General features: G+C 41.7%; 40 protein-coding genes. 38 read left to right on the forward strand and 2 right to left on the reverse strand.

From position 1 onward, the window contains the following. Positions 1 to 586: 586 nt before the first annotated feature. From ACVPON_RS06645 to cutD, 9 genes are all read left to right on the forward strand, one after another. Positions 587 to 1,453, forward strand: coding sequence for a MerR family transcriptional regulator (locus ACVPON_RS06645; protein WP_462877399.1), 867 nt, complete (start codon positions 587 to 589; stop codon positions 1,451 to 1,453). A gap of 701 nt (positions 1,454 to 2,154) precedes the next feature. Then, positions 2,155 to 2,436 (forward strand): ethanolamine utilization microcompartment protein EutM, encoded by a 282-nt coding sequence (gene eutM / locus ACVPON_RS06650; RefSeq protein WP_462877401.1) that lies wholly within the window; start codon positions 2,155 to 2,157, stop codon positions 2,434 to 2,436. Between the two features lie 35 nt (positions 2,437 to 2,471). Beyond that, positions 2,472 to 3,479, forward strand: coding sequence for a DMT family transporter (locus ACVPON_RS06655; RefSeq protein WP_462877403.1), 1,008 nt, complete (start codon positions 2,472 to 2,474; stop codon positions 3,477 to 3,479). A gap of 3 nt (positions 3,480 to 3,482) precedes the next feature. Continuing rightward, positions 3,483 to 3,767, forward strand: a complete 285-nt coding sequence (locus tag ACVPON_RS06660) for a hypothetical protein (protein ID WP_462877405.1) — start codon at positions 3,483 to 3,485, stop codon at positions 3,765 to 3,767. A gap of 15 nt (positions 3,768 to 3,782) precedes the next feature. Beyond that, positions 3,783 to 4,082 (forward strand): BMC domain-containing protein, encoded by a 300-nt coding sequence (locus ACVPON_RS06665; protein WP_462877407.1) that lies wholly within the window; start codon positions 3,783 to 3,785, stop codon positions 4,080 to 4,082. Between the two features lie 11 nt (positions 4,083 to 4,093). Beyond that, positions 4,094 to 4,405, forward strand: coding sequence for a BMC domain-containing protein (locus ACVPON_RS06670; RefSeq protein WP_462877409.1), 312 nt, complete (start codon positions 4,094 to 4,096; stop codon positions 4,403 to 4,405). A 21-nt stretch (positions 4,406 to 4,426) separates the two neighbouring features. After that, on the forward strand, positions 4,427 to 5,788 hold the full coding sequence (locus ACVPON_RS06675; RefSeq protein ID WP_462877411.1) for an aldehyde dehydrogenase family protein: 1,362 nt from the start codon (positions 4,427 to 4,429) through the stop codon (positions 5,786 to 5,788). 183 nt (positions 5,789 to 5,971) lie between these two features. Then, positions 5,972 to 8,506, forward strand: coding sequence for a choline trimethylamine-lyase (gene cutC, locus ACVPON_RS06680; RefSeq protein WP_462877414.1), 2,535 nt, complete (start codon positions 5,972 to 5,974; stop codon positions 8,504 to 8,506). A 98-nt stretch (positions 8,507 to 8,604) separates the two neighbouring features. Then, on the forward strand, positions 8,605 to 9,594 hold the full coding sequence (cutD, locus tag ACVPON_RS06685; RefSeq protein WP_462877416.1) for a choline TMA-lyase-activating enzyme: 990 nt from the start codon (positions 8,605 to 8,607) through the stop codon (positions 9,592 to 9,594). Positions 9,595 to 10,111: 517 nt separating this feature from the next. On the opposite strand, the gene ACVPON_RS06690 is transcribed toward cutD, so the two are convergent. Beyond that, complete coding sequence (locus ACVPON_RS06690; protein WP_462877417.1) at positions 10,112 to 10,315, reverse strand: hypothetical protein; 204 nt, start codon at positions 10,313 to 10,315, stop codon at positions 10,112 to 10,114. A 548-nt stretch (positions 10,316 to 10,863) separates the two neighbouring features. Here ACVPON_RS06690 and ACVPON_RS06695 point away from each other — a divergent pair. From ACVPON_RS06695 to nifJ, 13 genes are all read left to right on the forward strand, one after another. After that, the gene (locus ACVPON_RS06695) at positions 10,864 to 11,202 is read left to right on the forward strand and encodes a BMC domain-containing protein (RefSeq protein ID WP_462877420.1); all 339 of its coding nucleotides are present in this window, start codon (positions 10,864 to 10,866) and stop codon (positions 11,200 to 11,202) included. Beyond that, positions 11,199 to 11,645, forward strand: coding sequence for a EutP/PduV family microcompartment system protein (locus tag ACVPON_RS06700; protein WP_462877422.1), 447 nt, complete (start codon positions 11,199 to 11,201; stop codon positions 11,643 to 11,645). Before ACVPON_RS06695 ends, ACVPON_RS06700 begins: the two co-directional genes overlap by 4 nt. Continuing rightward, a complete protein-coding gene (locus ACVPON_RS06705) occupies positions 11,642 to 12,778 on the forward strand; it encodes a 1-propanol dehydrogenase PduQ (protein WP_462877423.1) in 1,137 nt (378 codons plus the stop codon). Before ACVPON_RS06700 ends, ACVPON_RS06705 begins: the two co-directional genes overlap by 4 nt. 446 nt (positions 12,779 to 13,224) lie before the next feature. Continuing rightward, the gene (locus tag ACVPON_RS06710; protein WP_462877425.1) at positions 13,225 to 13,842 is read left to right on the forward strand and encodes a hypothetical protein; all 618 of its coding nucleotides are present in this window, start codon (positions 13,225 to 13,227) and stop codon (positions 13,840 to 13,842) included. Position 13,843: 1 nt separating this feature from the next. Next, on the forward strand, positions 13,844 to 14,683 hold the full coding sequence (eutJ, locus tag ACVPON_RS06715; protein WP_462877427.1) for an ethanolamine utilization protein EutJ: 840 nt from the start codon (positions 13,844 to 13,846) through the stop codon (positions 14,681 to 14,683). Between the two features lie 9 nt (positions 14,684 to 14,692). Then, on the forward strand, positions 14,693 to 14,989 hold the full coding sequence (locus ACVPON_RS06720) for a EutN/CcmL family microcompartment protein (protein ID WP_462877429.1): 297 nt from the start codon (positions 14,693 to 14,695) through the stop codon (positions 14,987 to 14,989). A 15-nt stretch (positions 14,990 to 15,004) separates the two neighbouring features. Further along, complete coding sequence (locus ACVPON_RS06725) at positions 15,005 to 15,637, forward strand: cupin domain-containing protein (RefSeq protein ID WP_462877430.1); 633 nt, start codon at positions 15,005 to 15,007, stop codon at positions 15,635 to 15,637. 16 nt (positions 15,638 to 15,653) lie between these two features. Next, on the forward strand, positions 15,654 to 16,271 hold the full coding sequence (locus ACVPON_RS06730; protein ID WP_462877432.1) for a BMC domain-containing protein: 618 nt from the start codon (positions 15,654 to 15,656) through the stop codon (positions 16,269 to 16,271). A 27-nt stretch (positions 16,272 to 16,298) separates the two neighbouring features. Next, positions 16,299 to 17,975 carry an acetaldehyde dehydrogenase (acetylating) gene (locus tag ACVPON_RS06735; protein ID WP_462877469.1) on the forward strand — a complete coding sequence of 559 codons (1,677 nt, stop codon included), beginning with the start codon at positions 16,299 to 16,301 and terminating at the stop codon, positions 17,973 to 17,975. A 12-nt stretch (positions 17,976 to 17,987) separates the two neighbouring features. Then, a complete protein-coding gene (locus ACVPON_RS06740) occupies positions 17,988 to 18,659 on the forward strand; it encodes a phosphate propanoyltransferase (protein ID WP_462877433.1) in 672 nt (223 codons plus the stop codon). A gap of 12 nt (positions 18,660 to 18,671) precedes the next feature. Beyond that, a complete protein-coding gene (gene eutM / locus ACVPON_RS06745; protein WP_462877435.1) occupies positions 18,672 to 18,950 on the forward strand; it encodes an ethanolamine utilization microcompartment protein EutM in 279 nt (92 codons plus the stop codon). Positions 18,951 to 18,988: 38 nt separating this feature from the next. After that, positions 18,989 to 19,279 (forward strand): BMC domain-containing protein, encoded by a 291-nt coding sequence (locus ACVPON_RS06750; RefSeq protein WP_462877437.1) that lies wholly within the window; start codon positions 18,989 to 18,991, stop codon positions 19,277 to 19,279. Between the two features lie 158 nt (positions 19,280 to 19,437). Then, entirely contained in the window at positions 19,438 to 23,028 is a 3,591-nt protein-coding gene (nifJ, locus tag ACVPON_RS06755) for a pyruvate:ferredoxin (flavodoxin) oxidoreductase (protein ID WP_462877438.1), read from the forward strand. A 490-nt stretch (positions 23,029 to 23,518) separates the two neighbouring features. Here nifJ and ACVPON_RS06760 read toward each other — a convergent pair whose 3' ends face one another. Next, positions 23,519 to 24,283: a DeoR/GlpR family DNA-binding transcription regulator gene (locus tag ACVPON_RS06760; RefSeq protein WP_462877440.1), complete on the reverse strand. Its 765-nt coding sequence runs from the start codon at positions 24,281 to 24,283 to the stop codon at positions 23,519 to 23,521. 171 nt (positions 24,284 to 24,454) lie between these two features. Between ACVPON_RS06760 and ACVPON_RS06765 the strand changes: the two genes are divergently transcribed. The 16 genes from ACVPON_RS06765 to ACVPON_RS06840 form a co-directional block, all read left to right on the forward strand. After that, complete coding sequence (locus tag ACVPON_RS06765; protein WP_462877441.1) at positions 24,455 to 25,885, forward strand: rhamnulokinase; 1,431 nt, start codon at positions 24,455 to 24,457, stop codon at positions 25,883 to 25,885. After that, entirely contained in the window at positions 25,869 to 27,656 is a 1,788-nt protein-coding gene (locus ACVPON_RS06770; protein ID WP_462877443.1) for an L-fucose isomerase, read from the forward strand. The genes ACVPON_RS06765 and ACVPON_RS06770 overlap by 17 nt, the downstream gene beginning before the upstream one ends. 13 nt (positions 27,657 to 27,669) lie before the next feature. Further along, positions 27,670 to 28,314 carry an L-fuculose-phosphate aldolase gene (locus ACVPON_RS06775; RefSeq protein ID WP_462877445.1) on the forward strand — a complete coding sequence of 215 codons (645 nt, stop codon included), beginning with the start codon at positions 27,670 to 27,672 and terminating at the stop codon, positions 28,312 to 28,314. Between the two features lie 33 nt (positions 28,315 to 28,347). Next, entirely contained in the window at positions 28,348 to 29,640 is a 1,293-nt protein-coding gene (locus ACVPON_RS06780; RefSeq protein WP_462877446.1) for an ABC transporter substrate-binding protein, read from the forward strand. Positions 29,641 to 29,803: 163 nt separating this feature from the next. Beyond that, complete coding sequence (locus tag ACVPON_RS06785; RefSeq protein WP_462877448.1) at positions 29,804 to 30,736, forward strand: carbohydrate ABC transporter permease; 933 nt, start codon at positions 29,804 to 29,806, stop codon at positions 30,734 to 30,736. Between the two features lies 1 nt (position 30,737). After that, positions 30,738 to 31,577, forward strand: coding sequence for a carbohydrate ABC transporter permease (locus ACVPON_RS06790; protein ID WP_462877450.1), 840 nt, complete (start codon positions 30,738 to 30,740; stop codon positions 31,575 to 31,577). Then, entirely contained in the window at positions 31,574 to 32,887 is a 1,314-nt protein-coding gene (locus ACVPON_RS06795; RefSeq protein WP_462877452.1) for an alpha-L-fucosidase, read from the forward strand. Before ACVPON_RS06790 ends, ACVPON_RS06795 begins: the two co-directional genes overlap by 4 nt. A 16-nt stretch (positions 32,888 to 32,903) precedes the next feature. Continuing rightward, on the forward strand, positions 32,904 to 33,044 hold the full coding sequence (locus ACVPON_RS06800) for a hypothetical protein (protein ID WP_462877454.1): 141 nt from the start codon (positions 32,904 to 32,906) through the stop codon (positions 33,042 to 33,044). Between the two features lie 11 nt (positions 33,045 to 33,055). Next, a complete protein-coding gene (locus ACVPON_RS06805; RefSeq protein WP_462877455.1) occupies positions 33,056 to 35,275 on the forward strand; it encodes an alpha-galactosidase in 2,220 nt (739 codons plus the stop codon). A 435-nt stretch (positions 35,276 to 35,710) separates the two neighbouring features. Next, a complete protein-coding gene (locus tag ACVPON_RS06810; RefSeq protein ID WP_462877458.1) occupies positions 35,711 to 36,862 on the forward strand; it encodes an iron-containing alcohol dehydrogenase in 1,152 nt (383 codons plus the stop codon). A gap of 293 nt (positions 36,863 to 37,155) precedes the next feature. Then, positions 37,156 to 37,758, forward strand: coding sequence for a DUF6088 family protein (locus ACVPON_RS06815; RefSeq protein WP_462877471.1), 603 nt, complete (start codon positions 37,156 to 37,158; stop codon positions 37,756 to 37,758). 2 nt (positions 37,759 to 37,760) lie between these two features. Next, the gene (locus ACVPON_RS06820) at positions 37,761 to 38,300 is read left to right on the forward strand and encodes a nucleotidyl transferase AbiEii/AbiGii toxin family protein (RefSeq protein WP_462877460.1); all 540 of its coding nucleotides are present in this window, start codon (positions 37,761 to 37,763) and stop codon (positions 38,298 to 38,300) included. 229 nt (positions 38,301 to 38,529) lie between these two features. Further along, positions 38,530 to 38,745, forward strand: a complete 216-nt coding sequence (locus tag ACVPON_RS06825) for a hypothetical protein (RefSeq protein WP_462877462.1) — start codon at positions 38,530 to 38,532, stop codon at positions 38,743 to 38,745. Positions 38,746 to 39,434: 689 nt separating this feature from the next. Continuing rightward, a complete protein-coding gene (locus ACVPON_RS06830; protein WP_462877464.1) occupies positions 39,435 to 40,133 on the forward strand; it encodes a class B sortase in 699 nt (232 codons plus the stop codon). 8 nt (positions 40,134 to 40,141) lie between these two features. Beyond that, positions 40,142 to 40,747: a hypothetical protein gene (locus ACVPON_RS06835; protein WP_462877465.1), complete on the forward strand. Its 606-nt coding sequence runs from the start codon at positions 40,142 to 40,144 to the stop codon at positions 40,745 to 40,747. Continuing rightward, the coding region (locus tag ACVPON_RS06840) for a DUF6531 domain-containing protein (protein ID WP_462877467.1) at positions 40,744 to 48,764 on the forward strand (8,021 nt) is incomplete at its 3' end. The genes ACVPON_RS06835 and ACVPON_RS06840, both read left to right, overlap by 4 nt.

Here is a 48,764-nt window from a genome sequence, read left to right on the forward strand (position 1 = left end):
AATCGCTTTTCATTATAGGTCATATGGGACTTTTTTTCTATACTCAAAAAGGTTCCATAATCTCTACAGTGGATTTACCCACTACAGAAATTATAGAGCCCTTTTTTTGTCTTTTTAAGTGAAAAAAGTGGCTTCAAGTCTTAGAAGCTTTATTCCCAGTTTAGCACTTCCATCTAAGACTCGTTTTTATTGAGGATAAGCTGGTCATCGTTTGTTTTCTTCAACATACAGTCAGTGTTTCCTCCAAAAAGACTTGATGAGCGAAAAAACATCTCTTATATGAAAGTACTTTACTTGTGAATAGAGGCTCTTATAATTTTGTGGATAATATTAGAATTTTCATAATTTTCTTATAAAAAATATTTTAACATGTAGTTGCCTAGGTCAAATTCCTTAATGGAATTGAATTTTTGAATCTTTAGAACGCCTTATTTTCTCTATTTTCCTTGTTTATAATTGGATAATTTGTCTTGACTTATTTTGTGAACTATATTACAATGTAGTCAAATTTTGCTTGACAGCGCTATCAAAATAAGGTAATTCTCTAATTGTTTAGAGGATTTTTTAAACAGGGAGGAGGGCGACTATGACAGAAGAGCAATTATTTTCGATCGGGAATGCGGCGAAGTTATGCGGTGTTTCCTCAAAGGCCTTACGTTACTATGAAAGTTTGGGGCTAATCCAACCCAAGCTAGTATCAAAGGAAAATGGTTATCGTTATTATGATAAGGAAACCCTATTGCTCATTCCAGTCATTAAGTATTATCAGCAAGTTGGGCTAGAATTAAAGCAGATTAAGAAACTAATTTCCTTGGATGGTTGCAACGATCACTATCATTTGTTAAAGGAAAGGAGAGAGGAGATTAAGGCAAAGAGGGAGGAGCTATTGATTTCTCTTACTTCTGTAGACGATTGGCTTCAGCTCATCATAGAAGGTGAAATGTGCCTACAAAATCAGAATCAAATCAAGGCTGGTTTAGCCAGCCAAGTAGTTAGTCTCAAATATTATAGCGAAGAAAGGAGCTACTGCAGAATAGAACAGCCCTATCACTATCATTATAAGGAATCGATTATCAACCTCGAATGGACAAAATTCTTAAAAGAGAAGCATCTTGAGGTATCTGGTCCAGTCATTTTAAAGTATGATTCTTATCAGGAAAAAATGACTGGGCAGGCAAAAACTGTAACGATTCTCCAGCACTGTTTCCCAGAATCTTCAGAATTTTCTAGCTTCGGTGGTTTTATGGCGCTTAGTTGCTATCATATTGGAGCGCTCGAGAAAATCGAGGAGACCTATCAAAAAATAGTGGATTATGCCGAAGTCTGCGACTATACCTTGCAATCAGAGTGCTATGAAAGGTATGTGATTGATTATTGGGTCACTCAAAATAGTGAAGAATTTGTTACGGAAATTATTATTCCAGTCGTGACACCCGATGAAGTGATTCGATAGTCTTTTGGGGTAGAAAATAAAAAATAAGGAGCGAGGCAAGGTAGCACCCCTTACCTCACTCTTTTTTTAGTCTTTTGAGCCTAAACTCAGGCAAGATGTGAGGACAGAAAGAGCAAAGCATATCACCGGCATTCGTATCCATGTGTTCCCTTTAGGGGCAGATAGCCCTAGTTAGGAAGCAACTCCACTATCTGAAAGTTCCTTGTATGCTCATCTGACAGGGGGAAAACATTCCTCCAAGGGAAAGGTTTTGGGGAAAAGAGGACTTTTCATTTGAACTATTTTTTATCAAGTCTTTCTTTTTGAGAGCTTTATTAAAAAAATCAGAATAGATTAGAAAGAATGGGTCTTGTAGTGATAGATAAGGGTTTGAAAGACGAGATTTCCTATTTTATCAGATTCTTGGGGAGAAAACATAGAAATTTTACAAAAAATAATTGACTTTCCCCTTATGGAAGAGCTTACAATAAAACATAAATAGGTGATATAAGCTTAGATCCTTATTGTCTATACTCTTTAAAAATCAAAAGGATACGTCGTCAACTTGCCTGGGTGAACGCTCGTTCTACCTTCGGCTTCGATTATAAGAAAATGAGCGGTGCTACTCTCATTTCCAACCTCTCACAATTCTTAATTGTGAAAGCCAGTCTACTTTTGATTTTTATTGAGTATTAAATAAATGTTATAACGGAGGTGTACCCATGAGTTCTGAAGCATTGGGGATGATTGAAACAAAAGGCTTGATTGGCTCCATTGAGGCAGCCGATGCCATGGTAAAAGCAGCGAATGTTGCTTTAATTGGCAAAGAACATGTAGGAGGTGGTTTAGTGACTGTCTTGGTACGTGGCGATGTGGGAGCAGTAAAGGCAGCTACTGATGCTGGTGCTGCGGCAGCTCAACGAGTTGGTGAGCTCGTTTCTGTTCATGTGATTCCACGCCCACATGGCGAAGTAGAAACCATTTTACCAAATAAAAATGACTAGTTGAGCTTGTAGTAATGATGAGAGGTACTGATTTTATGACACAAAATACCAAAAACATTGGTCACTTGGAAGCGCATCAGAAGATGCTTACAACAACCAAGAAATTTCATGCTTCCGGTATCAGAAGCGGTGCAATTTCTGGTTTATTTTATGGGCTCTATTCATTTTTAATCATCATTGTCCAAGGATTTGATCCTTTGACGTCTGCAGTTGGTATTTTAGCAGCACCCTTTGTCATTGGGGCAATTAATGATTTTCTAGGTGGCTGTGTTTTGTTACTCAATCTTATCAGGACAGGAAAGTTCCATGAGCTAGCGCGGAGCCTCGCAACAAAACCTGGAAAAATCATGCTTTTGGGTTATCTTCTAGGAGGACCAGTTGCCAATGGAGCTTATCTCGTTGGTCTCTATCTTGCGGGCGCTTTTGCGATTCCGATTTCAGCTACAACCGCAGCCTTTGGTGCAATCTTCGCAGCTATCTTCTTAAAACAGAAACTCAACGCTCGCGTGATTGGAGGCATGGGCTTTTGTATTCTTGGAGCGATTATCATTAACATGGTGAAGCCAGAAGGTGCTCCAAACTTTACATTAGGGATTATTCTAGCTCTTATTGCAGCTATTTGCTGGGGATTGGAGGGCTGTATTTCTAGCTTTGGGGGAGCTCTTCTTGATTCAGAAGTCAATGTTACTCTTCGCCAACTCGTTTCAGGTATCATCCAAATGGTGGTTATTATTCCCTTGATTGGTGCTACTGGATTGTTTACTAGTATGTTCCATTCACCCTTGGTAATTGGATTATTGCTCATTTCTGGTACCCTTGTAGGCATTTCCTATGCGGAATGGTACAGATCAAATGCTATGGTTGGTACTGCAATAGGAATGTCCCTCAATATTACCTATGCTTTCTGGGGAGTTTTGTTGAGCATCTTGTTCTTACATCAAGCAATAACTCCGGCAATTGTAATTGGTTCGACCACTATCATTATAGGAGCTATTTTAGTAACGACCAATCCCCTAGATTTCTTTAGAAAAGGTGAGGACTAGAAGATGCGATTATTACCAGCAAGAACAGCAGTACTGAATTATATGGCGAGCATTCGTGAGGCTGATGTCAGACAAGTCATGTCAGCTTTGAAACCAAAGTATGGCAGTGAAAAACAATTTACAGAAGTTTTATTTTTAGAGCACCTGATGTCTTTAGAGTGTAATGGCTACTTAGAGCAGTCAAGTTATGATTTAGATGAAAATGGACACTTGAGGATTTACTATACAATCACCGAAGATGGCCAGTCAGCAGTAAAAAAATATATTGCGGAAGAATTTAGAAAATAAAAGGAGTACGTCAACATGAGATATCGTGGTGGACAAGCCCTGGGACTAGTCGAAACGATTGGCTTGGTTCCAGCATTGGAAGCTTGTGATAAGATGTTAAAGGCAAGTGATGTCAAACTCGTTTCTTATGAGAATATTGGTTCGACCTTAGTGACGATGATGGTGGTTGGAGATGTTGCAGCAGTGGAGGCGGCGGTTGAAGCTGGTGCACGAGCAGCAGCAGCTATTGGAAAATTGACATCCCATAACGTGATGCCAAGGCCTATCCCTGCTGTTGGGGACATCGTTTCAGTACATGATATTGACAACTGCTAAAGGAGAAGGCAATGGAAAGATATCAAGCAATAGGAGCTATTGAGACATTTGGATTGGTTTTTGCCTTAGAAGCCGCAGATGCTATGGTAAAAGCCTCTGAAGTGGAGGTAGTAGGTTATGAAAATACAGCCTCTGGTTATATTTCAGTCATTGTACAAGGAGAAACAGAAGCCTGTAAAACAGCAGTGGATGCCGGTGTTTGTGCAGTTGAAAAAATGGGAACAGAAGTATATAGCCATGTGGTGATTCCCGGCCCACATGAAGAGTTACAAAAAATCATCGATCGGTATTCTTTATCTGTCCTACTACCAGAAGAAGCCTAAGAATAAGAGGAGATGTTGCACATGAGATATATTGACAAAGATTTGGATTCAATCCAAGAAACAAGAAACCTACTTCTGAATGCTCAAATGTCTTTTGTTCAACTGCAAAAGTTCAACCAAGGTGAATTGGATGAATGTAGCGCCTCTTTTATAGTAGCATTACAAAAAGAAGCAGACCATTCTATTGCGCGTTTTACGAGGGGAAATGACTATGGAAATGAGGAGGACGAACAGTTTTTATGCCAGCAATTTCTTCGGCGTTTTCAAGAAAGCCTGCAAGTAGAGCCCTGTGTTGGCATACTTACAGGTGATGTGGAGAATAAAACGATTGAAATCGGTGTCCCTCTGGGAGTTGTCGTCGTCCTCCTCCCGTCCCATCCGACCTTTTCCTTACTGGTCAATCTATTACTGCTTGCAATGAAATCGGGAAATACCTTGGTAATGATTGCCAATAAATATTCGAAACCTGCGACGATTGACGGTTTGAAATGGCTTATTGCCTTGTCAGAAAGGTGTGGCTTTCCTGAAGGAAGTATCTCCCTTATTGAAATGGTTACAAATTCAGGAATATTGGAGATGCTAAGGAGTGACAAGGTTTCACTGATTGTCAATATTGGTTGTCCTGAATATATTAGCGATCAATTTCGGACAAATATTCCCTTAATCTATGGTGGCGAAGCCTCTGGACCTGTCTTTATTGAGCATACAGCAGATATTGAGCAGGCAGTAAAAGATGTGATTTACTCACGGAGTTTCCATAATGGAATTTTACCAGGTTCAGAACAATTTCTGGTCACTGAAAATGGAATAGCAGAGCAAATAAAGCAGTATATGCTTGAAAATAAAGCCTACCTATTAGATGAATCTGAGACACAAAAGTTAAAAGAATGGTTGGAACGTTCAAAAAAGAATATTAGCAATTCTTACATTGGGAAATCTGCTGTTTGGCTGGCTAAAATGGCAGGATTTACAGTTCCCGATGAGACAAGGGTCTTGGTCTCGTTTCAAGATTATCTGAATGAAGAAGATTTTTTCAATCAAAAATTGCTCTGTCCACTCATCATGGTTTATTTAGAACCCGATTGGACCTTGGCTTGTGTCAAATGTATGAGACTGTTAGCAGAATTGAAAATGGGGCATACTCTCACCATTCATTCAACAGACTGGAAAGTCATTCAAGAATTTGCGACGGTGAAATCAGTTGGAAGAATGATTGTCAATGCACCGACGGTTTGTGCCGCAACAGGAATTACTTCTCATTTTTCCCCGTCCTTCATTTTGGGAGGAATTACAACTGGGCGAGGCTATAGTGCAGAAAATGTGACACCTAAGACTTGGACCTATACCCGTCAGGTTGGTTTTCAAATGGATACTCATGCTTGATTGCTGTCAGTAAGCAAGGGATTCGTAAATAGTGAACAGAAAGGATGAGCGGGAGATAAGAAAATGGATTTTTCCTAAATGTTTCCCATTCAGTTGATCAAGTAGTATCTTGGTTTTTGAGAAATAGGAAAATACAATCAGAATAGATTTCCTATATTTGAGGAAGGAGAGGAAGTATCTAAAATGGATATGCAAGAATTTAAAGCTAAATTACAAGAAGCAACAAAACAATTGAGTGATGCAGAGCGTGCATCGCTTGCGAATCTTTTTCAAAGCGTGTCAGAAGAGAGTGCAAAGCTAGATCCAGCGCCTGTTCTTGCCAGTGAAGGAACGGAGAAGCCAGATGGGATTACCCCACGTTTGCAGGCTTTGAAAAATCAATACTTAAACGCTCGCCCAACCATTTCTTTGATTCGTGCCATTAACTTGACCCGTGTCGCAAAAGCAAATGAGGGAATGCCCAAAGTCGTTTTACGTGCTACTGCCTTCAAGGAATTTTGTAAACTAGCACCGCTTGTCATTCAAGACCATGAGTTGCTAGTAGGTGCACCAAACGGTGGTCCTCGTTGGGGGGCTTTCTCACCGGATATTTCTTGGCGTTGGCTCCGTGATGAATTAGACACAGTATCTACTCGACCGCAAGATCCATATGATTTGTCAGAAGAAGACAAGAAGATATTAGTGGAAGAAATCTTCCCCTATTGGACTGGTAAGTCTGTCGATGAAGCCTGTGAATCACAATATCGAGAAGCAGGTGCCTGGGAGTTATCAGGAGAATCATATGTGTCAGACTGTTCTTATCATGCGCAATCTGGAGGGGGAGACTCCAATCCAGGCTATGACGTCATCGGTATGAAAAAGGGAATGCTAGACGTTATCGAAGAAGCAAAAGCCCATTTAGATGAATTGGATTATGCTAATCCAGATGCTCTCGAAAAAATCTATTTTTACAAAGGGCAAATCTTAACTGCTGAAGGCGTCATTATCTATGCCAAACGGATGTCTGAATATGCTAGCCAATTAGCAAGCAAGGAAACAGATCCGAAGCGGAAGGCTGAATTAGAAATGATTGCTCACGTCAATGCCAATGTACCAGCTAATAAACCCGAAACCTTTTGGGAAGCTATGCAATATTTGGTAACGATCCAGCTCTTGCTTCTTTGTGAAGAAAATCAAACTGGTCTTTCAATCGGCCGCGTCGACCAATACATGTATCCATTTTATAAAAAAGACATAGAAGAAGGTCGGATAAACGACTTCCAAGCATTTGAAATTGCAGGATCCATGTTCATAAAAATGTCCGAAATGATGTGGTTAACCTCAGAAGGGTCCTCCAAATTTTTTGCAGGCTACCAGCCATTTGTCAACATGTGTGTGGGTGGGGTAACCCGTGAAGGCCGCGATGCGACCAATGAGCTGACCTATCTCTTAATGGATGCTGTTCGTCATGTCAAGGTTTATCAACCAACCCTAGCTGCTCGTATCAATAATAAATCACCTCGTAAATATCTGAAAAAGATTGTCGAGGTGGTGCGTGCAGGTCTTGGCTTCCCAGCCTGTCATTTTGATGATAGCCACATCAAGATGATGTTGGCAAAAGGTGTGTCAATGGAAGATGCGCGTGACTACTGTCTCATGGGGTGTGTAGAGCCACAAAAATCTGGACGGCTTTACCAATGGACTTCAACGTCTTATACCCAATGGCCCTTGTTGATTGAAACGACCTTGAACCGTGGTGTGCCACTCTGGTATGGTAAACCCGTGACACCAGATATGGGACCACTTAGCCAATACAAGACATTTGAGGAATTTGAAGCAGCAGTCAAAGAAACAATCCGGTACGTTACAAAATGGACCTCTGTTATGACGGTTATTTCACAACGGGTACAACGTGACCTCGCTCCAGTTCCATTGATGTCAATGATGTATGAGGGAACAATGGAGCATGGTCGTGATGTTAAAGCTGGTGGTGCTACCTACAACTTTGGTCCTGGTGTAGTGTGGTCAGGTCTTGCCAACTATGCGGACTCTATGGCTGCTATTAAAAAATTGGTCTTTGAAGATAAGAAGTATACCTTGGAAGAATTAAACAAGGCATTGGTAGCAGATTTTGAGGGCTATGACCAAATTAGAAAAGACTGTTTGGAAGCTCCAAAATATGGCAATGACAATGATTATGTTGACTACTTTACCTCAGATATTGTCGAATTTACCGAAGAAGAACACCGAAAATATCGGACCCTCTATTCAGTATTGAGCCATGGAACCTTATCCATTTCAAACAATACTCCTTTGGGACAAATTACAGGTGCCTCTGCTTCTGGTCGCCGGGCTTGGAAACCTTTATCAGACGGTATTTCACCCGACCATGGTATGGATACAAAGGGACCTACAGCTATTATCAAGTCAGTATCTAAAATGGCGAATGAAAACATGAATATTGGTATGGTGCATAACTTCAAGATTATGGCTGGCTTACTTGAAACGCCTCAAGGAGAAGAAAGTTTGATCACGCTCTTGCGTACTGCAAGTATTCTGGGAAATGGAGAAATGCAATTCAACTACCTTGACAATAAAATCTTGCTTGATGCCCAAGAACATCCAGAGAAGTATCGGGACTTGATCGTTCGTGTGGCAGGCTACAGTGCCTTCTTTGTTGAATTATGTAAAGATGTGCAAGATGAAATTATTTCACGCACGGTCTTACGCAACCTTTAATCAAAAGGCCCTTGTAGCATGGGGGACAAAACGACTGAAAGGTTACAGTTGTTTTGACCTTGATGAATAGAACGAGTGCCTTAATAGGAGAAACAATAGTGGTAGGAGCGACAAAAAAGCATGAGACTAGAATAAATGTATTTAATGTTCAAAAGTACAATCTCTATGATGGTCCAGGAATAAGGACAATTGTTTTCTTTAAAGGTTGTCCAATGCGTTGCAAGTGGTGTGCCAATCCAGAGGGCTTAGAATTTGGTTCTAACATCATGTATAAAGAAACCTTGTGTAAACCCTACAATGCTTGTGCAAGGACTTGTCCCCTAGGAAAGGTTTGCTTTGCTTATAAGAATCAAGAAAATCCTATTCCATATGATTATTTGGATAAAGAACATCCAATCGATATTCGAAAATACAAGAAAAGATTTCCTAACAAATCTGACATTGAAGGTTGCCCAGAAGGAGCAATCTCTATCATCGGAGAATCCAAGACGATTTCTGAACTCATGGAGATTATTCATGAAGATGATGCCTTTTATGAAATGTCAGGGGGAGGAGTTACCTTGTCGGGTGGTGAGTGTCTGGCACAGGCTGAAGGAGCAGTAGCCCTGTTACAAGCCTGTAAGCAAGATGGATTGAACACTGCTGTAGAAACGGCGGGACATGTACCCAATAAAGTTGTCATGAAAGTTGCTGAATATACTGATTTGTTTCTATTTGACTTGAAACATATGGATTCAAAGAAACACAATGAATGGACGGGTGTAGGAAATGAACGGATTTTAAAGAACCTAGTCTCACTTCTGGAATCCGGTCGGAATGTAAAAATTCGAATGCCGATGTTAAAAGGAATCAATGATAGTGAAGAGGAGATGAGGGCTATCGTAGAATTTTTACTGCCTTATAAAGAGTATCCTAATTTTAAAGGAATCGATCTATTACCATACCATAAGTTAGGGGTCAATAAATATTATCAACTCGGCATGGAGTATAAGATAGAGGGCGATCCTTCTTTGAGCCAATATGATTTGGACAGAATCGAACGCTATATATTGGCTTACGATGTTCCCGTGACAGTTGTAAAACACTGATATCCTACACATTGAGATAGAACATACTTGTAAGTCCAGCTTTTGGGAAGTCTAAAACTGCACAGTGTTTGCGAGCAAAGGGGGGCACGGGCTAAAAGCTCGGAAAAAAGACCCAAACAGAAATAGATTGAAATACAGTGTATTAGCGGTAGCTAGCTGGCTATTTCCTGCATTTCATTTGTGACTAGCCTAGCTAGCCTCGCAGGAGTCTCGCAACGAAGTTGCAAGCAACTTCTGCTCGGCCGCCTATTTTCACTTTGAGTTTTTCACAGGCTTTGTATCTTGGTTTAATTGAGTTCGGACTAAAAATGGCAGAAAAAAGATGAATCGGCTTGATGACAAAGGTCATCTTCTCCAATTCCCTATTTTTCTTTCCATTTTCTTGACGTCCTAACATCTTAATTGAACTCGGGCTACAACTCACTGCCAAAAAGACCCTAACAGAAATAGATTGAAATATAGTGTATTAGCGGTAGCTAGCTGGCTATTCCCTGTATTTCATTTGTGACTAGCCTAGCTATCCTCGCAGGGGTCTCGCAACGAAGTTGCAAGCAACTTCTGCTCGGCCGCCTATTTTCACTTTGAGTTTTTCACGGGCTTTGTATCTTGGTTTAATTGAGTTCGGACTAAAAATGGCAGAAAAAAGATGAATCGGCTTGATGACAAAGGTCATCTTCTCCAATTCCCTATTTTTCTTTCCATTTTCTTGACGTCCTAACATCTTAATTGAACTCGGGCTACAACTCACTGCCAAAAAGACCAATCTCATTGGTTGCAAGACAACCTGCTTCGATTGTCTATTTTGTCTAGGAGTTGCTTTACCAGTCTATGCCAGACTGGTAAAGGTTGGAAATAAAACGAGTGAAACTCGTGTCAAACGCCCTCGTATCTTGTTGGAATTGAACTCGCCCTAAACTCTGTGCGAAAAAGACAAATTCTCCTAGAAACTAAAGTTTCTTCGTCAAATTTTCTATTTTCGCTTTGAGTTTTTCACGGGCTTTGTATCTTGTTGGAATTGAACTCGCCCTAAACTCTGTGCGAAAAAGATAAATTTTCCTAGAAACTCCCGTTTCTTCGTCAAATTTTCTATTTTCGCTTTGAGTTTTTCACGGGCTTTGTATCTTGTTGGAATTGAACACGCCCTAAACTCTGTGCGAAAAAGACAAATTCTCCTAGAAACTAAAGTTTCTTCGTCAAATTTTCTATTTTCGCTTTGAGTTTTTCACGGGCTTTGTATCTTGTTTAAGAAAGGGAAGATTGTCGGATAAGATGGAAAAAATGAGTCGTATTATTCAAGAGTCTGTTCCTGGGAAGCAGATTACTTTAGCGCATGTGATTGCTGCGCCAATTCGTGCAGTTTACGATAGTCTTGGTATATCTCACAAAGGGGCGATTGGTATCTTGGCTCTAACCCCCTACGAAACAGCTATCATTGCAACGGATATTGCTGGAAAGGCTGCTGATGTTGATATTTGTTTTGTAGACCGTTTTACGGGGTCGGTCATGTTCAGTGGCGATGTTCAAAGTGTGGAGGTGGCTTTGCAAAGTATTGTAGATTATTTCAAAGAGCAACTGGACTTTACAGTTGTTTCTCTCACACGCTCATGAATAAACGATTATTAGTCATTGGTTCAGACCATGGTAAGGCAAAAGAACTTGTAAAAATGCTGGAAGATAATCAGGAGCTTTCCTTTATCCGTTCTATTGTTTATTATTCTCGTTGTATTTTTGTTCCAGAAGCCTATCTGAGAAACCCTAGTATGAAAAAACATATTATATCGCTTCAACAGAATGCCTATGGAGTGCTAATGCTCCTGCATGCGGAGCGACAGTCAAGGATCTATTCACCAAATTTTGCAAAGAGTTTTCGAATTCCAACCATTGGTGTCATTATGGGGCAAGAAAATGAGAGGGAAGAGCAGCGTCTAGATTGTCAGAAAGAATTGAGGGAAGCCAAAGTGGATATGGTTGTCGAGTTAGCTTGCCTTGATGCAAGGAATGTTCAGTATTTATTACAGCAATTAGGAAAAATAAAAGAAGGTAATCAATGAATATACAAGAATTTAAGGTAGGGCCGAGATTTATTTTTGGTCAGGGCTCTACAAAAGAAATTTCCAAGTTATCCATCATCCGAGCTTATATTATTTGCGATCCTTTTGTGGAGAAAAGCAATATGCTTCAAGAAGCCTTGGATTGCTTGCAGGAAATGGGAGCTGCTAGTAAAGTCTTTTCACGAATTGTACCCAATCCTACTATTGAAGTTGTATCTGAAAGCCTTGCTGAAATGAGAGGGTTCAAACCAGATGCTGTTATTGCAGTAGGAGGTGGTTCTGCCATAGATGCAGCTAAGGCCGTTATCAGGGTATATACTGAAACAGAAAGTGTAGAAAAGCCGATTTTGATTGTAATCCCAACGACAAGTGGAAGTGGGAGTGAAAACACGACCTTTGCAGTTATCTCAGATCCAAGCAGAAATGAAAAGTATGCCTTGGTTGATGACTCTCTTGTTCCAGATGTTGCTATTCTAGATACCGTTTTTACAATGAGTGTGCCACCAGCGATTACTGCGGATACAGGGATGGATGTCCTTACACACTGTTTAGAAGCCTATGTATCAAATCAGGCCAGTGATTTTTCAGATGCCTGTGCAGAAAAGGGATTGACGCTAGCCTTTAACCATGTTGTTGAAGCCTATAAAGATGGAAGCAACCTATTGGCGCGTGAAAAAATGCACAATGCTTCTTCCATTGCAGGAATCGCCTTTAATAATGCAGGTTTAGGGATCTGCCATAGCTTATCCCATGCGATTGGGGCTTTCTTTCATGTTCCGCATGGTCGCATAAATGCGGTATTGCTTCCCTATATCATTTCGTTCAATGCCTCACTCAATACAGATCGGGATACAGCAGTTGCAAGGCGCTATGCACAAGTAGCAAATCTGTTGCATCTCTATGGTACAACAACAAAACAGAGCGTACGTGCCTTGAATTATGCAATTACAGGCTTGATGAAGCAAATGAATATGCCAATGACCATTAAAGAATTAGGGATTGATCCTCTCGAGTTTGAAAAGATGATTCCTGAAATGGCAAGACGAGCCATTACAGATGCTTGCACCCCAACAAACCCCCGCTCCGTAACAGTAGCCGAACTTGAAGAAATCTATAGAGGATTGTTGAACTAAGATACGAGGGCGTATAAAAAGCGAATGAAAAATAGGAGACTGACGACGTGTTCGATGAACACGAGGAGGTCTATCTTTTTTCCGAGTTTTTAGCCCGAGTTCAATTAAGATGTGAGAGCGTTAAAAGCACTAAGTGAAAATAGGAAATTTGACGAAGAAACGGTAGTTTCTAGGAAAATTTATCTTTTTCACACAGTGCTTAGCTCGAACTCAGTTAAACCAAGATACAAAGGGCGTAAAGTGAATAGAGTTCATAATAGCTACAGCAAAATAGGAAATTTGACGAGTGAAAAGCTCCAGTGGAGGTTTTCAGCCTATCCCTAAAAAGCTTCTCATCTGTAATTAGATAAAGCCGAAACAGCTACCTACCTTTTTACCCAGCTCGTAGCTCGATTTCAATTATCAATATAGACAAAAGAAGGCTATATAAGCGAAAGAAGGAGTTTATGAAATTTTTAACCGAAGATGATATACGTGTTGAGTATCATAAGGTTCCTTTTGATACCTTTACGATTCCCCAAAATGTAAGATTAACTCCTGGTGCCAGAACCTTTCTTGCAGATAGAAAGATTAAGATCATAGAAGGAAATGGACGGATACAGAAAAAAGTAAGCAAAACTGCCTTTCCTGTTAAAAAAGAAGAGCCGATCCAATCAATTACTCTTCCTCAGGCTGAATGGTTTGCTATTCGGTGTGAACTGTTAAAAACAGCTTATGATTTAGCTAGTACAGATCTGCCTTTAGTAGAAGAACTCAAAATAATAGAACGTTGTCTAGCCTTAGCAATGGTAAATGAAAAAGGCAATCTTCCACCGATTACAATGGTGAATACGGAAGCGGTACAGATGGACAAGACTGCGATTGTTGAACATTTGTCAACGGTTGGTATGTTTTTACAGACTAATAAGGGACGGGTACTGATAAGGCTTTATCCACTTTATTTCCGCTTGGAAGCATGGATAGAGCAGGTGGATCTTCGTGCACAACCTTATCTGTCAGACATTGTTCATCGCTTGGAACAACTGATTGCCTATTATCTAAATAAGGGTGAGGAGGGGAAATAAAATGCCTGATGGATTGCCAAAAACATGTGATCAATATGTAGCAGACTTTGAAAAGGTAACGATAGAGCCAATCACATCCAATAGCAGTATCTATTTTACAGGTGTTGATTTAGGGACCGCTTCCATTGTTTTGGTTGTATTGGACGATCAAAAAAAGATTGTCGCCGGTGCCCATCAGCCAGCTAGCGTGATTCGTGATGGAATGGTAGTAGACTATGTCGGGGCAATCGGGATTGTACGTGCATTAAAAGAGAGATTGGAAGCACAACTCAATACCGAATTACTCTATGCGGCAGCAGCCCTCCCTCCTGGGACGGATATCTTAGATGGTGGAGCAATCAAGAATGTGGTTCAGAGTGCTGGCTTTGAGTTGACTGCCTTGTTAGATGAGCCTAGTGCAGCAAATACAATTGTCGGTCTCAAAAATGGGGCTATTGTCGATATTGGTGGTGGGACAACGGGGATCTCTATTTTAGAAGATGGTAAAGTGGTGAAGGCCGTAGATGAAGCAACTGGAGGAACTCACTTTTCACTAGTCATTTCAGGAGCTTACCAAATCAGTATGGAGGAAGCCAATACCTATAAACAAAATCCCCAACATCATAAAGAACTACTGCCCATTCTCAAACCTGTTGTAGAAAAAATTGCTTCCATTATAAAAAGGCAAATTGCTGGTTTTGAGGTAGAGGTCATCTACTTGGTAGGGGGGACAAGTTGCTTGACAGGTATTGAAGCCATTATTGAAAAAGAGACGGGAATTCAGACTGTTAAACCCCGAAATCCGCTGTTTGTGACCCCAATCGGTATTGCAATGAATTGTGGTCAAGAAATAATCTATTGAGGAGGAGATATGCTAGTTGCAGAGTTGGTAGATACAATTTGGGCTACGAGAAAGTCTGATGCCTTGAGCGGTGCTAAATTTTTATTGGCCGAGGTAAAAGGTGGTAGCAAGGCGGGCGAACTGTTAGTAGTCGTCGATATGATTGGTGCAGGCATTGGTGATCGTGTCATTGTCACCACTGGGACAGCAGCCCGCCGTATGATGGGAGATGATCAGATGCCTGTTGATGCAGCTGTTATCGGGATCATTGATGAAAATTATGATGAAATAAAAAAGCAAAATGGGAAAAAGGAACACTTTTCCTAATGTAAAGGAGAGCAAATGGCAAAATTAGTTGTTGTAAAAGATGTTTCTGACTGCCATGAAGCGGGCAAAACAATTTATTATGTTGAGGCAGATACGATCATTACGCCAGCAGCCCGAGATGAGGCTATAAAATGTGGTATTTCCTTTGAAATTGGTCAGAAACAATCTGAAAGAAAGACTGAAAAAGGAGAATGTGGTATTTCAGCAGAAGAATTACTCTCCCTTTTAAGGCGAATGTTGACAACTTGTGATAAAAAAATAGAGAAAGCAAACTTACCTTATCGCAGTGTAAGTCACGCCAATGGTTTGAAAGTTGTGAAAGGTGGAACCGTCAGAATGGATCAGTTTGACACGGGGAAGCCAGAAACAAGTGTTCGTTTTCAAGAAGTGGTGGGGAAAGATGAAGCGAAGATGAGTGCAGGATTTCTAGAAATTGATCGCTCAAGCTTCGCTTGGAAATTACCATACCAAGAAATTGATTATATTATTTCTGGTACTGTCTGTGTCGAAATTGATGGTCAAAAATATGTTGGTCGTAAGGGAGATGTCCTCTTTATCCCATCAGGCTCTGATGTTATTTGGAGCTCCCCTGACCATGCGAAATTATTCTATACCACTTATCCTTCCAACTGGTCTGATTTGATGTAATGCTGGAGGAAATCATATGAAGGCATTAGGAATGATTGAAACATATGGTTTGGTGGGAGCGATTGAAGCAGCTGATGTCATGCTAAAGGTAGCAGACGTCTCCCTGATGAAAGCTGAAAAAGTTCAGGGAGGCTTGGTGAATGTGTTTATTACTGGAGATGTAGCTGCGGTTAAAACAGCAGTAGATGCAGGAGTTGGTGCGGTCAAAGATTTAGGAGAAGCCTGCTTTTATAACTCGCATGTTATTCCTCGCCCTGATCATCAAGTGGTATCTTTGTATGAAGAAGATCAAGAAGAGGAGGAAACAAGCATCACAAATCCTCCGGTCTTTATGGAACCGATCAAAACTCTAGAGGAAAGTGGGCAGGAAGCTTTACAGACAGTTCTTGAATCCCCTGTGGAAATGACAGAAATGTCTAAGGCATCCCAAGCTCCAACGGTCGAATCAGAAGAAGTATTCCTTACGCCCAAAGACTACAAAAAGCGTTTGGAAAAAATGAAAGCAGCAGATTTAAGAAAGCTTCTTCTACATCATCCAAAACTGACACTTACCGAGGAGACAGTCCAAGGAATGGTCAGAAGAAAGATGATTGCTATTTTAATGGAAGAGCTGGAAAAACGAGGAGAAAATTAAAAACAGTACATAGGAAGGATGAATCAAATGAAGACAGTTGACATAGATCTTTGCTCTATTCAAGAAGCAAGAGACCTTGTAAAGGAGGGGAAAAAAGCATCTGATAGATTAGCAACTTTTTCAGATGAACAAATTGATGCAATTTTACGGAACATTGTAAAGACTGTAGAGGCTAATGCTTATTATTTGGCGGACATGGCTGTTGAGGAGACTGGTTTTGGGAAACTGGCTGATAAGGCTTATAAGAATTACGCCGCTTCTACATTATTGTATGAGGAAATTAAAGACAGTAAGACATCAGGAATCATTGACTTTGATGAAAGTAAAAAAATATTCCGTGTTGCAGAACCGATGGGATTATTACTAGGAATCACTCCTTCAACGAATCCAACTTCTACGATTATTTTTAAGGCAATGATTGCGATTAAATCGCGCAATGCAATCGTCTTTGCTCCACATCCGTCAGCCAAGCGCTGTAGTATCGCTACAGCTGAGCTAGTGCGAAAGGCTGCTGTTGAAGCTGGTGCCCCAGAGCATATCATTGGCTGTGTGACCAATCCTACTCTCCAAGCGACGAATGAATTGATGCATGCCAAAGAGGTCTCTCTGATCATCGCAACTGGTGGTCCAGGTATGGTTAGAGCTGCTTATAGCAGTGGTAAACCTGCTATCGGAGTTGGTGCTGGAAATTCACCAGCCTACATTGAAAAAACGGCCAATGTCAAAAGGGCGGTTGCTAGTATTGTTGCTTCTAAGACCTTTGATAATGGAACGATTTGTGCTTCAGAGCAAGCCATTATTTGCGAAGAATCCAATAAAGAGGAGGTAATGGATGAGTTGAAAGCTCAAGGTTGCTACCTCATGACCCAGGAAGAGACGGACAAGGTTTGTGAAGTTCTATTTAGAGGAGATTCAAAAGGCTGCAATCCGTCTATGAATCCAACATTTGTCGGTCAATCAGCTAAGGCGATTGCAGGAGCTGTCGGCATAGCTGTTCCAGAAGATACGAAGATTTTGGTTGGACCACAGGCTGGTGTTGGTCAGGGCAATCCCTTATCGTTTGAAAAATTGACAACTGTTTTAGGATTCTATGTAGTAGAGAACTGGGAAGAAGCGTGTGCCTTGAGTATTCGCCTCTTGCAAAATGGTATCGGTCATACCATGAGTATCCATACCGAAGATCCAGAGATAATCTTCCAATTTTCTCGTAAACCAGCATCACGGATTTTGATCAATACAGGTGGTAGCCAAGGTGGTACAGGTATGTCTACTGGTCTACCAATTGCCTTTACACTGGGCTGTGGCACAGATGGAGGTAGTTCAGTTTCTGATAACTTAACACCAGAGCATTTGGTTAATATCAAGACAGTTGCCTATGGCTTGAAAGATGTGACACGAATCGTAGCAGAAGATGTTGGGTTCCAAGCCCTACCAAAATCAGCGCACTTACATCAGCCAACTGATACAGTCAAGCCGATCACATCACCAATCGAACATCATTCTAAGGCTGCTAAAACAGTAACAGAGAGGAAAGTTTTTCTAGGTCAAACTCCTCAAGAAATTCAGGTAGCATTTGAACAAAAACAAAAACAAGGACAGAAGCCAGAGCTTTCAGCTACCTCTGGCGTGCAAACCACTAGTCATAGTCCAGCAGATAATGAAGCTCTTGTGCGTGAAATTCTGTCTGCTTTGAGAAAGAAATAAGAGGGGTAGACGATGGATGAAGATTTAGAAAAGTTATTATATAAGGTGGTCGAATACTTAAATGGTACCGAAGCAGGAGCCTCTTTAGGGGAAGGCATTTCAGAAGACAATTATGACATTACAGTTCCCCTAGGGGTTTCCAATCACCACGTGCATTTATCACAAGCAGATGCGGATATTCTCTTTGGCCCTCGCTATAGCTTTACAAAACTAAAAGATCTTTCTCAACGAGGTCAATATGCCTTAGAGGAATGTGTAATGGTTGCAGGACCCAAAGGAATGATTGAAAAAGTTCGTATTCTTGGTCCAGTTCGTAAGGAAACGCAGGTTGAATTGACTGCGACGGATTGCTTCAAGATAGGGGTGAAAGCGCCACTTCGCCTTTCGGGGCAGCTAGAAGATACACCTGGGTGTACGCTTATTGGTCCAGCAGGCTCTGTTCAGCTAGAAAAAGGTTGTATCGTTGCGAAACGTCATATTCACATGTCTCCAACAGATGCCAAACGATTCGGTGTTGAGGATCATCAAACTGTATCCTTAGAATTGCCGGGTGAACGTGGAGGTATGATTCATAATGTGATGATTCGTGTAAATGATACCTTTGCCTTGGAATGTCACTTGGATACAGAAGAGGCAAATGCTCTCGGAGTAACTGGCAAGAGTAAATTGCGACTGGTAAAATAAAGGAGGAAACAGATGAACTCAGAAGCATTAGGAATGATTGAAACAAAAGGTTTGATCGGCTCAATTGAAGCTGCCGATGCTATGGTCAAGGCAGCCAATGTCACCTTGATAGGCAAGGAGCATATCGGAGGAGGTCTGGTTACTGTGATGGTTCGGGGAGATGTTGGGGCAGTCAAGGCGGCGACAGACGCAGGCGCAGCTGCTGCCCAACGTGTAGGAGACCTGGTCTCTGTTCACGTCATTCCGCGTCCCCATATGGAAGTCGAATCTGTCTTACCTCAAAAAGGCTAACGCCACTCTTTAGCAAAAAATAGAAAGTAGGTCGAAATATGCAATCAGAAGCATTAGGAATGGTTGAAACAAAAGGCTTGATCGGCTCGATTGAAGCAGCCGATGCCATGGTCAAGGCGGCCAATGTCACCTTGATAGGCAAGGAGCATGTCGGAGGAGGTCTGGTTACTGTGATGGTTCGAGGAGATGTTGGGGCGGTTAAGGCAGCGACAGACGCAGGCGCAGCTGCTGCCCAACGTGTAGGAGACCTGGTCTCTGTTCACGTCATTCCACGTCCTCATATGGAAGTGGAAACCATCTTACCAAAGCATCAAGCTATAAGAGCGTAAAAAAGTGACTGACAAATAGGAAATAGCTCGAAGCTGCCTTTGTTTCTAGAGGTATGTGTTCCTATCCTTGTGTTTGTTGAACAGGGCGTCAATCTCCTCATTTCACTAGGTGCTTTAAAGGCTTGTATCTTATCACTGTAGAAAGGAGAGAATGTTACATGTCACATCAAGAAATCATGGACGGGAATACAGCTGCGGCACATGTAGCGTATGCCTTTAGCGAAGTTGCAAGTATTTACCCTATAACTCCTAGTTCTACAATGGGAGAGAGTATTGATTGTTGGCAGACAGAGGGGCGTCAAAATCTCTTTGGTCAACCTTTAAAGATTGTCGAAATGCAATCAGAAGCTGGCGTAGCTGGTTTTGTCCATGGTTCCTTAAAAACAGGTGCCTTGACGACAACCTTTACCTCCTCGCAGGGCTTATTGCTGATGTTGCCCAACATGTATAAAATTGCTGGCGAATTGTTACCAACTGTTTTTCATGTGGCGACTCGCTCGGTTTCTACTAATGCTTTAAGTATTTTTGGTGATCATAGCGACGTCATGGCTGTCCGTCAGTCTGGCTTTGCTATGTTAGCAGAGAGTACGGTGCAAGAAGTGATGGATTTGGCAACCGTTGCACATTTATCTAGTTTAGAAACCAGTATCCCCTTCATCAGTTTTTTTGACGGTTTTTCGACTAGCCATGAAATGCAGAAAATCCATGTTTTGGAAGAGGAAGATATGAAGAGGCTCATCAATCAGGAAGCGTTAGAGATCTTTCGCTCCCGTGCCATGAATCCTAATCATCCAACAGTATCAGGTACGAATCAAGGACCAGATCTCCATTTTCAACAGCGGGAGACGGTCAATCGTCACTATGATGTGATTCCATACGTTGTTCAAAAATACATGAAAAAAATCAATTCTTTGCAGGGAACAGACTATGATCTCGTAACCTATCATGGGCATGAGGAGGCAACTGAATTAGTTGTCGCAATGGGATCGGTCGTCTCAACGATTAAGCAAACGGTTCATTATCTCAATCAAAAGGGGAGAAAAGTTGGGCTTATCCAAATTCATCTTTATCGACCATTCCCGATGGATACTTTTTTAGCAAGAATCCCCAAAACTGTAGAGGCGATAGCTGTATTAGACCGAACAAAAGAACCTGGTGCAATCGGAGAACCTTTGTTTATGGATGTTCAAGCTGCTTTTTATGCAAGCAAGCACCGTCCAACTATTATCGGAGGACGGTATGGGATTGGCTCAAAAGATACAAGCCCCGACCAGATTATAGCAGTCTATGATGAATTAACAGGACCTCAAGCGAAAAAACGTTTTACAATTGGAATTGAAGATGATGTGACGAATCTTTCCTTACCAAGTCTTCCAGCGCTTGATCTGACCCCAACCAATACCTTTCAAGCCAAATTCTGGGGATTGGGTGGTGATGGGGCGGTCAGTGTCAATAAGTCAGTGATGAGGCTGATTGGTGAGCATACCCAAAAACAGATTCAGGCTTATTTTTACTATGATTCCAGAAAACAAAATGGGGTTACTATCTCCCATTTGCGGGTAGGAGACGAGGTGATTCAGTCTCCCTACTTTATACAACAGATGGATTTTGTGGGAGTAACTAGTCAGGTTTATCTACGGCAATTGGATGTGTTGAAAGGCTTAAAGAAAGGAGGAACTTTTCTTCTGAATACCACTTGGACTAAGGAGCAGTTATCCAAACGTTTACCCGTTCATATTAAACAATTTTTGGCAGCTAATGATATTCAGTTTTATATCATGAATGCCTATAAAATTGCCCATGAAGCAGGATTGCTCCAGAAATTGAGCATATGTATGCAGGCTCCATTTTTTCAGCTAAGTTGCCTACTTCCATTGGAGGAAGCACTAAAGTGGATGCAGGAAGAAGTCATCAAGTCTTATGGTAAAAAATCAGAGGAAGTCATTGAACAGAACCTCCGTGCGATTGCCTTATCTGTAAATGCTTTTGAAAAAGTAGACATTCCACCAGAATGGCAGACCTGTACAGTTCTTGAAAAGAAAAGCCCCCTTTCTTCCTCTCCTTATTTTAAGGATATCCAGCTTCCTACAAACAGACTAGAAGGTCGGACAGTCTCAGTTGGACAACTTGTAAAGCATAAAATGGTCGCTGGAGATATTCCACTAAACACTGCTCGACAGGAAAAGCGAAGTTTGGCTCTAGAAGTGCCACAATGGGATTTTAGTCACTGTGTCCAATGCAGTCGCTGTTCATTCGTATGCCCTCATGCCGCTATCCGTCCTTTCTTACTTGAAGAAGATGAGCTAGATAAGGCACCAGAAGGGTACAAGGTCATGGATTTCAAAGGAAAAGACGGGCTTATGTATCGGATTCAGGTCTCAGTTGAAAATTGTACCGGTTGTGAGCTTTGTGTGAATGCCTGCCCTGCAAAGGGGAAGGCGCTGAAGATGGTATCGGCAGGGACAGACAATGAAGAGACCTTAAAACAAGAAGCGATTAACTGGGCATTTTCCATGACTTTGCGGGCAAAAGAGAATCCAGCTAAGCCAGGAACAGTCCCCCATACACAATTTGAGCAACCCTTATTAGAATTTTCAGGTGCCTGTTCAGGGTGTGGGGAAACCCCTTATGTCAAGCTCTTAACCCAATTATTTGGGGATCGGCTGATGATTGCCAATGCGACTGGGTGTTCCTCCATTTGGGGAGGTATGGCTCCAATGACCCCTTATAGTACGAATAGGTGCGGTCAAGGACCAGCCTGGAGTCATTCCCTGCTAGAAGACAATGCAGAGTTTGGCTATGGGATGATGGTTGCCAATACAGCTCGTAGAAAGGCATTGATTCCCTTAGTAGAAAAAGCAATGGCTGTCGCAAGTGTAGACTTATCTGCCCTACTTCAAGACTGGCTTGTACATATGGATAAAGGGCGGGGAACGAGAGCCCGTAGTGCTAAATTGGTCAGTCTCTTGGAAGTAGAAGCCTCAGATCGGTATCCAATTCTGCAAGAACTTTATGAGCAACGGGATCTATTTATCAAACCCTCCCAATGGATAATAGGAGGTGATGGCTGGGCTTACGATATCGGCTATGGAGGTTTGGACCATGTTTTGGCCAGCGGAGCAGATGTGAACATCCTTGTCTTAGACAATGAAGTATACTCTAATACAGGTGGACACCTCTCAAAAGCCACTCCGACCTCTGCTATTGCCCGATTTTCATCATCTGGTAATCATGGTAGTAAAAAAGACTTGGGTATGATCGCCATGACTTATGGCAATATCTATGTAGCACAAGTCGCAAGTGGGGCAAATCCGATTCAAGTGATCAAAGCCTTTGAGGAAGCTGAAAAATATCCAGGTCCCTCCCTTATTATCGCCTATGTTCCTTGTATTGCACACGGTTTAGAATTTGGTATGAAAAAAACCTTAGAAGAAGCAAGAGAAGCAGTCGAAACAGGGTATTGGTCTCTCTATCGCTACAATCCTCAGCTAGAGAAAGAAGAAAAAAATCCAATGCAGCTTGATTTCAAACGTCCAAACTTTGATAAAATGCTGGGCTTTATGCTGAAGCAAGAACGATTTTCTTCCTTGAAGCGTGTCAATCCACTTGAGGCGGACAAACTCTTTCAAAAAAACATTAGCCAAGCTAGACGTCGGTTTAAAAACTACGCCATTTTATCTGGAGATTATGAAACCTTTGTTAAAAATCAACAAAAAAGCTCCGTAGAGCTTTTCAGTAGGTTCCTTTAAACCAGCAAGAAAATAAGGTTTTAGCTTTTCCTCGTCTAGTATAGTTGTTTCGTTTACTTTTAGTACTAGGCAAGGAGCTGCAGGCTGCTTCAACAGTCTAATGACTGTTGAAGGTTGGAAATCATACTGACGATAGTCAGTAACAATCGTAGAGTACGGCAAAGCGAGTTCCAATCATCTAGAAGATGATTGGAAGTTGGAAATAGAGAAACGGAGTTTCCACAATTCATCTAGCAGATGATTGGAAGTTGGAAATAAGGAAACGGAGTTTCCACAATTCATCTAGCAGATGATTGGAAGTTGGAAATAAGGAAACGGAGTTTCCACAATTCATCTAGCAGATGATTGGAAGTTGGAAATAAGGAAACGGAGTTTCCACAATTCATCTAGAAGATGATTGGAAGTTGGAAATAGAGAAACGGAGTTTCCACAATCGTCGAAGTAATAAAAGTTAAACGAAATGAGGATATAAGCGATTGTCGGACTCCCTTTAAGCTAACCATTCTACATCGAATGTGTTACAAGAATGGAGCATCTTTTTATCAGGGAATTCATCTGAAACAATGGCTTTGTATTTGTCTAATGTATTAATCTTAAAGAAGCCAGTCTGATAAAATTTTGAATGGTCAATGAGTAAAATAGTTTCCTCGGCCTTGTCAATAACCCTTTTTTTAGAGAGTGCTTGGCCGAGTGAGACCTCATAAACAAATTGATCATCAATTCCACGAGCAGAGCAAAAAGCAAGATTGATTTTAAAATGATTTAGGAGAGTGTTTTCGACATCATGGTTGATAACAGAAGAAGAATGGTGTTTAATTTCTCCACCTGTGATGAATATTTTCATTGTTGGGTTGGCATATTCAGCTAATTTCTGAGCTGTATTGAGTCCATTGGTCAGTATAATCAGATTGTCAACGTTGCAAATATATGGACAGAGCTCATAAACTGTTGTACTGGAATCTAAGTAGATACACATACCAGGTCCAATAAAATCTTTGGCAAGATTGGCAATGACTCTTTTTTTATTGCGATGTTCACTTTCACGGAGGCTGTGTGAAAGCTCAATCGTGTTAAAGGAATTGAGGACAACTTCGCCATGTCGGCGTTTGAGGATTCCGTGTTCTTCTAAGTAAATTAAATCGCGGCGTAGGGTTGAAGTACTAGAAAAAGTTACTCTTTCTAGCTCTTTGATATTCATTCTTTTTTTGGTTTTAAGAATGTCGGTAATTTCTTGTCGTCTACTATCTCTACTCATTATTAGTCCTCCCTTTCTTTTTTATTATATCATAAATAACCATAAAAAGAATTTTTCTTCCGAAAAGTTCTTTTTATGTTGAACTTTTTCCATGATTTATTCCAAGTATTGAAAAAACGATTCTAAAGCATTATACTAACATCATGAAAACGATAACAAAGGAGGTGGCGCATGAAATCTGTTCTAGCGATTGATATTGGTGCAACATCTGGACGGGCTGTCTTGGCTAGAATTGAAGGCGGTCAGCTTATAATGGAAGAAATTAACAGATTTGCGAACACTCCAATTAAAGAACGTAGTCATTTATGTTGGAACGTTGATTTTCTTTTTTCAAAGATATTAGAAAGTATCCAGAAAGCTGTTGATCAATCAGAATTGTTATCAATTGGCATCGATACATGGGGTGTCGACTTTGTACTGATGAATAGTGAAGGAGAAAGGGTCTCTCTGCCAGTACATTATAGAGATGGTAGGACAAATGACATTTTGGAATCGGTTTCTCAAATGGCTTCATTATCTGATTTGTATTACAAGACAGGTAATCAATTGATGGAAATCAATACCTTATTCCAGCTGTTGGCTGCTAGGAAAGAAGAACCTGATGATTACTATAAGGCAGACAAGTTGTTGATGATGCCAGATTACTTTCATTTTTTATTGACAGGAAAAAAGGCCATTGAGCGCAGTATTGCCTCAACTACTCAGATGATTAATCCCATAACGAGTGATTGGAATCATGAAATTCTTGCACTTTTTGACATCTCTACCTCCCTCTTGCCATCTATTGTAGAAGAAGGCACTATTCTTGGTGAGGTTAAACCCGAATTTGGGTTTGGAGATGTCAAAGTGGTTACTGTTTGTGAACATGATACAGCAAGTGCAGTCGTAGCAATCCCTTGTCAGGGGCAAGATTGTCTTTTTATTTCATCAGGAACTTGGTCTTTAATTGGGACTGAAATTTCCGCTCCAATCATCAGTCAGAAATCCTTGGAATACAATTTTACAAATGAAACTGGACATGATGGAACAACGACCTTTCTTAAAAATTGCACCGGCTTATGGATTGTAGAGGAATTACGAAGAGAATACAAGCTACGCCGACAATGTTATAGTTTTGAGGATATTATGGCTATGGTTATAGCTTGCGATTCTGAGGTGGCTATAGTGGATACAGAGAGCCCAGAATTTGCTGAACCTGATCGGATGATTGAAAAAATAAGGCGGTATGCTGAACGAACCAACCAAGCTATTCCAATAACTGCCGGAGAAGTGTTCAAATCTGCCTACCTAAGTTTGGCACACAAATACAAGGAAGTAATCAAACAATTAGAAGAATTGACAGCTAGTACCTATCAAACCTTAAACCTTATAGGAGGTGGCTCCAAGTCAGAGTATTTTTCACAGCTAGTGGCGGATGTTACTGGTAAAACGGTTATGACAGGATTAACAGAGGCAACAGCAATCGGCAATAGTATCATCCAAATGATTGCTATGGGAGAGATAGAAACGCTGACCTCAGCAAAAGAGATGATTAGGCAGTCGATCACAACAACTTATTATTACCCTACTCAAAAGGAGGTTATTCATGACTCACTATCCTAAAATTGGAATTCGTCCAACGATTGATGGACGCCAAGGAGGCGTGCGCGAATCGCTAGAAGAAAAAACAATGCAGATGGCTTTGGCTGCAAAGGAATTGATTGAGAGCAATCTCTATTATGCAGATGGCACTCCAGTTCAATGTATTGTTGCCAGTCGGACGATTGGTGGCCAGGGAGATGCAGGCATCGTCTATGATGAATTTTCAAAAGAAAATATTGTAGCGACCTTATCTGTTACTCCAAGTTGGTGCTATGGTACAGAGACGATGGATATGGATCCACATACCTTAAAAGCAATCTGGGGATTTAATGGAACAGAACGACCAGGAGCCGTTTATTTGGCAGCAGCCATGAGTGGTTATGCCCAGAAAGGGTATCCAGCTTTTAAAATTTATGGACGCGATGTACAAGATTTAGATGATAACAGTATTCCCGAAGATGTTGCCCACAAAATCTTGCTTTTTGCTAAAGGAGCAGTTGCTGTGGGGCAGATGCGGGGTAAATCTTATGTGAATATTGGTGCTTCATCCATGGGAATCGCTGGCTCACAGGTAACATCAAGTTTCTTTGAAGATTATCTAGGAATGTTGGTCGAATTTGTTGATATGACAGAGATTTTGCGCCGTATTCAACTTGAAATCTATGATCAAGCAGAATATGAAAAAGCATTGGCCTGGATTAAGACAAACTGTCATGAAGGGGTCGATATCAATACAGGGAAAGATTTTCCAGATATTATCACTAAATCGAAGGTGATACCTGCAGATAAGGATTGGGAATTTATTGCAAAACAAACGTTAATTATCCGAGATATTCTTTTTGGAAATCCTGCTCTTGCTGCAATTGGTTGGGAAGAAGAGTCTAGGGGACGCAATGCTATCTCAGGTGGTTTTCAGGGTCAACGTCAATGGACGGACTGGTTACCAAATGGTGATTTTGCAGAAGCTATTCTAGCTTCAACCTTTGACTGGAATGGACCACGTCCTGTAACAGCCTTTGCGACAGAAAATGACACCTTAAATGCAACAGCCATGCTTTTTGGAACCTTACTAAGTAATAAAGCACCTATTTTCTCTGATGTTAGAACTTATTGGAGCCCAGAAGCTGTTGAGCGTGTGACTGGAAAACAATTAGAAGGTCGTGCCCAACATGGTATTCTTCATTTGATTAATTCTGGAGCATCTGCCCTAGATGGAACTGCGGCAGCGAGAGATGACAAAGGCAATCCAACCATGAAAGAATTTTGGAATATGTCAGAAGCGGATGTTACAGCTTGTTTGAAGAATACAGATTGGTGTCGTGCCAATTACGAGTATTTCCGTGGTGGTGGTTTTTCCTCTCATTTCAAGACTGCAGCAGAATTGCCAATTACCCTTATTCGTGTGAATTTAGTAAAAGGGATTGGACCAAGCTTGCAAGTAGCAGAAGGCTATACCTGTCTTTTGGAAGATGAGATTCACAAGGTACTGGATGAACGAACAGATAAGACTTGGCCGACTACTTGGTTTGCTCCAAATCTTGGAGAACCTGGTTTTGAGACAGTTTATGATGTCATGAATCACTGGGGATCCAATCATGGTGCTTTTGTTCAAGGTCATATCGGGGCAGAAGTATTGACGCTTGCAAGCATGCTTAGAATTCCAGTTGCCCTACACAATATTCCTAAAGAACGCATCTTCCGTCCGAGCATCTTCGATGGTGTTGGAACGAAAGATTTAGAAGCAGCTGATTTTAAAATGTGTGAAGTGCTAGGACCACTATATCAAAAATAAGGAGACAATACGGATGTTAATGGAAAGTGAACGGAAGGAACTAATAAAATACGGGAAAAAATTAGTTACAGAGGGTTTAACTAAAGGAACTGGTGGAAATCTTAGTGTTTTTGATCGTAGTCGAGGATTGGTTGCCATAACACCTTCAGGCATTGATTTTTTTGAAATAAAAGAAGAAGATATTGTAATTCTTGACCTTGAAGGAAATATTGTTGAAGGGAAGAGACTTCCCTCAAGTGAGTGGTACATGCACTTGATTCAATATCAAACGCGTGAAGATATCAATGCAGTTATCCATGCTCATACGACATACGGAACAGTCCTAGCTTGCCTAAGAGAACCCCTTCCAGCTACTCATTACATGATTGCAGTGGCTGGTAAAGATGTTCGGGTAGCAGAATATGCGACTTATGGCACGACAGAGCTAGCGATAAACTCTGCTAAAGCAATGGAAAATCGGAGAGCTGTTTTCCTTGCTAATCATGGTATTCTAGCAGGTGCTCAAGACTTGCTAAATGCCTTCAATATTGTTGAAGAAATAGAGTATTGCTCAAAAATTTACTGCATAGCAAAAGCAATTGGAAGTCCCGTTGTTTTGCCTGATGAGGAGATGGAACTAATGGCTGAAAAATTTAAAACGTATGGCCAAAGAAAATAAACACATTACATTAAAGTTTGGAGGATCAATCTCATGAAAAAACGGTTATTTAACTGTGCACTTGTCTGTCTCATCGCTTCAGCAAGTCTTGCAGCTTGCTCTAGTGGTGGTTCAAAATCGACAACTGCTTCAAAAAATGATGAAACAGTTTTAGAATTCTATCACGGTTATCACCACAGCAAGGACGAGTGGCCAGTAGCTCAAGTGATGCGTGACTTGTATGACGAATTTGCTAAAGAACATGCTGATGGAAAAGTGACATTCAAACCAATTCCTGTATCTGGTAGCTTGGTAGATACCATGAATAATAAGGTAGCCAGTGGTGAATTTCCAGATGTCATTGACTTGGCTGGACAACAGATTTCATTGGCAGCTATTGAGCAAGGATTGGTGCTGGACCAAAAACCTTTTATTGATAAAAATAATCTAAAGGCAAATGTTGGTCTTAATTATACCCAAAACCAAGTAGATGGTAAGATTTATACTGTCCATGAACAACTCTTTACAATGGGATTGTGGTACAATACAGCGATTTTTGAAAAAGCTGGCGCTAAATCTCCAGATAAGTGGGAAACTTGGAATGATTTCACAACAGCCATGGAGGCTGTTCGGAAAGTGGATAATGTTTATGCCTTTGGTGCTGGAGAGCCGGCAGTCCGTCTATTGAATACCTATCTTGGCGCGACAGAAGAAGGGCGTAAACTTCTTGAAGCACCATTTTCTAGAGAAACGATTGAATCGAAGGTCTTTACTGAAGCCTTGACTGCAGTTATGAAAGCGGTTCAAGCCAATGGTTCAGAAAATGCAGGCGGTAGTGCTGACACCTACTCAGCAGACTTTGTCCAAAATAAATCATCCGTCTTTTTCAATGGTGTGTGGGCTTCAGGTAGCATGGTAGATAATACAGCCATCGCTCCAGGAATCTATCCTGGTAGTGTAGCCATCAGCTCCTCTGGTGGAGGGATTACGATTTCAGATACTATGAGTGAGGCTGAAAAAGAATTGGCACTAGAATTTATGGAATATATGACGAGCGATGAGGTTCAAAAAGTTATTTTTGAAAAAGTAGGAGCCAATCCATCAAATGAAAATGTTGATATTGCAGGTTTGGCTGAATCTAGCTCTGATCCTACTGTAAAACTATTGGGTCAAGCAATTTCTCAAGTAAAAGATGCTAAATATACTGTGAAGACTATTAGCGATGCTTGGAGTGGAGATGTTCAGACTGCTCTTATCACTGCTCTTAGTGAAAGTGCTTCCAATAGTGTTCATATTGATCAAAAAGTTCAAGAAACAAAAGACATTTTATTAGCCTTGATTAGTTAATACTCTATAAACATCAACATCTGACTAGACGAGGAAACTGCAGATAGCATTGAAGTGCAGTAAGGCAAGTCAACAAGGTCAGGATTTGATTTTTGATGAGTAGAAACTGTTTCGAGTGTCGTGTTTCCTACATGGCACTCTTCTTTTATGATAGGAGTTTTTAATGGAAAGACAACAAGTAAGCATGAAGAAAAGGAGTAACCAAAAACGGCTATTTATTTTCTCATTCCTTCTTCCTACTATAATTTGTTTTTCGGTATTTTATCTATACTCAGTTGTAACCGTTGTCGTCTCTTCTTTTATGAAATGGGACTATACAAATTTGGATAATCCTACATTTTATGGTATCTCAAAATTGTTTACCAACTATGAGTATATTTTTAAACAATATCCTTTTTTCTGGGAAGCCCTAAAGAATTCATTGATGTGGGCGATGATTGGTGTATTGGTTCAAGTTCCTTTGGCTGTCAGTGTAGCGATCGCTTTTTCCAAGATGCTAAAGGGATGGAAGATTGCTCGAAATCTCTATATTGTTCCCAGTATTATTTCCAGTGCCGCAATGGGATTGATCTTTCTACAGATTTATGATCCCAACTATGGTGTTGCAAATGAGCTGATTCGAATTGTGAATCCTAACTTTACCGGTGCAATATTGTTAACGCCTAAACTAAATCTGATTGCGATGACTGCAGCCTATATTTTCTTTGCAGGAACCTCTACAATTATGGTATTAGGTCAAATTTTTGCTATCCCAACTGAGATTTACGAGGCTGCTACTTTAGATGGCATTTCTGGCTGGCGTAGGGAACTATATATTACGATTCCCATGATTAAAAATACGATTAAAACCGTTTCTATATTGGCAGCAACAGCTGGTTTTCTACTTTACAATGAGGTTTACTTCTTGACGAACGGTGCCGCAGGTTCTCGTAGTATCAGCTTTATCATCCGAGAATTAGCAGTAGCTAGTTCAAGAACCCAGTACGCACGTGCTAATACCGTTGGAGTTTTTCAGATTTTAGGCGGTATGCTCATTATTTTCTGTATCAACCTTATCTTTGGGTTGGGAAAGCCAAAAATAAAGGGAGGAAAATGAGATGAATCAAAGTTCAAATGGATTAACGAGATGGGGAAAAGCCTTGGTTTATAGCTATATGCTATTGACCTGCTTGATTTCAATATTTCCTCTGTTATGGGTATTTTTATCATCATTAAAAATTGATCCAACCATGGAGCCAGGATTAACTCTTCCCCAACAGATCACCTTTGAGGGCTATATTAAAGTTTTTACAGAAATGAATGTCTTACATTATTTTTGGAATAGCTTTAAGGTGGTAACAGTATCTGTCATATTGAGTATCACCATGATTTCTATGTCTGCCTATGTGATTGCACGCATGGATTTCCGCGGGAAAGGGCTTGTGACTGCTATGATATATTCGACCATGTTTATTCCAGCGACAGCAATGACCTTTCCAGTCTACAACTTGGTAAATAAGTTGGGAATTTACAACACACCAGTAGCTTTGATGTTTGTGTATACCTGTAGCGGTATTGCCATGAGTTTCTTTATCATAAGAAATTACTTTTCTATTATTCCAAAGGAGTTGGAAGAGGCAGCAGAGATGGATGGTGCAAGCTATGCGCAAACGTTTTGGAAGGTTATGTTGCCGATTGCTAGACCGGGTATTCTAACAGCAGCGATTCTAGCTTTTATGAATAACTGGAATGAGTATTACTGGGCATCAATGCTGGTCATTGATAACAATGAGCTGACGGTACCAGCCTTACTAGGACAATTTACAACAAGCTTTAACACCAATTATAATGGTTTATTCTCAGCTATTGTTGTCATTGTCTTGCCACCTATTATTTTATTCGCATGTACAAGTAAGTACTTTATTGAAGCCTTAGGAGGAGGGGCAGTAAAAGGATGAGTAACAATTTAGAAGCAATTAACAGACGTACAGAATGGTTTCGAGATGCCCGATTCGGGATGTTTATCCACTGGGGATTGTATTCTATTCCTGGAAAGGGAGAATGGATTCGTAGTCATCAAGAAATGAGCATAGAAGATTATGAACCCTACTTTGAAGCCTTTAACCCAATAGATTACAATCCTCGTGAGTGGGCAAGAGCTGCCAAAGCAGCAGGTATGAAATACATGGTCTTAACAGCTAAGCACCATGACGGTTTTTGCTTGTTTGATTCAGCCTATACTGATTATAAAGCAACCAATACCTTGGCTGGTCGTGATTTAGTAGCTGAATTTGTCGAAGCAGTTAGAGCAGAAGGTCTAAAAGTGGGGCTCTATTTTAGCCTAATTGATTGGCGCCACAAGGACTATCCAAAGTATGGAGATCTCATTCATCCCATGCGCAATAATGAAGCTTTTAAAGACGAAATCATTGATTTTGAACATTACCTAACGTATCTCCACAATCAAGTGGAAGAAATTGTGACAAAGTATGGAAAGTTAGATATCCTATGGTTTGATTACTCTTATGAGGAGATGTTTGGTGAAAAATGGAGGGCGACTGACCTGATTAACATGGTCAGAAAGCACCAGCCAGATGTGATTGTTGATAATCGTCTAGAAACCTCAGGAGAAGGCTTTGGCAGTATCGTGACAGACCAAATCAATATCTATTCAGGGGACTTTGTTAGTCCAGAGCAAATTGTCCCACACGAGGGAATTCGCAACTATAAAGGCGAGTTTATCCCATGGGAACTTTGTTTGACCATGAATAATAACTGGTCCTATAATCCGACTGACTATCTCTATAAACCTTCAAAAGTGTTGATCCGTAAATTGGTCGAATGTGTTAGCAAAAACGGGAACATGATTTTAAATGTTGGTCCAGATGCCTTAGGAAACATTCCAAAAGAAAGTCTTTCCATTCTCAGTGATTTTTCAAAATGGATGCAAAAAAATGGTGCTGCTATCTATGGCAATGGCTTTGCTGATTTGCCTAAACCTGATTGGGGATATTACACAAAATCAGGCAACACTATCTATGCTCATATTTTTGAACAACCGATTGGACCGATTGCCTTGCTGGGTATTGACGAAGAAAAGATTCATCGGATGTCTTTTCTTCACGATGGTAGCGAGGTGCAAATTTCTAAGAGTTGGACAACCAATGCGTATGAAGGGATTTGTTTCGCTCAATTTGGCGATATTCCACATTTTACTTATCCTATCCCAGATGATGTAGACTCTGTCATCAAGATTGAGTTGAAGTAAGACAAGAGGATGAAAAATGCTACAACTTGAATGGAATCATGTTTATACAAAATACCAGAATACCATGCACCATTCTATTACGGATGGTGATGTAAGGATTCTTCATCTTTGTAAAGCTCATTTCTTTCATGATAAGATAGAAGAAGCAATGGATTAAGGAGGTACTTGATGGGAATTTCTATTTCAAAGTCTAATTGTTTTCATTTACAAACGGAACATTCATCTTATATTTTTCAAGTCCTGGATAATGGTGATTTGGGTCATGTTTATTATGGTAGTAAAATTCATCTGAAAGACAGGTATCCAGATTTGATGCTTGTAGAAGAAAGAGGATTTGAACCCTATTCAATCGCTGATAATCCCGCTTTTCAACCTAGTCTAATGCGCTTTGAGTATGGTGGTTATGGAAAAGGTGATTTTAGACATCCAGCTTATCAGATTCAAGATGTAACTGCTAGCCGAATTAGCCAATTGGTTTATCATTCACATGAAATAGTAGCAGGCAAGCCTAATCTAAAAGGACTGCCTGCCAGCTATGCTGGAGAAAGTGATGCAGTTGAAACTTTAATTGTTACAATGGTTGATGATATGATAGGATTGGTCGTACATCTCTCTTATACAATTTTTCCTGAAGTAGATGTCATTGCACGAAGCGTCCGTTTTGAAAATAAGGGGAGCAAGCCCTTAAAACTATTGAATGCCATGAGTTTACAGTTGGATTTACCAGATAGCGATTATGATTTTATCCACTTTACAGGTGCCTGGTTGCGGGAAAGACAGTTTGAACGTCATCCATTGAGAGCGGGATTGCAGGCAGTCGATAGTCTAAGACATAGTTCCAGTCCCCAGCACAATCCCTTTGTCATGTTAGCCTCACCAAACACTACAGAGGATACAGGAGTTGCTTATGGCTTTAACTTTATCTATTCGGGAAATCACTTGGAACAGATTGAGGTAGATCACTTTGGAAAAAGTCGGGTACTTGTGGGTCTAAATCCTTTTGATTTTTCATGGGAGTTGCAAAGCGGGGCCAGTTTCCAGACACCTGAAGCGATTCAAAGTTTTACAGTAAAGGGGTTGAACCATCTGAGTCAATCCTTACATCGTTTTTATCAGGAACATTTAGTAAATCCTAACTTTGCCAACCAAGAGCGTCCCATTTTGATAAACAGTTGGGAAGCTACCTATTTTGATCTGACAGAAGAAAAGCTCTATCAATTTGCAGATCGAGCCAAAGAACTTGGCATTGAGTTACTGGTCGTTGATGATGGATGGTACGGTCATCGCAATGATGATTCATCTTCGCTGGGAGATTGGTTTGTAAATCGGGATAAACTACCGAATGGCTTGAAACCTTTATCAGATTATGTGCATCGGATTGGTTTGAAATTTGGACTATGGTTTGAACCTGAGATGATTTCAGAAGATAGCAATCTCTTTTATCAACATCCAGAGTGGCGAATCGAAAGTCCGGGTAGACAACCTAGTCTTGGACGCCAACAGTTTGTCCTAGATTTCTCTCGACAAGAAGTAGTAGATGCAATCTTTGAACAAATGTCTCGCGTGATCGATGAAACAAATCTAGATTATATCAAATGGGATATGAATCGGCATATCACGGATAGTTATAGTTTGGCTCTGCCACCGTCGCAGCAACAGGAGTTCGGTCATCGCTATATTTTAGGTGTCTATCGCCTCTATGAACGCCTAACAAAACGCTACCCAGAAGTACTGTTTGAGTCTTGTGCTTCAGGAGGAGGTCGTTTTGACCTGGGAATGATGTATTACGCTCCTCAAGCCTGGACAAGTGATGATACTGATCCGATCGAGCGACTAAAGATTCAATTTGGAACCTCCTATGGCTATAGCCTTTCAATGATGGGAAACCATGTATCTGTTGTCCCGAATCATCAAAGTGGTCGTATGACTTTAATGTCAACGAGAGCCCACGTCGCATTTTTTGGTCTTTTGGGCTACGAATTTGATATCACAACTTTGTCCCAGAAAGAGATGGAGGATATTAAAAACCAAATAATATTCTATAAACAGTATCGCCATCTTTTTCAGTTTGGACAATTTTATCGCTTGATAAGTCCATTTGAAAGAGATAAAAATCAGGTTTCTTGGCAACTTGTATCAAAAGATAAGTCACTATCTATTGCAGCCCACTATCAAATTCTAAATCAGCTTAATCCAGGTGCTATTCGCTTCCGCTTCAAGGGACTTGATGCTGACAAGCAATATCGTGTGTCAGGTTATCAAGGAATGTATTTTGGGGATGAACTGATGAATGCTGGTTTAGATATCCGGCTAGCAAATACTCCTGGAGAAAGAGTGCTCAGTACTAAAGATTTTGACTCAAGATTAGTGATTATTACAGAAAAGTAGAGAATAGTCAGGTCCTCACAATACTAAAGAAGCCTTATCAAATGCTATTCCACCACTTTCAACACAAGTGCTACACTTCTTGTCAGGGAGGGGTATCTACAACCTTTATTTGATATAGTGTCTTCGAAACATGGAGTTTATCTGCGTTTGAGAGACCTTTATGGAGAGAATGAATTAGTAGGATAGCTATTTGTAAAAGATACAGGTGTATTGTATAAAGAAACGGTTGAAGAATCAATCAACTTCTACTCACTAAAAATCAAAAGTAGACTAGCTTTCACAATTAAGAATTGTGAAAGGCTGGGAATGAGATTAGCACCGCTCATTTCCTTATAATCGAAGCCGAAGGTAGAACGAGCGTTCGCCAAGGCAAGTTGACGAAGTATCCTTTTGATTTTTAAAGAGTATTCAACGCTATTAGTAAGGAGAAAATATATGTCAACTTTTTATGTCCCATCCGTTAATCTTATCGGTCGTGGTGTGATCAATGAATTTGCTAGTCATATGGCAGAGCGTGGTTTCAAAAAAGCCTTGATTATAACGGATCATTTCATTGCTTCAAGTGATATTTTACCAAAGGTGACCGCCCCCCTTTCAGAAGCAGGAATTGAATATGTTCTTTTTGAAGATGTTGATCCAAATCCAAGTTGTAAAAATGTCTATGATGGTCTGGAGTTTTTGAAAGAAAATGACTGTGATGTCATTGTTTCAGTAGGAGGTGGCTCTCCTCAGGATGCTGCAAGCTGTATTTCCATTATGGCAACAAACGGTGGAAAACCTCAAGATTATGAAGGGCTTCATAAATCTACAAATAAAGGCTTGCCAGTGGTGGCTATTAATACAACAGCAGGGACTTCAGCAGAAATAACGATTAATTATGTGATTACTGATGAAGAACGTAAAGTAAAAATGGTGATGGTTGACAAAAACAGCCTAGCTATTATGTCAGTCAATGACCCAGAACTGATGCTTTCAAAGCCAGCAAATTTAACAGCAGCAACCGGTATGGACGCCTTGACTCATGCGATTGAAGCCCTTGTAACACCAGGAGCCTATGATGTGACTAAAAAATTGTCAATTGGGGCTATCGAGCTTATTAATGAATACTTGCCCCGAGCCGTAGCGAACGGACAGGATATTGAAGCGCGTGAAGCTATGGTGAATGCCATTTTCCTTGGTGGTATGTCCTTCAATAATGCAGGTCTTGGCTATGTTCACTCAATGGCTCACCAATTAGGTGCTGTCTATCATCTTCCACATGGTGTTTGCTGTGCAATGCTCCTACCTATTGTCGAACGAGAGAATGCTAAACGCGTTCCTGTTGCCTTCCGTAATGTCGCTAAAGCATTCGGTCTCATAACTGAGGGCAAGACTGACGAGGAATGTGCGACATTTGCAATCGAAAACATCGAGCGCTTATCTGAAATGGTTGGTATCCCTAAAAAACTGACAGAACTTGGCATCGTAGAAGAAGAGTTTGATTTTGAATATCTTTCTAAAAATGCCTTAGTGGATGCCTGTGCTCCAGGAAATCCATTCATGCCAACCTTGGAAGAAACCATCGCTTTCTATAGAGAATTATTTTAAGGGCTTGATGCCTTTCCTTTTGTCCAATAATCAATGGCTTTTGTGCTACTTCCTATCAAATAGTCAGCACATCACCTACAGATAATCATCTTGTCATCTGCATGAATGTAGATGGCTTTTCGAGTCTGTTTTGATGAGCTTGTTCGTGTGTTAGAGAGTGTCTGAATGTTACTTTTTAAAGTGAAATGACTATAGTAGCTTGAGTTTTGCTCATACGACGAAATAATCTTCAGAAAGATAGTTGTCGTTTTGTCCCAAATATTGTATAATATTTGGGACAAGGTGGTGAGGAATTGAGTAACATAAAAGCTAAAATTAATAGTAAGATTGATAATCTACCAGACGGCGCAGTCTTTATTTCAAATGATTTTCTAGAACTCGCTGATTATGAGACTATTAGAAAAAACTTGAATCGATTTGTTAACGATGGAACGATTCAACGTATTGTAAACGGTGTGTATTACAAACCAAGGTATATTGAATTGATTGGGGAATTTGAGTCTCCTTCAATAAATGAAGTGGCTATTGCCATTGCTAGAAAATATAATTGGACAATTGCACCTTCAGGGAACACAGCTCTAAATTTATTAGGGTTGTCAACACAAGTTCCAGCTCAATGGACTTATATTTCTGATGGACGGTATGTAAATTTTTTAATTGGAAATACGAAACTAGTGTTCAAGCGAACAACAAACAGTACCATTTCAAATATGTCACAATTAACTGCACTCGTTATTCAAGCCATCAAAGCTATTGGAAAAGATAATATTTCAGAAGAACAGATTCTTTATCTTAAGAATAGGTTAGCCATAAGTGATAAAGAGAAACTTCTTGAGGAAGGCAAGACTACCAGTGCATGGATTTATAAAATCTTGAAAAAAATAGGAGAATCCTAAAGATGCTAGAATTTAAAAAAATTTCCAAAGAAGACCTTCAAGCCATTATTAGAAATGCTTCGGAAAGACTTGGTATCAATGAAGTGATCGTTGAGAAAGACTATTGGGTTTGTTTCGTACTCAACTATCTCTTTACAAAGAGTGAATGGAAGGATGCTTTTACATTTAAAGGGGGTACAAGTCTTTCTAAGTGCTATGATTTAATTAAGCGATTCTCAGAAGATATTGATTTAATCTTGGATTGGCAGGTGATTGGATATGGTAAAGACGAACCGTGGCAATCCCGTTCAAATACGCAACAGGATAAATTCAATAAGGAATCAAATTTAAAAGCAGAAGACTTTCTTGTGAATGCGTTAATTCCACAGATGAGGTTAGATTTTGCGAAACTGCTTGAAGATGATTTTCAAATTAGTATAGATGTAAATGACCCACAAACAGTGCTTTTTGAATATCCGACAAGTTTCCAATCAGAGTATGTGAAGCAAAACATTCGCTTAGAAATTGGTGCTCTAGCTGCCTGGACACCTCTGAAATGGTAGAGATTACTCCTGATTTATACAAGGTTTACCCGACGTTATTTGTGGGAGATAGTATTTCAGTTAGGACTGTTTTACCAGAGAGAACCTTTTGGGAAAAAGCTACAATTTTACATCATGAGGCAAATAGACCAGCAGATAGTAAAATGCCTATACGTTATGCACGGCATTACTGTCTTGCCCATTCGATTTATAAGAATAGAGCTTTACGAATCAAGAGTTATTGGAGAAAGTGGTTTCATTTAAGGAAAAATTTTATCCTCGAAAATGGGCAAAATATGAGGACGCAACCATTGAAAGAATTAGATTGCTTCCAGATGATTACAGATTAAAAGAAATTGAAACTGATTACAACCAAATGAAAGAAATGTTTTATGGGTTTGTGCCATCATTTGAAGAGGTGTTAATAACTATCGCTAATTTAGAGAAAGAAATCCATAAACTTTAGACATCAGTTATTTTAAGAAAAAAGGTTGGGCTTCCATCAGGAGTTCCCAGCCGTTTTTTGATAGCAATTCTGATAGCTTTTTTCCGTTCCCCAGTATAATTCTAAAATCACCATCACTCCCTTTCGTCTATTAGTATAGAAGAAGGCTCTCAGCACATGTTGAGGCGGTAAGTTTGCTAGTCAAGGAGCGAAGCGACGACGAATAGCATTTACTTCCGCCCATGCGACAAGGTGAGACTGAAAGTTGAGAGAGTGCCCTGGGGCATAGCTGTCCAAGAGCTAGGAGCGTGGCGACGTAGCGATTGGAGACAGCGAACCGCCGAGTGTGTTGCTCTGCTCGTAAAATCCTAGAAACCTTTGAACGAAAGCATGTTACAAAGCCTTGGAGACAAGGCTTTTTGTCGTATAGGGGGGTAAGTATCAGAGTGAGAGTACAAGTTGAATGAGTAGGTTTGATAGCATGATGATGAGGTGATTTATTTCCACAAACCCTAGGGGGTACGTGTTTGTTTCCATAGACTAGGTGTTAATGGGAATAAACGTACCCCTTCAATCACTACTCTGGTCTGAAGAGAAAAGAAAGATATTAACTGTGTATATGATATAGCAAGTCTTATCACGAAATAAACTTATACTTCGTTTACAAATACGATTATCTTCTGCTATAATTGTACCTATAGGAGAGTACTATGAAACGGTTGTTTAAATGTTTAGGAGTGGTAGTTCTATTCGCTCTATTCTCATATGGCTTTTATTATCTATCACGTTTTGAAGAAGATGTTGGCGAGAGGGCTTATCATGATAAGAAAACGGAGCTTTTTCATCAAAATCCAGATGTCTATGCTTGGTTAAGGGTTGAAGGCACAAAGATTGACTATCCTGTTGCCCAACACCCAACAGAAGATAGCTATTACCTATCTCATGATTTGGATCGAAATGAGACTTACTATGGTGCGATTTTTACAGAGTTGGTGAATACCAAGACCTTCAATGATTCTGTAACGATTATTTACGGTCATGCCATGGTTGATGATTCTATGTTTGGCTCCTTGGATTATTTTGCGGATCGACAGTTTTTCAAAGACCATACTCTGATAAGGATTGATACGATAGACCATCGTTATGAATATGACATCGTAGCTGTACACCCTTATATAGATGACCACCTCTTTGAAAGTTTCCAGCTAGGGACGAGAAGTGGCTTAACCCACTACCTTGACACCCTGAAGGAACGAGTAGAGACCTATGGTGGTGCTTATCGATCCTTGCCGATTGAAAACGACAAGGACAGGTTTTTAATCCTTTCGACATGTGATGCTGTGAACAATAATCAGCGCTATGTCGTTACTGCTAAGTTAAGAACTGTCACAGAAAGGACAGATACATGATACACAAGATGAAACTTTCCAGATTTTGGAGGCTGTCTCTGAGTTTACTACTGTTAGGAATTGGCCAGCGACTGATGTATACAGGAGTGGTCTCTCCTTGGGCTAGAGACAGGGGCTTGCCTGTTCTCCTACTTGTCCTAAGCCTAGTTGCCCTTGTCTTAGGGATAGCGCTGCTCCTTCCTTTGCTTGTTTGGTTTTACAGACACCATCGGTCTGATAAGCGATTGCCAAAGCTGATCTTAGCCTATCTTCTAACTGCTGTTACTTTAGGTTTCATCATTGGTGGATTCGGTCAATTGTTGTATGACCATACCAGCTTTGCCTATGATGCTGTGCGGATAGGTGTTTGGACAATGAGTACCATCGTTCAAAGTGTCCTAAAGGTAATTTTGTGCTTTGGTCTAGTCAGTATTCATAAGAACTTGCCTATTAGGGAAAGACGGAACTGCCTATGGCTACCATTAGTAGGAGTGATCATGGTATCTATTTGTATCGTTCTTCTGAGCTATTTTCTACCGACTGTTGGTTCAGTCCTTGTGTCAGTTATTGATGAGATTGTACTGATTGCTACCTTGTATTATTTTAGTTACCTCGTAAAGGAGACGTCCAGATGAAACGACTTCATAAGTTAATGAATGCCCTTGTGTTACTGGTCCTGCTTGTTTCCAATAGCCCAATTATGTATGCTGAGGAAATCGGTCAGGCTATTGAACAATCTCAAGCAGAACAAGCTCATCAAGAGGCAGTAGAAGAAGCCAAGAGCCAAACCGTTGGTTCTGAGAATGCTAATACTGAATCTACTGATTCGTCCAGTGCAACATCCGACTCTCCCAAAGAGGAGGGCGATGCCATCCAACAACCCAAGGTTGTGACAGAAGAGAGTGATGCGGAAGTAGAACTCAAACAGAAATATGGAGAACCTGTAGCGGTCAGTGGACAAGAACAGCTCTACCGTGTGGATGAGACCCATTTTGTGACCCATATTGGGAGTAGCGTCAAGACCTATGTAGACCAAGACGGGCTAGAAGTCCCTGTTGACTTGTCCCTGTATTCCTATCATGCCAACGGCAACCACTACTATCTCCCTAAAGAATCCCCAGTTGGAGTGGTGCTGCCAAGTGAGGTCAAGGAAGAAACCCCGATTGATGTCCTTCATCAAGAGGAGAAAATCTCCCTCTATCCTCTTGAGACGACCTATGACAAGGCAACGGTTGCACAAAACGCGATTTTATATAACAACGTCGAAGGCAAGACCGATGTCCAGTACACGGTTCAGTCTAACGGTGTCAAAGAAGAAATCGTCCTTGCCGAGTGGGGAGGCAAGAACCGCTTTACCTATGGGCTAGACGCTGGAAATTACGATGTTCGCCTTGAAAACAATCAGGTGCTGGTTCGTGAGAAAGGCAAAACCAAGATTCTCTTTGTCTTGACAGCCCCTATCATGGTGGACGCAGCTGGTGAGACCAGTCAAGATGTGACCTTAGAGTTGAGTGAAAAATCTGGGAAATACCAAGTGACCGTCATCGCAGGCAAAGACTGGCTTTCTTCCAAAGAGCGCCAGTACCCTGTACGGATTGACCCGACAGTCACCGTTCCGCGGGAGAACATTCTTGATGTCGTGACTAGCTCGATTCGAGGGACCTACCAAGGACTCGCCTATGGCTATGTCGGCTATATCGAGTCTGCCAATATGGGAATGGAGGGCATCCAGGATATTGGCAAGACCCGTATGTACGTTAAGGTCAATTATGACTTTAGTAGTATCCCAAAAGAAGCCCGTATTGATAGCGCCAGTCTCAATCTGTTTCAGTATTCAGACGGAAAAGGAACTGCTGCGGCTACCTTTGGAGCTTATTATCTCAAGCAAGATTTTGACATCAATACCATTGACTGGTTGAGTTCTCTTTCATTAGAGGAAGAAATAGCAGGCGAGAATGCCATTCATCCACATGGATTGGGCTTTCATCACTTCGATATTCGGACCGCAGTAACGAATTGGGTTCAAGGACTTTCTCCCAACTTCGGTCTCGTTGTCAAAGCTATTGATGAGAATGTGAATGGAGCAGGTTTTTATACCACAGAAGCAGACCCCAGTAATGTTGCCCAAGGTGGCTTCACCCCCGATCAAGCTCCTAGTATCACGATTAACTGGTCTGTCCCAGACCCAGTGGATATGAACTATGAACTGGGCAATACTACAATCAATCTGCGCACCATGGTCAAGACCGACAAGACAGGCAAGCTCCAATTCCAAGGGGTCTTTGCGGATGGTCTGACGACACCGGGGGCAACTGTTAGCTATGGTTTGAGCGACGCTACTAAGGGTTATAAAGGCGATACTCCTGCGAGTTTCTCCTATAAGTATCCCAATACCAGTACCTTTGAGTCTGTCTTTGAAGCTGGCACAACCAAGTATCGTGATAAACTCTCCAACTGGCAGACGACAGTTCCTTTCACAGAACCAGAACTGAACACCCTCTACACCATTGATGCCGAGAGCCAAAAAGACGGAGTGACTAGCGGGAAGAAATCCAGTGAGACCTTCCTGATTTACAAGGTCACCCAGTATGACACGCTTCCAAAAATAGCCAGTTATTATGGTGTTCCCCTCAATCAAATTGCCTACGACAACCGCATTCAGGATATGTTGGTGGTGAAAAACAACACCCTTTTTATCCGCAATCCGAGAAAGAATGCGACCAAGCCCTATAATCCGCCTGCCTTAAATGATGATGTAAAAGCAGATGTGGATAAACTCTTGATGGGACGGGGTCTCCATTGTGAGTTTGGCTTTGAACCGATTAACCTAAACACAGGTAACTTCTATCTGGAGCGGGTGGATGTGTCTATCCCTGATATTGCTGGTGACTTTGAAATTGCCCGTTCTTACAACTCGAAGGCTGCAGGGATCAATAGTCTCTTTGGTCGTGGCTGGAGTTTTGCCTTTAATGAGCAGCTTTCAAGAGATGAGAACCAAACTCTTTACTATACTCGTACGGATGGTTCAGTTGTTCAGTTTACCAAAGATGGCGATCGCTACAAGGCACCAACAGGTTATGAACTCACTCTCAAGGTCAAAACTGTTGACACCAAGGAGGGCGACTTCGGAGGTGAAGAGAAGGAAAAGTATGAGGTCAAAGAGTACCGCATTACTGATACAGACAACCAAGAAAAAGTCTTTAACTTCCACGGACTTTTGACAAGCCAGACAGATGAAAAAGGCAACAAGACGACATTTGACTACAATGAAAACTTCCAGTTAACCAAGGTAACTTCACCAACTGGTCTTGTCTATGGCATTACCTACAATGAAGCAGGCTACATCGGTGCTATCCAAATCCCAAATGGGTCTACCTTATCCTATGACTATGATGACAATGGCTACCTGACCACCTATACCGATGCGACAGGTGTGCCGACTCGCTATGAGTACGATGACAAGGGACGGATGACTGCCTGGTATGACGGAAATGGCACAAAAGTCATCCAGAACGAGTATGATGACCAAAATCGTGTCACCAAGCAAACGGATGCGGTGGGTGGCGTGTCTACCCTGTCCTATAGCGAGGGTCAAACGGTCACTACAGATGCCAACGGCAACCAGACCACCTATACCTATGATGACCACTACCGGACAACAGGTATTCACTACCCAGATGGGACAAGCGTTTCTAAAACCTATGATGACCATAACCGTTTGGCAAGTAGCACCAATGAACTGGGTCAAATAACTAGCTACACTTATGATGAAAATGGAAATGTCTTGACCGAAACCCGCTTTGACGGGGCGGTTAAGACCTCTACCTATGATGAGAAGAACAACCTCTTGTCTGTCACAGACTTTGGTGGAGCTACCACCACCAATGAGTATGACAGGAAGAGTAACCTCACAAAGACCACTCTACCAGACGGAACAACCATTTCCTATACGCACGACAAACAAGGTCGTATCCTGTCTACGACAGATGCCCTAGGGGCTAAGACAACCTTTGCCTATGAGGGGGCTAATCTGGTCAACGTTACCAACCCACTGGGTGGGGAAAGCACCTTGACCTACAATGCCCATAATCAGGTGACGGGGATTACCAACCCTCGTGGTGGCACCACCACCTTTACCTACGATGCGGAAGGTCGCAAGTTGAGTGAGATTGACGCAGACGGTGTAGGGACAACCCATACTTTTGACAAAGCTGGTCAAGTTACAGGTGTGCTAGACGGTAATGGCAATACCACCACCTTTACCTATGATGCCTTTGGTCGTAAGATTGGGGCGTCAAATGGCGAGGGTGGAACCTACAGTTACACCTATGATGGCGTGGGGAATCAAGTGTCTATGACAGACGCAGAAGGCAACACCACGACCTACATTTACGATAGCCGTGGTCGTCTCCTGACAGAAACGGATGCGTCAGGTCAAACGGTCACCTTTGTTCGTGATGTCCTGGGGCGTGTTCTTAATCGTACAAACGAAGCAGGTCATACGAATAGCTTGACTTATGATGACCGATACAATGCCATCAAGACCGTGACCGATGCCTTGGGGCAGGTCACAGAAAACACCTATGATGCTTCTGGTTATTTGACGGATGTGACTTACCCAATTGGAACAAAGACCAACACGACATACGATGTTATGGGTCGTGTCCTATCGTATACCGATGAATCAGGTCAGACCGTCTCTTACACCTATGACGCAGTAGGAAATAAACTGACAGAAACCAAAGGTGATAAGACAACCAGCTATAGTTATGACAAGTCTGGTAATGTGACCTCTATTACCTACCCAGATAAAACAAGTGTGTCTTACATCTTGGATTCTATGGGCAATATCCTGTCCATGACAGATAGCCTCGGTCGTGAAACCACCTATGAGTACAGTCCAGCAGGTCGTCTCCTTGCGACCACCAATGCCTTGGGTCACAAGACAAGCATGACCTATGACGCCAATGGTAACCAGAATAGTGTCACTGATGCGGCAGGCTATACGGCGACAACAACCTATACCGGTCAAAACCAAATCGCCAGCATCACCGATGGTCTTGGCAACACAACCACTACCTCTTACAATCAAATGGAACAACCAAAAGAGATTGTGGATGCCTTAGGTGGTAAAACGACTTATGTCTATAATGAATTGGGCTATCCGATTGAGCAGACAGATGCCAATGGAAATCGCACCAAGATGAGTTATACAGAGACCGCTCAACTAAAAGAAGTGACCCTGCCAGATGGCACGACCATTACTCAAGAATATGACGCCTTGGATCGTCTCATTAAGCAGACCAACTCTAGTGGTCTCGTCACAGAGTACACCTATGATGCGGCCAACCGTGTCTTGACCAAGAAAGACAACCAAGATCTGAATGAGGCCTATACCTATGACCAGGCTGGCAACCGCCTCACTCTGACCAACAGCCTTGGAGAAGTCACGACCTACAGTTACGACAGTGACAACCAGCTAACCCAAGTGACTTATGCGGACGGTACCAGCGAGACCTTTACCTATGATGTGATGGGCAATCTCGTAACCTCCACCGACCAAGAGGGCAAGAGCAAAACCTACCATTATGACGATAACGGGAACCTGACCAAGATAGTTGACCACCTCAAGCGGGAGACGATCTACACTTATGACGCCCTCAATCGCGTGGTCACAGAGACAGACGCAGAGGGCAACAGCTCAACCTATGAGTATGATGTCCTTGGTAACCTGTCCAAGATGACAGATGCCAATGGGAATAGCTCAAGCTATGGCTACGATGCCAATCAGAACCTAGTGCTTTACACCGATCCAAATGGTCAGGCAACAGCCTTCAAATATGACCCACTGGGTCGTGTGGTGGAGACAGTCGCTCCAACGGGTAGCTCTCAAACCTTTACCTATGATGGGGTCGGCAACCGTCTCACCGAAACCACAGGGGAGGGGCATACGACCACCTTTACCTATGACGCGATGAACCGTCTCTCTAGCCTCAAACGCCCGACAGGTGGCGAGACAAGCTATGCTTATGACGGGACAGGTAGCCTTGCTAAGGAAACGGATGCCAATGGACATACGACAAGCTACACCAATGACCTCTATGGTCGCACAACCAAACGTATCTTGCCAAATGAGGCAGAGTATACCTACAACTACGATGCTTTGGGTCGTCTGTCCAAGCAAACCGGTCCCCAAGGTCTAGCTAAGAGCTATACTTACGATGTGGCGGGTAACCTGACTAAGGAAACGGACCAGTCAGATCGAAGCAATCGCTATACCTACGACAAGGTCGGTCGCCTCTTGACAGCTAAGAATGCCCTTGATCTTGAAACGAAATATAGTTATGATGGGGCAGGGAATCTTGAGAAGTTGACCAGTCCATCGGGAGCGACCACTCGCTTTAGCTACACCACTCTTGAACAGCTCAAGACCATCACCAGTCCGACAGGCCGAGAGATTGCCTCAAGCTATAACCCAGTTGGTCAAGTAACCAAGCGAACCATCAACGGCAAGCGGGAGACCAGCTACACCTATGACCCCAATGGGAATCTCTTAGAAGAGACCAATCCACTCGGACAAGTGACCAAGCGTACCTATGATGCCCTTAACCGCTTGACTAGTGAAAGTGATACGGCAGGTCAACTGACCCTCTACACCTATGACCATGACAACAATGTGACCAAGGTCATGAATGAAGCAGGTGGGCAAGCCAGCATGACCTATGACGGCAATGGTAACTTGACCAGTGTGACATCTGGTAGTGAGCGCATCAAGACTTACACCTATGACCTCAAGGACCAGTTGCTTTCAGCTACCCAAGGGACAGGGGACAAGGCTTCCACCTCAACGTATACCTATGATCGTGTAGGAAATGTTACTTCCATCACCAATGGGAATGGCAAGGTCACAAAATACACCTATGACCAACTCTCGAATGTCGTGGAGCGCATGACCGCCCTTGGAGACAAGGAGACCTACAGCTACAATATCAATAACCAGCTAGAGAAAGTCACCAAGGCAGACGGTCAGACGATTAGCTACGACTACAATAAGTTGGACCAATTGCTCAAGGTAGACTATTCCAAGAAAGAAGACGGTCAAGTCCTTTATACCTATGATAGCGACGGTCGCCGTGTCTCTATGAGTGACCTGACAGGGACGACCAACTACGAGACCAACGCAGAAGGGGAAATCACAGGTGTCCGTCAGGGAGACGGTAGTCTGATTCAGTATGACTACGATGCCTACGGCAACATCAGCCAGATGACCTACCCAGATGGAAGTACCGTTTCCTACACCTATGACGAGTTGGATCGCCTGACCTCGGTGCTAGACGTCAAAGGGAAGAAGACCACCTATAGCTACAACGAAGCAGGCGATATGACGGAAGTCAAACGGGGTGACGGCACTAAGAGCTTCTTGACCTATGACAAGGCGCACCGTGTGACAGAACTCCGTCATGTGGATAAGAAGAACAAACTGATTTCCAGCTATGCCTACGAGTATGACGATGGCAACTACATTACCAAGGAAACCATCACCCAAGACGGGGAGACCCTTGTCCAAGCCTATACCTATGATACCCTGGGTCAAATTGAGACCATGACAGTGTCCGACAAGGCAGGGAAAGAGTTTTCCAAGCTCACCTACACCTATGACCTAGCAGGAAACAAGTTGACCAGCACAGAAGAAGTGGAGGGCAAGGAAGAAGAGACCCGCTTCACTTATGACGATAACAACCGCCTAACCAAGCTAGAGACCAAGGACGGCATAACGACCTATACTTACGATAAGAATGGCAATCGGATTTCTTCTAAGCAGAATGAGGAGAAGCTAGACTACATCTACGACACGGAAAACCGCCTGCTTGCGGTCAAGGACAAGGAGGGGCTCCTGATGGCAGCCCTCTATGATGGGGATGACAATCGGGTCTTTACCGCTAGTCGTAAGGAGGGCAAGCACACTTATCAACTCTTCAAGCGTGAGGACAAGAAGAAATCGCCCTATACAGCACCAGCTGGTGAGGAAAATAGCCTCTTCTGGTATGGCTTTAGTCAGAATGTCTTACAGGCACTATCGACCCTACCACAGACGGTGGGGACTATCTGGCATGAACTCTTTGACGATGTGTCGACCGCCTACCACCAGAAAGTGGCGAAAGACCGGGCGACCAAGGAGGGGTTAGTGGTCAATCCACCAGACCTTGGAGATCTCCCAGGTGAGGGTCAAGTGACCTATGCCTCAGAAGTGAAAGAGGTTCTCATTCCTTACACCACACGAGAGGATCGCTTTAACTATTACGAAGAACGCAACTATGTCAACGATGTCAATCGCAAGCATACCGAAGTTCTTCAGACCTATGACCGAGACTTGAAAGCAAGAGAGACCTATACCTACGGACAGGGCAGGACGTCTTATCTCAACCATGAGACAGGGGATAGCTACCACTACTTGACCAACCAGTCAGGTTCAGTCACAGGCTTGACCCAAGATGGAAATTCAGTCGTTTCATCAAGCTATAACCTCTACGGTGCGACCAAGTCCACCACAGATGAAACGGGCAATCCTTTTGCCTACAACGGGGAAGCTCGTGATATTACAGGATTCGACTACCTACGTGCAAGGTACTACGATAGCCAAGCAGGTACTTT

The sequence above is a fragment of the Streptococcus sp. 1F3 genome, from assembly GCF_054968985.1.

Bases quoted from the DNA above. Each gene is read 5' to 3' on its own strand.
- nifJ (WP_462877438.1), top strand. From the start codon at position 19,438: ATGTCACATCAAGAAATCATGGACGGGAATACAGCTGCGGCACATGTA.
- ACVPON_RS06790 (WP_462877450.1), top strand. From the start codon at position 30,738: ATGAATCAAAGTTCAAATGGATTAACGAGATGGGGAAAAGCCTTGGTT.
- ACVPON_RS06805 (WP_462877455.1), top strand. From the start codon at position 33,056: ATGGGAATTTCTATTTCAAAGTCTAATTGTTTTCATTTACAAACGGAA.
- ACVPON_RS06740 (WP_462877433.1), top strand. From the start codon at position 17,988: ATGGATGAAGATTTAGAAAAGTTATTATATAAGGTGGTCGAATACTTA.
- ACVPON_RS06725 (WP_462877430.1), top strand. From the start codon at position 15,005: ATGGCAAAATTAGTTGTTGTAAAAGATGTTTCTGACTGCCATGAAGCG.
- ACVPON_RS06795 (WP_462877452.1), top strand. From the start codon at position 31,574: ATGAGTAACAATTTAGAAGCAATTAACAGACGTACAGAATGGTTTCGA.
- ACVPON_RS06760 (WP_462877440.1), bottom strand. From the start codon at position 24,283: ATGAGTAGAGATAGTAGACGACAAGAAATTACCGACATTCTTAAAACC.
- ACVPON_RS06655 (WP_462877403.1), top strand. From the start codon at position 2,472: ATGACACAAAATACCAAAAACATTGGTCACTTGGAAGCGCATCAGAAG.
- ACVPON_RS06785 (WP_462877448.1), top strand. From the start codon at position 29,804: ATGGAAAGACAACAAGTAAGCATGAAGAAAAGGAGTAACCAAAAACGG.
- ACVPON_RS06670 (WP_462877409.1), top strand. From the start codon at position 4,094: ATGGAAAGATATCAAGCAATAGGAGCTATTGAGACATTTGGATTGGTT.
- ACVPON_RS06800 (WP_462877454.1), top strand. From the start codon at position 32,904: ATGCTACAACTTGAATGGAATCATGTTTATACAAAATACCAGAATACC.
- eutM (WP_462877435.1), top strand. From the start codon at position 18,672: ATGAACTCAGAAGCATTAGGAATGATTGAAACAAAAGGTTTGATCGGC.
- ACVPON_RS06830 (WP_462877464.1), top strand. From the start codon at position 39,435: ATGAAACGGTTGTTTAAATGTTTAGGAGTGGTAGTTCTATTCGCTCTA.
- ACVPON_RS06700 (WP_462877422.1), top strand. From the start codon at position 11,199: ATGAATAAACGATTATTAGTCATTGGTTCAGACCATGGTAAGGCAAAA.
- ACVPON_RS06720 (WP_462877429.1), top strand. From the start codon at position 14,693: ATGCTAGTTGCAGAGTTGGTAGATACAATTTGGGCTACGAGAAAGTCT.
- ACVPON_RS06770 (WP_462877443.1), top strand. From the start codon at position 25,869: ATGACTCACTATCCTAAAATTGGAATTCGTCCAACGATTGATGGACGC.
- ACVPON_RS06820 (WP_462877460.1), top strand. From the start codon at position 37,761: ATGCTAGAATTTAAAAAAATTTCCAAAGAAGACCTTCAAGCCATTATT.
- ACVPON_RS06710 (WP_462877425.1), top strand. From the start codon at position 13,225: ATGAAATTTTTAACCGAAGATGATATACGTGTTGAGTATCATAAGGTT.
- ACVPON_RS06780 (WP_462877446.1), top strand. From the start codon at position 28,348: ATGAAAAAACGGTTATTTAACTGTGCACTTGTCTGTCTCATCGCTTCA.
- ACVPON_RS06695 (WP_462877420.1), top strand. From the start codon at position 10,864: ATGGAAAAAATGAGTCGTATTATTCAAGAGTCTGTTCCTGGGAAGCAG.
- ACVPON_RS06750 (WP_462877437.1), top strand. From the start codon at position 18,989: ATGCAATCAGAAGCATTAGGAATGGTTGAAACAAAAGGCTTGATCGGC.
- ACVPON_RS06835 (WP_462877465.1), top strand. From the start codon at position 40,142: ATGAAACTTTCCAGATTTTGGAGGCTGTCTCTGAGTTTACTACTGTTA.
- ACVPON_RS06675 (WP_462877411.1), top strand. From the start codon at position 4,427: ATGAGATATATTGACAAAGATTTGGATTCAATCCAAGAAACAAGAAAC.
- ACVPON_RS06690 (WP_462877417.1), bottom strand. From the start codon at position 10,315: ATGTTAGGACGTCAAGAAAATGGAAAGAAAAATAGGGAATTGGAGAAG.
- ACVPON_RS06705 (WP_462877423.1), top strand. From the start codon at position 11,642: ATGAATATACAAGAATTTAAGGTAGGGCCGAGATTTATTTTTGGTCAG.
- eutJ (WP_462877427.1), top strand. From the start codon at position 13,844: ATGCCTGATGGATTGCCAAAAACATGTGATCAATATGTAGCAGACTTT.
- cutC (WP_462877414.1), top strand. From the start codon at position 5,972: ATGGATATGCAAGAATTTAAAGCTAAATTACAAGAAGCAACAAAACAA.
- eutM (WP_462877401.1), top strand. From the start codon at position 2,155: ATGAGTTCTGAAGCATTGGGGATGATTGAAACAAAAGGCTTGATTGGC.
- ACVPON_RS06660 (WP_462877405.1), top strand. From the start codon at position 3,483: ATGCGATTATTACCAGCAAGAACAGCAGTACTGAATTATATGGCGAGC.
- ACVPON_RS06810 (WP_462877458.1), top strand. From the start codon at position 35,711: ATGTCAACTTTTTATGTCCCATCCGTTAATCTTATCGGTCGTGGTGTG.
- ACVPON_RS06765 (WP_462877441.1), top strand. From the start codon at position 24,455: ATGAAATCTGTTCTAGCGATTGATATTGGTGCAACATCTGGACGGGCT.
- ACVPON_RS06730 (WP_462877432.1), top strand. From the start codon at position 15,654: ATGAAGGCATTAGGAATGATTGAAACATATGGTTTGGTGGGAGCGATT.
- ACVPON_RS06735 (WP_462877469.1), top strand. From the start codon at position 16,299: ATGAAGACAGTTGACATAGATCTTTGCTCTATTCAAGAAGCAAGAGAC.
- ACVPON_RS06665 (WP_462877407.1), top strand. From the start codon at position 3,783: ATGAGATATCGTGGTGGACAAGCCCTGGGACTAGTCGAAACGATTGGC.
- ACVPON_RS06775 (WP_462877445.1), top strand. From the start codon at position 27,670: ATGTTAATGGAAAGTGAACGGAAGGAACTAATAAAATACGGGAAAAAA.
- ACVPON_RS06645 (WP_462877399.1), top strand. From the start codon at position 587: ATGACAGAAGAGCAATTATTTTCGATCGGGAATGCGGCGAAGTTATGC.